Raw genomic sequence first — 55823 nt, 5'->3', positions numbered from 1 at the left:
TGACGGTGACGTCGGGCCGATGGTCGTCATGGCCAAAGCTCCTGCATCAAGGTGCCGGTTGACCCTAAACCCGCTCCATCATTCGGAATGTGCCAAAAAGCACCGTATGAATTGACACGCAATTGACGTAACGTAGTGAAATAGACAGTACCGAAGACATTTCAGAACGTGCGCCGCGAGGATTGGGATCGTGAACCTTCCGACCAAGTTCAGCCAAGTCGATCTGGCGTTCATGACGCCGGAAGTTCTGGATTTTGCCGACCGGTATAGCCGGACCGTGACGCTGCCGGGCAATTCCATCGTCTATTTTCAGGATGATCCGACCGATCAGGTGTTCTTTGTGCTGCGCGGCTATGTCCGGCTGTCCTACATCACCGAGGACGGGCTGGTGACGCTGCATTCCATCGTCCCGCCCGGCCGTTCCTTCGGAGAGGCGGGCGCCTTCGAAGGATTCGGCTATTGCGACACGGCCTCCACCGTGGGGGAGACGGAGCTGATCGCCCTGGGCACCTCCTGGCGGCACGATACCGGCGCTGCGGCGCAGGCGCTGCGATACGAACTGGCCAAGCTGATCGCCCGCCGGCATCGCGATCAGGTGGAATTCACTCGCGCACTCTATCGTCCGAACCTGACACTACGGCTGTCGCACTCGCTGTTGCGACTGCTGGACCTGCTGGGCAACGAGATCCGCTACAAGGGTCGGCTGGTGCAATGTCTGGGCCCCGTGGTCACGCAACGCGATCTCGGCTCCATGGCGCGGGGCACGCGGGAGAATGTCAACAAGGCGCTGCGGCGGTGGGCCCGCGAAGAGATCATCACGCTCGAAGATCGGCACATCATCATTCTGGATCGCGACCGGCTGGAAAAAGTCGCGCTCGCCGCAGGCTAAGCAGGGCGCGGATCCGTTGCGCGGCGCGGTGGGTGTGTCGGATGTCATACGGGCACGGGTCGCTTCGGCATAACAATCAATCATCACTACGGCCGGGAAGGTGCACGATGTTCGGGTTTTCCGATCTGGAAGAACGACTGATGTCAAAGGACGGCGCGACCGTCCTGACCGATACGCTTGCCCGACTGGACACCATGCGGGGGGAGGTTCAGGCCGCCCTCGACACGGGGTTGTCCCCCGGTGATCACGATGCGGCTGAACGCCTGCTTGCGGCGTTGAATGCCTCCGGCCGGATCATGCGCGATACGTCTTACAAAAAGGGACTGACCTGATGGCGGAGACTTCAACCTATCTCAATATCGCGGGCTTCAGCGAAACCGGCCCCGCGCCGGGCACCGTCGGCGCCTTTCGCGACAGCACGGTGTTTCGCGAACGCGACGGGTTCGACCTGATCTGGCGGCAGGAATTCCTGCAAACCCAGATCGCGGGCATCGAAGACGATATCCGCCTGATCGAACAGAACGCCAACCTGTCGGATACGGAAAAGATGTATGCGATGCAGATGGCGATGAACACCTGGTCGGCGGTGACGAACCTGCGAACCAACGTGATCAAAAGCGTGTCCGACACGCTGAAAGCCATCGTCCGGAACGTCGCCTGAGGCGGCGCAATTCGGGCTGACCCTGTCGAGGCGTCTCGCCGCACTGGCGGGACGTGTCGGGGAAAGGCAAGAGATGGCCGACGATGGAATGGACCCGGTCTCTGCCGGTTCAGGGCTGCCTGTGGTCCTGCCGCGCTTGTCGCGGCGGGAACGGGACTACATCCTTCTCGACATTTACGTGCGGATGCAGCACGGCCGCTACGAAGAGGCCAGGCGCCTGATCGACGGGCTGCTGGCGCTGGATCAGGAAACCCCCGACATCCTGCTGGCACGGGCCATCGTGCAGGCCATGCTGGGGGAGGACGAAGCCGTCCTGGACACCATACGCCATCTGGAACGGATCGACCCGGCCGAGATCGTCTCGGGCCGGGCACCGGGTGAAAAGGTGCGGGTGCGGTCTTTTCTCAAGGCGCGGGCGAAATTCGCCCTGACCGGCGCGCTGGATGAAGATGCCCGCGCCGCGCTGGATTTCTACATGCGGCAGGGCGGGCGCCGTGCGGCGCGGGCCGTGGCGCGGAAAGGCAGGTCAGGATGATCCATGCGGCGCGTATCCGCTTTGCCGTGCTGGGGCTGGCGCTGCTGCCGGGGATTGCTTTGGCTGATGCCCCCGCCCGGATGACCCCGGCCGATCCCATGGTCCTGCGCTTCTACGAGGGGCGCTGCCAGATGAAGATGCTGGTCCCGCCCAGATACAAGCGCGTCAAGAGCCGCCAGCTGGTTCAGGCGGGCGAGGTGGTCGAAACCTACAAGCCTCCCGTCACCGCCGAGGTGGTGCACCGCGTGCTGGTCGCGCCGGAGCGGGTGGAATATCGGGTGCAGCCCGCGCGGTGGAAATTGGTCAAGGACCGCGTGCTGGTCCGTGCGGCAGAGGTCAAGGAAATCGTGCTGCCCGCCGAATATGCCTACAAGACCCGGCGTCGGTTGATCGCCCCCGGTGTCCGCACGGACAAGCCCGTCACCGTGGACGGCGAGAAGAAGGTGATCCGCCTGACCACCGCCCCCCTCTACGAGACCGAACGCGTGCTGGTGCAGGTCACGCCCGAACGCCGCATCTCCAGGACGATCCCGGCGCAATACCGGATCGAGGAACGGCGCGTGATGGTCACGCCCGAACGTCGTGAAAAGGTGGTGATCCCCGCGCGCTACAAGGAAGTGATCAACCGGGTCGAAGTCGACGCCCCACAGGTCACGCGCCGCAAGATCCCGCAGCGCCACGAGGTGAAATACCAGAACGTCCTGGTCAAGCCGGCCCATTTCGTCTGGATGGATGTCCCGTCGGGCTGTGCCACGGTTCCCAAGGGGTAGCGCAACACCCGCACCGCAACCGACCCCGGCGCGAGTAAACATCGACAGCCTGCTGACGCCCGTCCGGTCCCGCACAGGCCTGGGGATCACGCCCCCTTCAGTTCACGATGGAGGGGAAGGTATCGAACAGTTTCATCGTGAAATTCAGCATTTCGGAGCCAAGGATCCCCGCCATCGCGGCGATCGTTACCGCGACCGCGATCAGCTTGACCGCAAAGGACAGCGTCTGCTCCTGCACCTGGGTCAGGGCCTGCAACAGGCTGACCACGATCCCCACGACCGAGGCGACGATGATCGGCGGCAGTGACAGGATCATCACCAGCATCATCGCCTCGGTGATCTGGAACATCGCGTCTTCGGGTGACATGGGCGCGCCTCCTCAGCCGCTGTAGGTGGTGATCAGGCCCAGAATCAACCGGGACCAGCCGTCCACCATGACGAACAGGAACAATTTGAACGGCAACGAGATGGTCAGCGGCGACACCATCATCATCCCCATGGCCAACAGGATGTTGGACACGATCAGATCGATGGCGATGAACGGCAGGTAGAGCAGGAAGCCGATCTCGAACGCCTCTCGCAATTGGGACACGGTGAAGGCGGGCAGGATGATCGCCAGGTTTTCCTCGTTCGCGGCGGCGGCCAGACGGGGCGGCCAGATCTCCTGCGCCGCCTCCACGAAGAAGGTGATTTCGCGCAGGTCCGCATGTTTGATCAGCCAGTTGATCAACGGTGTCTTGGCGGCATTGAAGGTCTCTGTCACGGCGCCGACGGAATCAAACCTGTATTCGCCGGAGGACAGGATGTCGAAAGTTTCCACCAGCACCGGGGCCATGATGTAGCCGGATATGATGATGGCCAGCGCGTTCAGCACGATGTTGGGCGGAATTTGCTGCACGCCCAGGGCGTTGCGCACCAACAGCAATACCACCGACAGCTTGATGAAAGACGTTGCGACAACGGCGATGAACGGGATCAAGCCCGCCACCACCAGCCCCAGGATAAGGTTAAGCGGATCAATCACCGCGGCGTGCCTCCGTTCAACCTGTCACGATATCGGCGATACGCACGGCCAGCGTGCCGTCGATCTCCACAAGGTTGCCCGCGCCAATGGTGCGGCCGTTTGCCAGCAGGCGCACAGGCTTGCCCGGTTCGGCGGTGCTGTCGCCCAGCGGTACCAGCGCGCCGGGGGTCAGCGCCTGTAGCTCCGCCAGGCTCATCTGGCGGTCGTCCAGCACCACGCTGACCTGCACCGGCAGATCATCCAGCCGGGTCAGCGGTGTGTCGTCGGCCGGGGGTATGGCCGCGGTTTCGGGAAGGCTGTCATCCGGGGCAGTGGCCGAGAGGTCCGGGGCGGTTTCTGGGTCCGTGTCGGTCATGCGGATCTCCTTGACGATAAGCCCTTCGCCCGAGGGCTCCAGGATCAGGGAAAGACGGGGGGCCAGCAATTCGCGCCGGATGGCGGAGGTGCCGGTCAACAGAAGATCCCCCGGCGCCAGGTCGCGCAGCGCGGCCAGCGGCAGGGCGATGCGGCCCAGAGCGATGCGGCATTGCACCGGGATGGCGGCGGCCAGCGCCGCGGCCAGGGGGGCGGGGCGGCCGGGGCTGGTGACCAGCCCTGCGGCCAGCGCGGTCAGGCAGCGCGCGCTGCCCCCGACCAGCAGCACGGCAGGCGCGCCCCAGCCGGGATCGACCTGTAGCGAAAGCCAGGTCCGGGCTTCGGGCGGGGCGTTGCCCGGTGCCACGGGCGTCACGGACAGGAGCCGCGCGGCCAGGGGGGCGGGCGCGATCTGGCGCAGCAGGTCCCAGACCCCCGAGACCACGATTTCGCGCAGGTCCGGCGGCAGGTCGTCCAGCTCCGCCAGCGCCAGGTCAACTCCGGTGGCCGCGCCCAGCGGCATGTCCTGCAAAACCAAGGTCAGAGTCCCGGCCTCTGTCTCGGCAGTGGCTGCCAGCGCGCCCACCGCTCCCTGCGGCGGACGGGCCTCAACCAGGGTAAAGCCCAACTGGTCCAGTCTCACCGGCTGGCCGAACCAGGCGGCGATGGCGTTCCAGATCGCGATATCGGAGACAAGCGGCCGGTGCAGGGCATTCATCGCCGCATCCCTCCGGGGCGTAGCGGGTCAAAGGCGGCAGTGTCGGGCGCGGTATCCTCGGCTGTGCGGTCCTCTGCCTGCTGAATGCGGATAGCGCGGGCAGGATAGCGCGCTGCCAACGCCTGAGCCAGCACAGCGGAGGCCTGCGCCAGGTTATGCGCCTCCGCTCCGGGGGGCAGATGAAGTGTGACCACCAACTCCTTGGCCGAAAAAGCCAATTCCAGGCTCTGCACGCCCAGGGCCGGCACCGGAAGATCCATTCGCAGCGCAACCTTCCCATCGGCGCCGGGGCGCAGCATCTGGGCTTCGGCGGCGCGCAGATCGGTGGCGATCCGTTCGACCACGCTGGCGATCTGGCTGCGGGTTTCCGCCGGTGGTGGCGTGCTGGCGGGCGCTGGTGGCGCATGAGCCGGCAGGGCGGCAAGCAGGGCGCCCGGCTGACGGTCGTCGCCCTTCGTCTCCTCCTCCTCCTCATGCGCGCCGGCCTGAGTGCCGCGCGGGCCGGGGGGCTGGCCGACCGGCGGTTGAAGGGTCTGCGCGCCAGCCCGCATCGCGGCATCCAGCCGGGTGGCAAATTTCGACGTGGCGCGTGGATCGGGCGGGCCCGTGCGGCCACGGGCCTGGCCGAACTGGTCCCGTCCGGGGGATGCGCCGCCGCTGCCCAGCTGCGCCTGCGCGCCCCGGTCCTGGTCCGCGCGGGTGGCGGCGGAATCACGGGGCGTGGCGGTGGGCGGCGGCGGGTCGATGCGGCTCATGACGGGGCTCCCACAGGGGTCGGCGCGGGGCGGGGCCGGGAAAACAGGTCTTCGATCTCGGCCTCTTCGGCGGCGATCTGGGCCTCTGCCAACTCGGCTGCCAGGTCTTCGGTCAGAGTTCCGATCTTCTCGACCTCCTGCTGCTTGCGCTTCAGCTCCGCCTGGGCGGCGGTGACGGCCTCCCGGGCGCGGATCACGCGGTCGCCCGCGCGGTCGCGGCGGTCGATCAGCTTCTGGTGTTCGGCCAGCAGGTGCAGCACTTCGTCCTTGGCGTCGTCCACCGCGCCCATGCCGACGACCTGTTGCAGGATCCGGTCGAAGATTGCGCGTTCCCGGTCGGGCAGGGTGGCCGCGCTCTGCGTGACTTCGGCGATCAGCGCCTGGTGCCGGGTCTCTGCCTCGGCCAATTGGGCCCGCGCGGCCATCAGCGCCCGCAACGCCTTGTCCTCACGCAGTTTCTTGACCCGTTCAAGCATGCGAAACTGGCGGATCATGCGGTCACCTGCGCCAGTTTCTGCAAGGTACTCTCATAGGGGTCCAGATCCTGGGTCCGCTGCCGCAGGAAGTCGCGGATCGCCTCCTGCTTGTCGATCGCCAAGTCGGAGCGGGGATCGGTGCCGCGCTGATATTCTCCGATCTTCACCAGAAGTTCGACCTCGTCATAAAGGGCCAGCCATTCGTTCACCTTTCCGGCCATGTCGACATGTTCAGGTGAGACCACCTTGTTCATCACCCGGCTTTTGGAGGCGAGGATGTCGATGGCCGGGTAATGGTTCCGCGCCGCCAGCTTGCGCGACAGGATGATGTGCCCGTCCAGGATGGAACGTGTCTCGTCCGCGACGGGTTCGTTCATGTCGTCGCCCTCCACCAGCACGGTATAGAGCGCGGTGATGGAGCCCCGTTCGTTCATGCCCACCCGCTCCATCAGCTTGGGCAGGGTGGCAAAGACCGAAGGGGGGAACCCACGGCGGGTGGGGGGCTCTCCCGCTGCCAGCCCGATCTCCCGCTGGGCGCGGGCGAACCGGGTGACGCTGTCCATCAGGAACAGCACCTTCTTGCCCTGATCGCGGTAATATTCGGCGATGGCGGTGGCGACCGATGCGGCCTTTGCCCGCTCCATCGAGGACTTGTCGGAGGTGGCGACCACGACCACGGATTTCTTCACCCCTTCGGGGCCAAGGTCGTGTTCGATGAATTCGCGCACCTCCCGGCCGCGTTCTCCGATCAGCGCCAGCACGGTGATGTCCACATCCGCGCCGTTCACCAGCATCGCCAACAGGGTGGACTTGCCTCCGCCGGCAGCGGCAAAGATGCCCATCCGCTGCCCCTCGCCACAGGTCAGCATCCCGTCGATCGCCCGCACCCCCAGCGACAGCGGTTCCGAGATGATGCGCCGGGTCATCGGGTCGGGCGGGGCCTGATAGACGGGGTAATGGGTTTCGGGGACAAAGGGATCGTCGCGCCCGTCGATGAAATTGCCGAACCCGTCCAGCACCCGGCCGCGCAATCCTTCGCCCACCGGGACCGATTGCACCCGGCCCGTCGGCACCACCTCGGTCGAGGGGGATACGCCCTGCGTCTCGCCGATGGGCGACAGCAGCGCCTCCCGCCCCAGGAAACCCACGACTTCGGCCGCGAGGTGGTGGCCCGTCTCCCGGTTGTAGAGATCGCAAAGCTCGCCGATCTGCACATCGGGGGCAATGGCGTGGATGATCGTGCCCACGACCTTCTGCACCCGGCCGGTCATCCGGTAGGGCTGGAACTGCGCAAGCCGCCGTGACATGCGGTCCGGCATGGCATCAATGCGGGCGGCGATGCGGTCGTCCGGCGACGGGGCATTGGACGGGACTGTCGCCGCCGGGGGGGCGGTCCGGTCCTGCGGGGCGGTGGGCGTGCTCATCGCATCCCCCTATCCGCCCGTCAGAAGGGCGCGCAGAGTGGTCAAGGTGTCGTCCAGCGCGAAGGTGACGACGCCCAGACCGGATTCGATGCGCAGGTCGGGCGTGCTCAGCTTCGCGTCGGAGATGAGGTCGATCAATTCGACCTCGGGGTAGTCTTCCTTGATTGCGGGCAGGGCCTTTCGCAGATCCTCGATCATGTCGGGGGCGGCGTGCAGGCGCACGCGTTTCTCGCTGCGCATGGTGGCCAGCGCTGTACGGGCGGTGCCGCGCGCCAGCTCGGGACGGTCGAAATCGGAGATGATCTCGCGCAGGGCGGAGATGATCAGACGCGCGATCTCGCCCTCCATCCGGGCCAGGGCCTGGTCCAGGGCACGGCTGTCGCCGGCCAGCCGGGCAGCGGCGTCGCGGGCCGCCTGCGCCTGGCCCTCGGCCAATCCGCGCTGCTTCTCCGCCTCGTAGACCTGTCGGGCTTCGGCGCGAATACGGCTGGCCTCCGCCTCGGCGCTGCGGATGAGAGCTTCGGCTCCGTCAAGCGTGGCGGCATCGCGCGCCTTGAGGACCGGACCGGCGGAGAGACCATGGCCATGCAGGCGCAGGGTGTAGAGATCGCTCATTCCTCCAGCTCCTGCGCGATCAGGCGCCAGGCGGCGCGGTCCTGGGCCTCGTCGGTGACAGGGTCGGCAGCGGCGGTCGGATGGCGTTTGCGGAACAGGGTGGCCAGGGTCGCGTCCTGCATGTTGATCAGCCGGGCAATCAGGCCAAGGCCGAGGGCGGGCACGGGGTTGGGATCGGTGTCGCTGCGCGGAAGGGCAAGGGTTTCGGGCCAGAGTGTCGCCAGCGGCGCAGCAAAGACAGAGGCCTGCCGCATCCCGAACGCCAGCGCGGCATCGCCCAGCGACAGGCGCAACGCCTCCCGGTCGGCGCGCAGAATGGCATGGCGGATGCGGTCCTGCGCCATGGCTCCGGCCAACAGCCGCGCCAGCGGGTCGATGACCTCTGGCGGTGCCAGCACACAACGCAGCGCCAGGCGGGGCCGGTCGGCGCTGGCCAGGCGGCGAAAGAACGCGGCATCGAAGGGCAGGGCGGTCAGTCCGGCGGCCCGCGCCATCGCACGATCCCGACAGCGCCGTCCCAATGGTCCATCGCCCAACCGGGCCGCCAGGTCGGGCGCCAGCGGCGCTGCGCTCGTGTCCGCCTCGGGGGGGGCAGAAAGGGGCGCGGTCGGGTCGGGGAAATGATCGGATGGGCGGGCCAGCAGCGCGGCCAGCTCCAGCGTCATGCGGCCCGAAACGGCGGTCAGGTCCATGGCATGTCCTCCGCACCCGCACCCCCACGGCGCGCCGATCCGGTCACGGGCAAGGGCGCCGCAGAACGGGCGGGGCCGCCGGATCGCACCGCGCACCGCATCAGGCCGGATCCTCGTCCGCAAGGATCACACGCAGGCGGCGCGACAGGCTGCTGCTGCGCCAGGCCAGGGCAATGGTGGTGATCAGCAGCAGCCCGGCCAGACCGGCCAGCCCCCCGGCCCACATCCAGAATCCTTGCGTCGCCTCGGGGGTCAGAGACAGGCCTGGCAGAACCTCCCGCGTGCGTACGGCGGCGCCCAGCATTTTTTCCTCGGGGTTGAGGTTTGGCTGTGCCTCCACCAGCACAACGGTCACGGCCTCGTATTCGACCCCCTCGATCGCGTTGGCGACCAGACGGCGGATCTGCGGCATCAGGAAATCCAGATCGAACCCGGCACGCTGCTTGATGAAGACGGCGGCGGAGGAGGGTTTGACCTCCTGACCCAGCTCCGGCGCCTCGGGCATGACGATATGCACCCGCGCCACCAGCACGCCATCGATCTGTTGCAGCGTCTGGGCGACGTCCTCTCCCAGAGCATAGACATAGCGCACGCGTTCCTCGAAGGGAGAGGATACGATACCGGATTTGGCGAAGACCTGGCCGATGCTTTCGCGGTTGTTGCGGGGCAGACCGCGCGCATCCAGAACGGCCAGCGCGGTCTGCACCTTGTCGGTCTGCACCGAAATGGCAAAATTCTCGTCTCCGCCGGACAATTTCTGCGCGTCGATATTGGCCTCCAGAAGGGCGCCGAGGATCTCGTTCGCCTCCCGCTCGGTCAGGTTGGTGTGAATCTCGGTCTTGCAGGCGGCCAGCGCCAGGCAGACCAGAAGCGCCAGCAGCAGCCGGCGCGGAAAGATATGGATCACGCGCATGGTTCCGGTGACACCCTCACTGGCCTTTCATCAGGCTGTCGAGCGCCTGCGTGGACTTGCCGGCCAGCTTGGAGCTGACATCGACCAGCACGGAATATTGCACCACCTCCGTCTGGATCGCGACCAGGGTGGAGACATCCATGCGCGTGCCGTCGGTATGGGATTTCACCGCCGCAAGGCTGTCGTCAAAGGTGCCGCGCAACCGTTCCAGCCCGTTCAGGATGGAGCTGCCCGGCCCCTGGTCGGCCTGCGGTGCCAGGTCCAGCCCGCGCAATGCCCGATCCGCGGGGGAGGTGCTGTCCAGTGCATCGGCGGTGCGGGTCGGGTTGATCGGCGCGGCGGGGTCGGTCGCCTGAACCGGGCGCGCGTCGGTGATCGCGGCACCTGGCGGGGTGGCGGTGGTATCCAGCTGCGCCAGCTGCATGGCGGGCTGACTGCCCTCCGTCTCGAAGGCGCGGCGCATCGCGTCCTCGAACCGGCCCAGACTTTCGGCGGAGGGGCCGGTGCCGGGCTGCTGGCCCATGGGCAGCGCGGCCGCGTTTGGGGTGACGGTCAGGCTCATCTTTCGTATCTCCCGGTCCCGCGCGCGCCCGGCGGGGCGGCGTGTCCATCCTGTGCGACGGTGGCCATGCCGCGCCGCGTCATGCCTCTGCCAGGGCTCCGTCGGCCATGGCGGTCAAAGTCTCTGCCGCGCCGGTTTCGTGCAGTTCGTCGCGCAATTCGCGGGCGGTGTCGCGGTCGCCCAGCCGCGCATGGGCCAGGCAGCGAAAGGCGATGATCGTGTCGCTTTGCCGGGCCTTTTCCAGAACCTGCACGGCGGCCTGCGCCTCATTCGCCGCCAGGTGCGTCAGGGCCAGCCCGATCGGGCCTGTCTCCTCCTCCGGGCGAAGACGATGCAGGGCGGAAAACACGACCTCCGCCTGCTGCGCCATCCCGCGTGAGATGCCCAGGAATCCGATTTCGGCCAACAGTTTATAGCCTTCGGTGTTCAATTCGATGGTCATGCGTCCCCCGGCCTTGTCCGGGCATTGTGCATGAAACCCGAAACCGGCCAATGACTTCTGTCACACCCTGCGCCATGCCGGGCTGCTACCTCGGGATCTGATCTTCGAGGGCGGCTTCGCGGATCGTTGCGGATGTCAGCGCGAACGGAAGTCATGCAGAAGATCCTGACCACCCTGTCCAAGCGGAACGACGTGATCCTGGCGTTCCTTCTGATCTGCATCGTCTTCATGATGATCCTGCCGCTGCCGACGCAGTTGGTGGACGTGCTGATCGGCATCAATCTCTGCATTGCGGCGATCCTGCTGATGGTGGCGATCTACCTGTCCGAGGTGGTCGCGTTCTCGGCCTTTCCCTCCATTCTGCTGCTGACCACGCTGTTCCGCCTGGCGCTGTCGATCACCACCACACGGTTGATCCTGTTGCAGGCCGATGCGGGCGCGATTGTCGAAACCTTCGGCAATTTCGTCGTTGCCGGGAACCTGGTGGTGGGGGCGGTGATCTTCCTGATCCTGACCATCGTGAACTTTCTGGTGATCACCAAGGGGTCGGAACGGGTGGCGGAAGTGTCGGCGCGGTTCTCGCTGGATGCCATGCCCGGCAAACAGATGTCGATCGACAGCGACATGCGCGCCGGCATGATCGACATGAAGGAGGCGAAGAAGCGGCGCGGCAAGCTGGAGAAGGAAAGCCAGCTGTACGGCGCGATGGACGGGGCGATGAAATTCGTCAAGGGCGATGCCATCGCCGGGCTGATCATCATCTTCGTCAACATCATCGGCGGCATCATCGTCGGCACCACCCAACTGGGCATGACCACGAACGAGGCGCTGTCGCGGTTCGCCATCCTGACCATCGGCGACGGGCTGGTCAGTCAGATCCCGGCGCTGTTCATCTCCATTACCGCCGGGTTCATCGTCACCCGCGTGAGTTCCGAGGAAAACGACAACCTCGGATCGGACATCGCAAAGCAGCTGGTGAACGAACCCAAGGCTTTGCTGATCGCCTCGGGTATTCTGGTGGGGTTTGCCCTGATCCCCGGATTTCCGACGACGGTCTTTCTGGTATTGGCCGTGCTGACAGGTGTCGGCGGCTATTTCCTGATGAGCTCGCGCCGCACCGCTGCCGAGGCCCAGGGCAGCAGCCAGATGCCCGCGCTGGCCGCCGCCGCGCGGCCGCAGCTGGAAATGCCCAGTTTTCCCAAGGACGGAGAAATCGAACCGATCGAGGAGGTCGAACCGGTCACCTTTGCCCTGACCGTGCCGCTGATCGTCGATATCTCCTCCTCCGTGCGGAATTACATCGAACCGCGCCGGCTGGATTCCGAAGTCGCGAAGGTGCGGCGCGCGCTCTACTTCGATCTTGGCGTGCCTTTTCCCGGTGTTCATCTGCGTTTGAACGACACGCTGGAGGCGGATGAATATCGCATTCTGGTGAACGAGATCCCCGTGGCGCAAGGCAAATCCCGTCCCGGATCGCTGATGGTGCGGGAGACGGAACAGAACCTTCAGATGTTCGAGATCCCATTCGAGCGCGGAGAGGACTTCCTGCCCAACACCCCCTCCCTGTGGGTGGCGGGCAAGCATGAGACGACGCTCCGCAAGGCGGGCATCCAGATGATGACCCTGCCGTCGATGCTGACCTTTCACCTGGCCCATACGCTGAAGGACCACGCGGGTGAATTCATCGGGGTGCAGGAGACGATGTACCTGATGAACCAGATGGAACAGAATTTCGCCGAACTGGTCCGCGAGGTCACGCGCACCTTGCCGGTGATCACCATCGCCGACGTGCTGCAACGGCTGGTGAGCGAGGAAATCTCCATCCGCGACATGCGCACCATCCTGGAGGCGCTGGTGGAATGGGGCCAGCGGGAGAAAGATCCGATCCTGCTGACGGAACATGTCCGGTCTGCCCTGAACCGCTATATCACGCATAAATTCTCGGGCGGGCAGAACATCATCTCGGCCTATCTGCTGTCGAAAAGCATCGAGGACGAGGTGCGGGGCGCCATTCGCCAGACCTCCGGTGCCAGCTACCTGGCGCTCTCACCGGATGTGCACAAACGGCTGATCGCGGCGTTGCAGACCTCGGTCGGGGATTTCAGCCGCCATGCGCTGAAACCCGTGGTGCTGGCGCCGATGGACATCCGCCGGTTCTTCCGCAAGATCGTTGAACGGGATTTCCCCGAGCTGGCGATCCTGTCCTTTCAGGAACTGTCGCCGCAGGTGAACATCCAGCCCCTGGAACGGATCGAGCTGCGATGACGGGCCGTGGTCCCGCGCTTGTTCTGGCCGCTGCCGCCGCCGCGTTGTTCTGGATCGGGCAATTGGCGGGGCTGCTGGGGCCGGTGGGCGCGCCGTGGCTGTCGGGGCTGGGCGGTGCCTTCCTGGCCCCGCCGCTATTCCTGTTGGTGGCACCGCGTCCGAATGTGCTGTGGCGGATGGCCGGAGGAATCCTGGCCGTGGCGCCGGTGCTGGCGGTCCTGCTGATGGTGTTGCGCCCGGCGGTGGTCGCACAGGGCGCGGGACCGGCCGGCGCACCGAACCTGGACGCGATGCAGGCCTGGCCGATCCTGCTATGTGCCATTGCCGCCGGGCTGGCCCTGATCCTGATGGCCGGGGCCGAGGGGCGCGGCCCCGGCCCCGCCCCGTGGTTTCCGACCGGCGCGGCGCTGTTCGCCCTGCTGTTGAGTGGTCTGGCCATGGCGGGCCTGCCTGCGCAGATCCTGACCCGGACGCCGATCCACGCCGCGTTGGTGCTGCTGGCCGCGGTGATCCTGGCCGGTCTTCTGCTGACCCTGGCAGACAGGGCGCTGACCCCGCGTCTGGACCGATTTCTGCGGGCGCTGATCGGATTGCTGCCGCTGTTGGGGTTCACCGGCACGATCCTGGGGATCATGCGGGCGCTGGACGGACTGCCGGATGTCTTCGCCACACCGGCGGGGGAGGCCGATCTGTCGCCCTTGCTTTCCGGGCTTGCGACGGCGTTCGAGACGACGTTGATCGGCCTGCTGGCAGCGGTGAGCGCAGGATTCCTGCTGGCCCTGCTGGGGGATGCCCTCACGGGTGAGGATCCTTGACCGACAGGTCGCAAGGCGATCCGGCGCTGATTGCTTCGGACCTGTTTTTCGGCGTGTCGGCCATCCTGCTGATCCTTGCCGTGCTGGTGTTCGCGCCGCTGCGCGACCTGGCCCTGCGTGCCGCCACGCCGGTGACGCGGGGCGCTGCGGTCAGCCCCGTGGCGGAGATGTCCCGGCCCGCGCTGCTGGCGCGGGCGACGGGTCTGGACATGACCGTGCCCGATGCACCTCCGGTCCACCTGCCGCTGGACCGGATCGGTGCCGGCCCACTCGCCAGATGGGCCGCAGGGCTGGACGGCGTGCCGCTGCTGATCATCACCCCCGATGGCGGCGAAAGCGCGTTTCTAGCCGAACCCGCTCTGGCGGCAGCAGGTGTCGCGCGGATCGACCGGGTGCGGCTGACCGTCTCCTGCGCAACGCTGCGCTGGCAGGGCGGAAAGATCCTGTGCCGGGGTGCGCCATGATGACCGGCACGGCCGATGCGCCGTTGGGTCGATGGTTGGCCGATATCGGGGCGAACCTGCTGTGCGTGGTGATCGTGATCCTGCTGGTCCTGTCGCGTGCGCCGGTTGATCAATCCCCGGAACGATCCGGTGTCCAATCCGCTGACATGTCCCTGCCGATCTACCGGGCCGCGCCTCTCTCGGGGGCAGAGGGGGTGACCCTGCTGTCCCGCATGGCACTGCCGGGGGAGCCCGGTCGCCTCTTGCTTGACCTGCGCCGCGATGGCGTGTTCATCGCCGGCAGTGACCAACCTGTCGATCCGGCGGGGCTGGTCGCAGCTGCGGGCGACGGGGGTGCGACGCTCTACCTGCATGATCCGGCGTACCATGCGCAGGTCCGCGCGTCGGCGGACCGTGCCGGGATGGTCCTGCGCGAGATCACGGTCCCCCAGGCGCTGCGTGACCTGGATGGATCCGGATGGGCGCCCGAATACCTGGCCGCGCTGGACGGCGTGCGCAGCCGCGCGGGGTTCGTGGCCGTGCTGCGGCGATTCCTGGGGGCCGCGGCGGGGCGTGGTCCGGACAATTCCCCGCCGCCCCCCCCGCGCCGCCACGCGCTGCGCGATCTGGTGGGGCTGTTGCAGCTGGGCGGGAACCTGGCCTGCCTGGCGCTTGGCGGGCTGGGGCTGGCGGTGATCTACCGGCGCGGCCGCAGGGGTCAGATCGGCAGGCGCTGACGGCTGGCGCTGGCTTTGCGCCCCGCGATGCCACCATTGCGCACCGCCTCCATCTCGGCGGCTTCCTCGGCACTGAAGAGGGTAGAGGCGGCAAAGCCCGCCAGCACGTCGTTCACCGCCTGGCTGAGCAGCGCGAACAGGCCCAGGAGGCTGTGCCGTTCCTCGGCGGCGATGGTCTCCATCTCCTTGCGCAGACGCCGGACCAGGGCAAAGCCCGCGCCAACCTTGGCCAGGTATTCGGCCATTTCCTCGGGAGACATGGCAGCCAGCGTGGCGCCCACCTGTTGCAACACAGCCTTGCTCCCCGGCGCCCCGTCGCGGGCAAAGGCGGTGGGATAGGGCCAGCCCGGCAGCATTGCCGCGTTGAAGATCACCAGGTTGGCCGTGCCACGGGCATCCGCTCCGCCAGGGGGCGGGGTGAGGCCCGTGGCCTCCGCCGTGGCGAGGATCTGCAACGCCGTGCCGAGGGCCGGGGGCAGGGACGCGGCCGGGGGCAGGGCGGCGGCGCGTCCGGTTTCTCCGCCCCGCAGGATCGCATCTCCGGCACTGGCGCTCAGCATGTCGGGCGCGAGGGGGGGCGGTCCGTTGCTCGTGATGGCCGCTATCGGCTGTCCCGGTCGTTCCCCTGCGACGCCGCTTGGCAGGGGGGGGGTGTTCGGGGATCTCGCCGCCGTGCCCGCCGATGGGAATGGCCGTGCCGGCGCCGTCCCCTGAACGGGGGCGGCTGCACGCGTGCCGGGCGGTGTCGGCTGCGGTCCAGCGCCGGCGGCAAGGCCGGAGGAATGCGCCGGGTTGGGCGCCGCGCCCGGTCCTCCCGATGGCGGCGTGCCTGTCCCCGGCGCATGGACGAGACGGGGCGGGGTGAGGGTCGCCAGATTCGCGCCCGTCCATGCCCCCTGTGGTCGGACAGTTGCGTCCAGCGGCGGAGCTGAGGTCGCTGCCGGACCGGAACCTGGGGCCGTGCTGGGGGGAGCGACGTTGCCGGAGGGCAGGGCGGGGCCCGGCTGCGCACGACCGGGCTGGGGCGGCGTGACCGGCCTGCTGTCCAGAGAGGAGCCCTGCCCCGGCGAGGTGGTCACAGGAGGCTGTCCCCTGGGGGAGCCGTGCGGTGGATCGGCGGCGCGGACAGCGAACCCCTGCGCAGGCGCTTCGGAGCGCGCGCTGGCCGGACCGTGGCTGCCGGTCATGGCGGGATGTGTTCCCCCGGAACCCGCCAGGGGTGGACCGATGGCGGGGCCTGCGGCGGCAGCACGGGAAAGCTGCCCGCCGGGATCGCCGGTGCCGAAAGAGAGCGGCCCGTTCGACGAAGGCGCAGCCGGTGTCTGCGGATGCAAGGTTGCCCCGCCCGGCGTGGGTCCTGCAAAGCCCGTTGCTGACCCGCGTGGCAGAGCTGCCGTGCCGGGGCCAGAGGCGGCAGTGCCCGTGCCGGAAGCGGCTGCGGCGGAGGTCGGATTGCCCGGCAAGGGGGCCGGATCAGGGCCACGCGGCGGGGCGGACACGGCAGGACCGAATGCGCCGGGTGGAAGTGGGGCGGCCGTGGGACCGGATTGTCCCGTTCCAGCTGGTCCCGGCGCGCTTTGCCCGGCGCCTTGTTGGCCCTGTCCGGTGAGGTGTTGGCGCGCTGGCGGTGTCGGAATCGGGGCCGGGGTCTGGGTCGGCGAGCCGGGGGGAGATGTCGACGCCCCTTTCGTCGCGCTGCCGGCAGGGGGCATGCCCCGGCCGGGCAGGGTCGGCCCGGCCGGTGTCGCGATCGGTGGGGTGGCGCCCGGCGCAATTGCACCGGTGGCGAGGTGGGCAGGCAGCTGACCTTGCCCAAACGCGCCCTGACCGATGCGCCCCGGCGTCGCGGCACCCGGCGCCATGGGCGTAGCCCCTTGACCCGAGCCACCCGCGGCGCTGGCGCCCGGACCGACCGCAGCCCGACTGCCACTTGGCTGACCAGTGCTCTCTCTGCGGACGGCTTCCTGGCGGAGGGTTTCCGGGCTGCCGGCGTCCTGCGCCGGTGTCGCCGGACGGGACGGGGAGGAGTGCGGGCCGTTGGGGCCGAAGGGGGCCGGAGCCGTCCCGTCCGCATAGGGGCCGGCCGCACCCGCCCGGGCGCCGTAAAGCTGCGCATCGGGCGCCTGCGGGGCCGGGACGGGCGTGGGCTGGGCGGTGGTCGGGGTCAGCACCGGGTCGGCCGTGTTGAACCGTTTGGCGATCTCCGCCGCGGTCAGGCTGTTCAGCATGGCGAGAACGCCGCCGCTGCCCAGGCTCATGCCCCGTGATGCTCCACCAGGGCCGCGAGGCGCTGCACCTCGGCGGCCAGGCGGGTGCGGGCGGGGCTGTCTTCCAGCGCGGCAAAGGCGGCGACATCGCGCCGGGCCTCCGCCCAGCGGCGGGCCCGGCACAGCAATTCCGCCCGGTGATAGCGTGGTGCCGGCGCGTCCGGAGCCAGGTCGACCGCTGCGTCAAAGGCCAGGGCGGCGCCGGTTTCCTCTCCATCCATGACAAGGCAGATGCCAAAGCCCAGCCAATGATCCACCCGTTCCGGCGCCAGCAGGCACAGCGCCTGGAATACCTGCCGCGCGCCACGGGCATCGCCGGCGTTGAACCGGGCAAAGGCCTGCGCATAAAGGGCATCGACGCTTTCTTCGGGCAGGCCAAGGGCGGCGCGCAGCGATCCGCTGTCCAGCATCCCGTCGAGCAATGCCAGATAATCGCGTCCGCCTTCGGCCTCAAGCCGGGCCAGGGCGGCGCGCATTGCCGTCAAGGTCTCATCGCTGTACGGCAGCTGGCGGGCGGCGGCAGTGGGGTGGGGAATGTCCGGGGGCGGGGTCATCGCGGTGCGGTCCGGTTCAGACAGCGTCTTGCAGCCGGGCAAGGCAATTCCGCGCCTCGGCGGCCAGGTCGGTGGCACCGGCCTCCTCGGCATGGCGCTGCGCCTCGGCCAGGTCTTCCTGTGCGACGTCCGTCTCTCCCATGGCCATCGCCGCCCGGCCGGAGAGCAGGTAGCCCTCCGCCCGCCTTGGCGCCTGCGCCACCACGACCGAGGCGCATTGCATCGCCAATTCGTTCAGCCCGCCGGCCAGGGCGGCCTCCGCCAGGCCGATCTGGGGATCGATGGCCAGCGGGTCCAGCAGAACCAGCGTGCGAAAGATGTTCAATGCTTCCAGCGCCTGCCCCTGGTCCAGCGCGCGCTTGCCCGCCAAGGCGGCCCCTTTCAGATCGCCATCCTTCAGACCCAGTCGGTCACGGATGGGGTTCAGGGCCAGATCGGTCAGCGCCTCGGTGGCGGCGGGGGGCAGGGTCGTGGTCATGGGGCTCTCCGGTTGGGGGCGCGGGCAGGATCGCGTCGGGGGCCGCTGAAAGGGCCAGGGTGCCACCTGCGCGGCGGCGGGATGTCAGGGCGGTCTCAGGGTTGGAAGATGACGAAATCCGCCCCGCTATCTGGCGGTGTGGCGGGGCTGGCAGGATGGGCGGCGGCTGTAGCTGGTTCGGCGCTGGCGGGGATCACGTCGCGGGCAAAGCTGCGCCATTGCAGGATGTCCTCCAGCGCGGCGACGGCGGCGCGCGGATCGCCGGGGGCGATACGCGCCTGCGCGGTCACCCGCAGGGGCGGCTGGTCCGGGCGACGGTCGGCCAGCGCCATCAGTGCCGCCGCACCTGCGGCATCGGCACCATTGACATCGGGAAGGACAAGGGCGGCGCGGTTGAACCCGGCCAGCCCCAGCCCCAGCCGCAGCAATTTGCGCAGCTGGGCCGTGGCCTCGTGCGGGTCGGGGGTCAGCGCGCCCAGCGTCCCCTCAAGCGTGGCAGCCTGGCCATCGGGGGCAAGGCGCAGGATCAGATCCGTGTCCTCGATCGTGAAATCGTGGCGCGCGCCCAGGGGGCCGGGTGGCGGCACCAGGCCCATGGCCTGCCAGATCGCGTGAACCGATGGTGTGAGCCCTCTGGTCATCCGTCTCTTCCCCTTTGCTGGCCCGCGATCAGACGCGGGTCATGCTGGCCATCATGTCGGTTTCGGCATTGTTCAGCTCCCGCAGGAAGGCGAGGGCGGATTTGATCATTTCCTCAAGGTCTTCCATGAATTTCTTGGCGAAATCGGCGTTGGACTGGCTTTCGGTCGCGGCCGCGGCGAGTTCCTGGCCCTGGGCCTCGTCGATCTTGCCCTCGGCCTGGAAATGGGCGGAGATCATGCCGCCGATGGCGCCCATCAATTGGTTCAGCGCCGGCGCCAGAGAATTGATCGTCTGCGACATTGTTCCAGCCTCCGCCGCGGTATTCGCAGTCAGCTTCGCGGCATTGTTGAGCTCGGCCCCGCCACGTGTGGCGTCGCCACCGGCGCGGGCGGCGATGTTGCTGGTCTGCACGCTTTCCTTCAGGGCGCCGGTGGCCTTGTTCATCTGGCCGATGGCGCCGATGGCGGCGCCGATGGAGATCACCGCCGAGACCACCGCAACGACCAGCGAGACAATGGCGGAAGCGATGATCTTTTCCGCTGATTCGCGGGTTTCTCCGGCCTGCGCCTCCAGCTCTCCGCGGGCCTGCTCGCGGGCGGCCAGACGGGCGTCCAGCGCGTTCTGGCGGCTCATCGACGCGAATTCGATCATCAGTTTCGACAGCACGTCAGGATCGCGCACCACGGACAACAACACGCTCAGCTTTTCCTCAAGCGAGGCCGTCTCGTCCGTCAGCGTGGCCAGCGCGGCCTCCAGCCGGTTCTGCGCGGCGCCGCTGCTTTCGGGGCCCGCCATCCGGTTCATCGACGCCCCGCCGGCCCCCGTTGCGCCGCCGGTCTGGCCATCCGGGATGACGCCATTGTAATCGCTGCTGCCGCCACCGGTGCGGTTGGCCTGGCCACCGCCCTGGGCGCCCTCGCTGCCGCCGGGGCCGGTATAACCGAACGTCTGGGTCGTGCCATCTGTGCGGATCGTGGTCATTGTCAAACCTCCCCTTGGGGTTCAGCCCGCAAAGCGGGTGGCGGACAGCGTATCGCCGCTGTCCTTGTTCATTTCGGTGATCTGGTCGAGCATGGCGTTGAACCGGTCGGAGGCGCCCATCAGCATGGCCAGCGCCTGATCGATCAGGTCATCCAGCTGCTGCATCAGCGCCTGGATCGCCTGGCTGTCGGCTTGAAGGTCCATCGCGTCGGCCTGGTCCTCGGCGGCGGACAGGCCGTAGCCCGCCGATCCCACCTGCGCCACGGCAGAGCCGGCCTGCGTCACTGCGGCGGCGACGGCGGCCACGGTGCGCACCGTTTCGACGGCCGCCTTGGCGACGGAGGCGCTCAGCCCGGCAAAGCCCTGAACAGCCGCATCCACCCTGCCGGAGGCCACGGCAGCGACGATGCCGGCCACCGCCAGCGTGATGGTGAAGGCCATATCGATCGCCATCAGCGCATCGTCCGAAATGTCGGGGTCGATCGCCTTGGCCAGGTTACCGGCTATGCCCGCGCCGGTTTCTTCCTGTACGATGGAGTTGATCAGCGAAACCGCCATGATGACCCCGCCGGCGATCATCAACGCGCCGACGGCCTGCATTCCCGGAACTGCGGCCAGCGCCGCACCGATCGCAATCATCAGGAAGGCGCCAAGCGCCTGGAACGCCATCGAGATCTTGTCGAAGATATTTCCGGATTTACGCTTGGCCTCGGCCTCGTCCAGTTTCTTCTCCGATTCCTCGATCTTGGCTTCGTTTTCCTTCATGTTCAGGCGCTTCGTTTCCTGTTCGTTCAGGACACGGTCGGTATGCACCTGGGAGGTGATTTCCTTGAGCTTGGAGGTGATCTCCGCAAGACGGGTCTCGAAACTTTCCGACCCGAGTTCGGGCATGAAATTGCGCAACCCCTCCAGGATGGAGCCATAGCCCGGTGCCGCCGGATCGGGCGCGCCGCCGTTCTGCATGCCGCCGATGCCGCCGCCGGTCTGGGTTTCCTGGGTCTGTTCCGTGCCGGTCGTGCCATAGGTGTTGGTCGTTCCGGGCGTTCCGCCGATACGTGTGTTCACGGGGCCATCTCCTGTGTCAGCATCTCGATCCTGCCGCGCGCCTCTGCCAATGCGGCGGCCTGGCCTTCGACCTTCTCGGCCTCGGCGGCGGCAAGACGGAAACTTTCCAGCGCCTCCGCCCGATCACCGGTGGCCAGAAGGCATTCGCCGTAGCGCAGGTACCCGTCGGGATTGGTCGCATCGAGCGCGAGGAAATTCAGGTAATTGTCGATCGCCTGCGCAGGCTTGCCAGCCATCTGCCGGGACAGGCCCAGGCAATAGTGGTTCTTCGCCTCCAGCGGGTCGATAAGGCACAGGTGGACAAAGGCATCCTCGGCCTTGGTCAGGTCACCGGAATTCAGAAGGTTGAAGCCCACGGCATAGAGAACCTCCAGGTCCTGGCGTGTCAGGCCCAGGGTCTGCGCGGCGGTGTTGCCGTCCTTGAGCCCCTCGTAGATGTCGTTGCCCTCCAGCCCTGCTTCGCGGGCAAAGGTGTCGACGCCGACCTGGACCAGTCGCATGACGGTCTCCGGATCATGGTCGCCAAAGAAATCCTTGATATTGTCCATCTGCGTCCCTTCCGTCCTGTCCCGTTCACATTACAGCCCGCTACGGGGGAGGCGGTGCCGAAAGACACAGCCACGTCCGGCGCGGCGCAGGATCTACAGCCCGGCGCTGCGGTGCAGCCCGTCCAGCAGGTCGAAACCGCGTTCCAGCCGGGGCAGGTCGAACGCCTCCGCCGGAAGGGTCAGGGCCAGCACCGGCTGATCTGCACGCGTCATCCCGGCCTGGATCACCTCGTCGCCGGTGGCATGATATCCGCCCAACCCGGCAAAGCGGCCCATCGCCACGATGTCCTCCAGGATGATCTTGCGGGTCAGGCTCATCACCACCGCGTCGCCGTCCTGGGTGGCGGTGAACGACAGCCGCCCCGCGGTCTGGAATTCGAACCCCGCGCCGCCGTCATCGGCGACCACAGGGTCCAGCCCCAGCCCGGCGGCGAATTGTGACACGACCGAACGGGCGTTGCGGGAAAGCTCTGGCATCGTGGTCTCCTCAGCCTTCGTAGGCGGCTTCTTCGATGTCCACCAATCGGTCGGAGAGGGTCATCAAGAGGCGCGATTGCTGTTCGCGGGATTGGTCGGAATGCATCACCTGGTCGGGCAGGGTGGCATGAAGATCACGCAGCAGATTGATCAGCACCACCCGCATCTCCGGCGGCCCGGCATCGAACCCGGCCAGCAGGCCCTCCACCTCTGTCATCGAAGCGACGGGCGATCCGGCCAGATGAAACAGGCGCGAGGTCAGATCCTCCGCCCCCGGACGGGCGGTGTCGACGGTGGCGGGGAACATGCGGTCGACCTTTCCCAGCATCTGGCCGGTGGCATCCAGCACGGAGCGGAGGCTTTTCAGATGCCCCAACTCGGTCAGCAGCATGTTCAGCACGACCGGATCGGTGGAGGGCCCGGTGGAGGCCAGATCGCCGCCCGCGACTTTCATGAAGCTGTCGACCACCTGGTCGAAACTGTCGGTCAGGGAAAATTTGCGGAATTCGTCGAACAAGCGGCCCAGGTTCGGCGTCTCCCGCAGCAGCGTGCGGTAGCTGTCCCGATAGGCTTGCGGATCGGCGCCGAAGCGATGCCCGGCCTCTGCCGCTTCGCGGGCGGCGGCAAAGCCGGCGGAGATGTCGCGCGCCGTGTCGGGGTCGCGCAGCGCATTGCGCGCGGTGTCCAGCAACGCGATGAACGCGGGCGAGGCTCCCGCTGTCTGGGCCGTGGCGCGCATCTCCTCCAGCGCGGCGAACTGGTGGGTGATGTCACCATCGTAGTCGCGCAGCGCCTTCAGGATATCGTCGGCGGTGGGCATGTCGTCGCCACTGCCGCCGCCGCCCTGCAACAGCTCTTCGAATTGCTGCATCCGGGCGACGAGGTCGCGCAGCTTCTGATCCTTTGGCAGGTCGGGGAGCTTGTCGTAATATTCCGCGATCCGGGCAAGGGCTTCGAAATTCGCGCCCTGGCTGCGCCGCATCTTCATCTTGTCCAGATCGCCCTTGCCGCGCGTGGCGGCGGCCATCCCCAGTTCTTCCATGGCGTCGGAGAGGTCGGATTGCTGCGGCGTGGCCTGCACGCTTTCGCCGGTGCGGGCGTTGCGGCCCATCTGGTTGGACATCACCTCCGCGCCCACGGGTGAGGCGGCGTTATGGGTGGCGACCTGGGTGCGGATGACTTCCTGCGGCGTTGTGATCGGCATGGCAATTCCCTCCGCATCACAGGTTAGCCGGGGTTGCGGGGGCCGCGCGTATCGGATGTTACTGACCGCGCGGCCGCCTGCGGTCATGGTCGGAGACGTTCCCGGCATACTGGGCGGTCCAGCCGGGGCGGAGCGTCGCCGGATTGGAACAGGTGGGCGGATCACGCGGGCAGGACGGGACGGCGGCATGGGATTTGGCGAGGTGACCAGCCTCTACCACGCGTTCGAGGAGGTCTTGCTGGCCTTTCTGCTGGCATTGCCGCGCGCCTATGCCTTCATCATGTCGTCCCAGCTGTTGGCGCCTTCGGCGGTGCCGCGCCTGGCGCGCAATGTGGCGATCCTGGTGATCGCGATGCCCATCACGCCGCTGCTGACGCCCTATACCAGTCTGTTCGTGGGCGAGGTCGGGCTGTTCATCGGCTACTTCTTCAAGGAATTCGCCCTTGGCTTTGTCATGGGATGGTTCGTGCATTGGCTGTTCTGGGCGGTTCAGGCGGCGGGCAATTTCATCGACAACCAGCGTGGCGCCGCCATCGCCGCATCGATCGATCCGTTGCAGGGGCACGAGGCCTCGCCGTTGGGAATCCTGTTCAGCCAGGCATTCATCACCTATTTTTTCGCGGTGGGCGGGTTCCTTATCATCACCGATCTGCTCTATGCGTCCTACGTGACCTGGCCGGTGGTGGAGATGATCCCGATCCGGTTGGAAGCCTTTCCCGAACTGATCTTCGAGGTGATCGACCGTGGAATGCGGCTGATGTTCATCCTGGCCGCGCCGGTGATCGCGATCATGTTCCTGGCGGAATTCGCGCTGGCCATGGTCAGCCGCTTTGCGCCGCAGGTGCAGGTTTTCATCCTGGCGATGCCGATCAAGTCGGCCCTGGCCGTGCTGATCCTGATTTTCTACATCCCGCTGATGATGTCCTATGCGTTGAAACAGCACAGCAGCATGGCCGTCTACCTGGACCGTTTCTACGAGATCATGCGCACCGCCCGCGACCTTCCCTGAGAGCGCGATGCCGAACGGGGCGGCGCGCGCCATTGGACGGGCGGGGCGCTTTGACCGGCAGTGCAGCGTTGGTTCCGGTTTCGAGCGGCAGGGCGCGTGTCGCCGCATCTGACGATGGGCTGAAAATTGGCGGGCGTGTTCGGACCGCGGAAATTGGAGAGGCCGTCCCGGAGCGGGTGCGCCGCAATGGGTGCGGGTCATGGCGCTATGCGGCATCGCACGCCCATCCGGTCGGTGACGCGGGTTCGGAAGGCGGCTGTGTGCGCTACGGGGCAAACCGCAGGCCGCATGGCCTATCGGGCCGAAGCAGGCGGCGGGATCGCGGACCGGCGCCAAACGTCCTTCGTTCCTGACGTCCCAATCCGACACAAGGGGAGGGTCGAGCGCACACCCGGCACCCTCGGTCTCCGGGGGTGTGCGCCAAGGCCCCTCTCAGGATATGTTCGCAAGAGGGGCCTGGCTGCGGTGTCAGTTGTTGACCTTGGAATACCAGCGCAGGCGCTGGCTCAGGTTGGTCAGCTGGTTGTCGTTGCGCACCACGCGCGGCGTGATCATGACCAGAAGCTCCGATCGCGTCTGCTGATTGCTGCGCCGGTTGAAGGCATTGCCCAGCACGGGGATCTTGCGCAGCACCGGTACGCCGTTCTCCGAATTGTCGGCCCGTTCCTGGATCAACCCGCCCAGCAGCACGGTGCGCCCCGATTGCACGGTGATCTGGCTTTGCACGAAGCGTTGCGCGATCACCGGGTTGGATCCCGCCTGCGTATCCACGTTCCGGGCCGAGGACACCTGTTGCGTAATGTCCAGGAAGACCGAATTGTCCGGGCTGATGCGCGGCGTGACGTCCAGGATCACGCCCACATCCTTGGCGTCGATCTCCTGGGTGACGGTGACAGTGCCATTGGAGTTCGACGTTTGCGACGCGGTGACAAATGGGATCTGGTCCCCCACCGCCAGGCGGGAGGTCGCGCCGTCCACGACCGTCAGGTAGGGCGAAGAGATGACCTTGACGTTGGTGACCGATTGCAATGCGCTCAGCACCGCCTGGATGGCCGTGTTCCCGGCCATGCGGTCGATCATTCCGACAAAGCCGCCGCCTCCGGGGTCGGCTGCGCCGCCTTGCGCGGTGGAGGTCCGGATGCTCAGCCCGTCCTGCTGGAGGAAGGCCTGAACGCCGTATTGCAGACTGTCGTTGATATCGACCTCGACGATTGTCGCCTCGATCACCACCTGCGCGCGGGGCACGTCCATCGCCTCCACCAGCTGCTTGATCCGCTTGAACTCGCCGAAGCGGGAGCGCACCAGCAGGTTGTTGCGGCCGTCGGTGGCAAAGGTGATGCCAGCCGCCGCGCGTTCCCGATCCGGAGAGGACACCGGGTCCGGTGCGCTGCCGCCGCGATTGTCACGTCCGATGAAGGTGGGGGCGGGGACGTTCTCTCCACCCTCCACGCCGCCGCCGTCACGGGCATCCTGCCCGGTGTTGGCCCGGTCGATCCCGGCCTGCACCACGTTGGAGCCAGCCCCCCCACGCCCGCCATTGGCCGGACCGGTCTGCGCGATGCCGGTGCCGTCGACCATGGTGGCCAACTGGCGGGCCAGCTGCTCGGCGTCCAGATGTTTCAACTGGATCACCCGGATCTGCGGCGCATCGCGGTTTTCAACGTCCAGGTTGCGGGTCAGGCGCCCGACGTCGTTCAGCGTCGACTGCCGGTCGGCCACCACCAGGATGCCGGGGGCCTGGTCGACGGGGAGGATCATCACGTTGGCCAGGTTGCGGGACTCGTAGATCGCGGTGATCTGTTCGGCCACGGCGTCAGGCGGCGAATTGCGTGTGGGATAGAGTGCCACCAGCGCATTGCGCGGCACGCTTTCGGTCAGCGACATCACCAGTTCCTCGATCGCCTTGAACTGGGAGGGATCGCCGCGCACCAGCAGGTTGTTGGTGCCCGGCACCTCGGCCACCACGTTGTTGGGCGGGATAAGGGATTGGATGATCGGCACGATGTTCTCGGGCGGTGGGCGCCGCAGCTTGATCGCGTAGGAGGAATCGCCCGCCAGCCCGGTGCGGCTGCGCAGCCCTGTCAAGGTGTCCAGCTCATCGGGGGTGCCGATGTGGTAGACGCCATTGAAATACTGGATCAGGTAGCCGTTGCGCGCCAGCACGTCAGACAGCATCTGCACCAGTTCCGCCGGGGCGAACCGCTGTTCCGAGCGGAAGGTCAGGGAGCCCTCGACGGAGTCGCCGACCACGTAATTGACCCCCAGGATACCGCCGAGGACGTTCTGGATCACGTCGCGCAGCGGCTCCTGATCATAGGACAGGGTGACGGTGCGTTGGCTTTTGAAATCCGGTTGCCACTGATCGCCGATGACGGATTGCGAGCGCAGCGGCTCGACCACGATGTCCTCGGCGCGCAATTCCTCGAACCGGGCGGCATTGCCCTGCCGGGCGCCGCCGGGGCCGTTGTTGACCGCGTTGAAGTTGATGAACCCGGTGGGGCCGGAGCCGTCGGTATTGCCCAGTCGCGTGCCGGTGTCGCCTGAAAAATAGGTCTCCCGCAGGTTATCGCGGGAGAAGAATTTCGGCGTGCGGGCCTCTTCCTGGGTGGTGACGATTTCCTCGCCGGTGACGGGGTCGATGGCAACGACCAGGTTCTGGCGCGTCTCCTTGCCTGTTTCGGTGGCGCAGGCGGCGAGAAGCAGGAACCCAACCAGAAGCGCAACAAGCGGGCGAAGTCCTCCGGGTCGGGGGAGGACGCGCAACAGCGGGATAGTCGGGGTCATCGGGAATTTACCTTCGGTCGTTCAGCCGGTGGGCCGGCCTTGTCCGGCAACGGGGCCGGTGGATCGGTGACTGCCGGACGGTGCCTGGGTCTGCCGGATCGTTCGTCCGACCAGATATTGCGCAGACCAACCCGCGCGCACGAAGTGACACCCCGCGCCAATGGCGCGCGGTGCGGTCCGTGTCTGGCTGACGCCCGAAAAGGCAGCATGCGTCCCGTCCCCTTTCTGGCAGATAAGCCGGTTCGCGCCGGGCAGGGTGCGTCATTCGTCACACTCCGTTCGGCGGACGCTGGGTAAGAACGTCCAAAGGACAGCGCGGCGCAGGCCGGGCCTTCCGGGGGAAGAAGGCGCCGGATCACGACACCAATGTCGTGGACCGGAGGACGGCCGGGCCGCTCCGGCGCCCGGACACCTTTCCCGCAGGAAGGCGCCAGCGGCGCGCCGCAACGGCGGGGGCGCGGCACGATGGCAAAGACGTCGGGAACATATCTGTTCAAGATCCTCAGCGGGACGCAATACGGGGTCGAAGTCGCGCTGGACGCCGGCAGCTTTACCTTTGGCAGCGGCGCGGACGCGGATATCCAGTTGACCGACATGACGCTGGAGCCGGTGCATGGCACCTTGCGGCTGGCCGCCGGCCGTATCGACCTGCGCAGCAACGGCGGCGCCATCGCGACCTCCACCGGGCTGACGGTGGAGGGCGACGATACCGAATGGCATGAAATCGCACAGCTGGATATGGTCACGGCGGGTACAACACGGTTCGCCGTCGGCGCACCGAATGCCCGCTGGACCAAATTATTGGCCGCCGGTCCCGCGACCGGGGCGGAGGACGGCGCGGGCGGGACGGGGCGCAGTGGCGCGTCGGGGGGATCGACCCGGGCGTTGACCCTGCTGACGGCGCTGGGCGTTCTGATCCTGCTGGCGATCGGCGCCAATGTCCTGACCGGGCCGCAACGGTCGCTTGCGGCCTTTACCGATGACGGCGCCGACAGCCCGCTGGATCAGGCGCGCGCGGTGCTTGGCGGGTTCGACTTCACCCGAGAGGTGGAGGCCACGCGCCAGGTCGACGGCACCATCGACGTCACCGGCTATGTCCAGACCCAGACGGAGCGGCGCGCCATCCAGAACGGGCTGGCGGAGATCGACGCCTTTGTCCGTCGCCGTATCTGGGTGCGCGACGCGATCGAAGGAGAGGTCGCCGCCCTGCTGCAATCGCAGGAGGTCAGCATCGACAGCACACTGGCCCCGGACGGGGTGCTGACCCTGCGCGGCGACATTCTGGACCCGGCGAAGGCCAGCGCCGTCACCGACCTGCTGGAAGGGCAGGTGTTCGGTCTGGCGCGGCTGGACGACCGGCTGCGCACCGCCGACGACTACCTGGAAGAGATGCGCGGCCTGCTGGACCGGGTGCATCTCGACGGGTCCGTCCTGCTGCGTCGCGACGGGCTGCTGGTGGAGGCGACGGGCGTCGTCCCGCGCGAGAAGATCGATGCCTGGGTCGGCTTTATCCAGGTCTATGCAAAACGCTTTGCCCGATTGTTGCCGCTGCGATCCTACGTCGCCCTGGAAGGGGTAGAGGGCAGCGGCACCCGTCCGCTGATCATCGGCGATCCGGGCGCGCTTGGCGCCGGGTTGGGAAACGCCCGGGTGCTGACACCGGACATGTTCGGAGATGACGCGGCGCCCCTGACCCTGGACATGCTGCTGGGCCCCGATGCGTCGCAGGAGACCGATGCCGACGCCGCCGTGGCGCCCGGTTCTCCGGCGATCCCCACCCTTCGGGAGGCCGTCGCCACCCTGGCTGAACTGCGCCCCAACCTGTTGCGCCAGCTGGCCCAGCAGGTGCTGGCGGGAGAGGACGTGGATGCCGCCCTGTTGCAAGAGGCATTTGCCGTCGTCTCGGAGGCCTACGGGCTGGACGGGGTCGACCCCGCTGTACTGGCGCAGAGCGATCTGTTCCGCGACCTGGCCGATCCGCAGGGGTTCCGCGACCTGGTGTTGAGCCTGGTGGAGGCCGACGGCAGCGTGGCCCAGGTCGCCGCGGGGGCGGCGGGAGCCCCGCTTTCCGACGTCGGACTGGCAAACCGGATGCGCGCGCTGCTGGGGTTGGAACCGCTTGCCGAGGGGCCCGATGGCCCCAGCCCCGATGCGCCGCGCGGGTTCACGGCGCGGGACGGCTCGTTGACCTCCTTGCTGATGGCCCTGATGAACGGCACCGCCAACCTGCCCGAGGCGCTCGCACGGGCCAGTGGCACCGACGCCTCGGGAATGACCGAGGGCACGCCAGATCTGCCGCCCGCCCCGGCGGGGCAGGGTGGCGCGGTCGCGTCGGGGGACGGTATGGCACAGGGCGAGGCCGGACCGACCGTCGCGGCAACGCTGGCAGGGGCAGGCGACGGGACCGGTGCCAACGCTGCCGATGCCGTCGCGGAGGGCGCCCCAGGGCAAGCGGGCATTGCCGGAAATCGCCCGGACGGCAGCCGCCCCGACGCGGTCGCGACTGCCGCCGGATCTCCGGCCCGGACCAACGGGGCAGATGGGGAAACGGCGGGGCAAACGCGCGCCGAGGGTACCGCCCTGAGCGCCGCACCCATCGACGCGGACCAGGCCAGGAGCGAGGCCACGCTTTCCGACGACGCCCAGGACACTCCCACGGCATTGGCCGCCGACCAGGTGCTGCCGGAGGGGGCCTCGGGCCTGTTGCATGCCGATGGCCTGACCTTTCCGGTCTTTGACGGCGATTTCCGCATGGATGCGGGGCTGACCCGGCTGATGCAGGGGCTGCGGCAACTGGCCCGCGCCGAGCGTGAGGGGCTGGATCCGGTGGCGGGTCGCGCAGCGACCCTGTTGGACACAGGCGCCACGGCAACGTTGTTGAACCTGGCGCGGATGCAGGCCGATGCGCTGGACATGGGCAAGTCCCTGTTGGCGATGCCGCGTCCGCTGTCCGCCCTGCCGATCCGCCAGGCCCGCTCCACCTGCTGGGAGGGGTCCAACATTCCCGTCGCGCGGGTTCCGGCCGTTCTGGTCTGGATGGACATCCTGTCGATCGACCCCGCCGCCGACCTGGGCCAGATCGAAGGTGACAACCGCCTGTTGTTCATGGAGGCGGCCCTGTCTCCGCATCGGTTGCGTCGGTGCCTGGAGCGGATGGACACACCCTATGCGCGTATGATCGTCGCGTCTTCCTCCTTCCTCTCGGAAACGGAGAAGAACGAAAAGTTCGTGGAATACCTGTTTCGCAACGTGCCCGACTTCCCCATGCCGCTGGATGGTATCAACCTGAAGGACGAGCGTTACGTGCAATTGGCGGACGGCAACAAGCTTCGGGAGGGGATGGCCCCCTCCTTGCAAAGCAGATTGTCGCTGATTGGCGATCTGGGCTTGTTGATCCGTGTGGATAGCGGATATGTCGCGCGGCTATACGGTGATGCGCTGCTGTGGCGTGTGGAAGAATCCTGATCCGGACCACCTGGTCTTGGGCATGATGCAGCCAATATTGCAGGGCTGTGACAATTGTCATGTGACCCGTGGCGCCTCCGCGCTAGGTTTGGAGAACTGGGGCCAGATCACCCTGGGCAGGGTGTCCGGGCAATAGGAAGGGCTTGTGAATGAACCTCGTGGCGTCGGACACGAAAGCGGATCCGCAGGACGAACTTGCGGATTTTTCAAACTTCCTCGGTCCTGTCCCGCAGGCGGACGCGGCTTCCGCCTCCTCCGGGCTGACCTGTGAAACGGACGGCCCCGCCCTGGTCGCGGGGACATCGCGGCATCCGCTGCCGTCCGGTGCGGAGACCCGGCATGCGGGAGACGCGGCTGAGGCCTATGCAGATGCCTGCCGCTTGTTCGATGCGCGTGATTTCGGCCCGGCGCTCAGCGCATTCACCACCGCGATGTGCCATGATCCGGCGATGGCGGAGGCTTCGGCCTACGGGCTGTTGTTGTGCCTGGCCGGTCTTGACCGGCATGAGGAACTCCTGACGCTGGCACGGTTCCTCGAAGAAGCCGGTCTGACCCATCCGGGCATTCCCGCGCTGGCGGGCCATGCGACATTCCGGCTGGGCAACGCGCGGGAGGGGCGGTTGGCTCTGGCCCGGGCGGCCCGTGGGGCGCGGGGCAAACCGGAATACCGGCCGGTGCAGCAATTCGCGCAGCGCACCCTGCTGATGCAGCATTTCAACTCCTGATGGTATCGCGCATCGACAAGCTGAACGTTGGTGTCGCGGGTATCCAGCGCTGGCGCCATGAGGACGAGGTGCACCTGCCGGAGGCTCGGGCACGAGGTCCGGCCTACCTGCCGCTGGTGCGCCCGCTGGACGAGATTCTGCGCCGTGAAACGTTGGATGAACGGTTGGCGCGGCATCTGCTGCCGTCGGAAATCGATGCCGACCTGATGCAGCCGCGTGTCATGTCCGACACCCGCCAGGCCTTGCGCGCCCGCATGGCCCAGGCCGCAGCCGGGGCGGAGGGACAGCGCGGTCGCGCGCTGGCCGCAGCAGCCGATCTGCTGGACGTGGAAGTCACCCTGGACGCCGAAATCCGCGAGGCTCTGGCCGCGCTGCTGCGCGGGTAGGGGCTGCTGCCGGGTGGACGGCGGCCGCTCCCGGTTTCCCGGCTGTTCAGAGTTGTTGCTGCATATCCGCTTGCACAGCCATCGTGAAGCGGCCTAATCGACCCGAGTGGCCGGGATCAGGCCATTCCCCGCAGCATGTCCTCCGGCGTTTTTCGCGACCCGTCAGCCAGGTCAGGCGAAGCAGGCGCAGGGCATCCGCGCAGAGCTTGCACCGCTCCCGATTCCGTGCGGGATCATAGCGAGACGCTCAGTACATTCACGTCATGTTTCATGCTGCCGATGACGTTCAGCGCCATCACCGCGGATTTGCCCCGATTTGCGACGTCCTTCACCTCGGTCTTGGCGCGGAAGGACAGCTTGGTCGCTTCGTAATTGTCGCGCGTGCGCATCATGTCATTGACCTTGCCCTGCACCCGGCGTGATCGGGTGCGGTGACCGGTATTGCGCAGCTCCTGGGCCAATTCCATCAGGCGACGTGCTTCCGTCAGTTTTTCCGGTTTCATCGCGTAGGACATTTCCAGATAACCATCGCCACGCCGCACGCCCTCTTTCAGGATCGAATGAGCGGCGTTGAACCTTTCTTCGTTGCCGGGCGCGCGCAGCTTGGCCAGTGTCGGTTCGCTGACCATCAGGTCGACGATCCGGCCAAAGGGGACGGAGCCGACGGTGGCGGTTTCCACGAATTCGGCCTTTGTCAGGCGTTCGGTCCCGGCCGCTCCCTCAAGGGCGAATTGCGTCTTGATCTTGCGGGTGGTGGATATTGATATCTCCGCCCCCAGGCTGGCCAGTTCATAGGACGTGGTGGCCGTGCCGCCGGACCACCCGCCCCTGACCTTGTCCGGATCGGTATCGATGTCGAATTCCTGATCCGCCGCCGCCTGAAGGCCACTCTGGGTCGCGGCGGCGTTGCCTGCCAATCCGAATGCGGAGAAGGTGCTGACGCTGGCGCTGGCCTTGGCGTAGACCTTGGCTTCCTTGGTGAATTCGGTCTGCACCGTGCGGCTGTCCAGGGTGGTGGACGTCTTGACCTTGCCGCCGATCCCCGCCGCCACGCCGACAGAGACGCCAAGGGTGGCGCCATGGGTGTTGCTGGCGCCGGACTTGAAATCGGTGTCATCGCTGCTGTCGGCTTCGAACAGGCTGTCGTTGTCGTTGCCACCGGGCTGCGCCAAGATGGAGGCGCTTGCCCCGGCCTTGGCGCCGATGCTGCCCTTGCCCTGGTGACTTTGCATCCGCGCGGCGGCATCCAGATCCTCGAACAATTCGGCACTGGGGCGCTGGCGGTCGATCAGGTCCAGGATCAGCGTCATTGCCGCCTGCCGCCCGGCCTCCGTCGCGGGGTAGGTCGTCTCGAACCCGGCGAATCCTTCGTAGCTGCCATCGACGGAAACCCCGGCGCCGACCTTCAGCTGCGCCTTGGCGACGCCGGCATCGGCCGTCAACTTCAGCGCGGTGGCGTCGAAATCCACTCCCGCGCCAACGCCACCCCCCAGGGCACCGGTGATCTTGAACTGCCCTTTGGAAGACATCTCGATCCCCAGGTTCTTCAGGATCGACCCCTTCAAGCGGCCTTGCAGGGTCAGCATGCCGGAGGGATCCAGCGGGATCTTGCCGCTGCTCAGCTTGATCTCAGTGCCGGATTTGAGATCGAATTTCGACCCGTTTTCCATGTGGGAGAACAACGCCTCCAGCTCTTCCCGGGCCTGGCTGTCGATCACCCGCTTGTTGGCGATGAAAAGCAGGAAGTTCTCGCCGAGATTGCGCACGGCCTCGCTTGGACCCGTGGCGGCTGCGGCGGGGATGTCCAAACCCAGAAGGTCGGCAAAACGGTCTGTCCGCAGATCCGCCTGCCAGGACTTCAGGGTGCCCAGGCTGATCGGGTCCGCGGTCGCGCGGTCGATCTCCGGCGCGAAGACGGCGATGTCCACACCCCATCCGGTAAGCGTGCGTTCGATCGCGGCACGCCTGTCGGGGGTGGACATGTCGGCATCGGTGGTGATCCCGCCCCGGCCATCGGCGGTGCCGCCGCCTTCGTTCGGCAGGTGGGACATGACGGCGGTGCGGATCATCCGGTCCATCACGCGAAACAGCTCGGGCGCGTCGGCGCGGCGGTCCTCGTGGGCCTGTTCCCTGGCCAGCCCGGCCGCTGTGACCGCGTCCTCCAGCCCGGCGCGCCGCTGAGCCGCGCCCTCGCGGATCAGCACGATCGCCTCTGCTGCCGCGCGGGCGTCGCGCAGCGTGGCGGGATCGGGCAGGGCCTGGCGGGCGGCAGCGCGGGAGAACCTGTCGGTCCAGGAGCGGTGCATCTTTGTCAGGTCCAGCCCGCGTATCGTTTCCAGCGCGTCAGTCATGGCCTGGCGGGCGGGTTGCATGTTCGCGTCCATCGTGGTGGCGGCGCCCTCCAGGGTCGCATCGCTCATCCCCATGGCGCGCAATTCGTCCAACTCGGTGTCGCGCGCCGCCTCGGCCTCCGCCAGGGCGTCCATGGCCGCCAGGGCGGTCAGCACGGCCTTTGCGCTGTGCAGGCCGCGGGGGTGTTTGGCGTTGATCTTCGTGCCCGACAGGGGGCCGTCATCCCCTGCCGAGAGATCGTTCAGCAAGCGTTTGGCGGTGGCGACCTCCGCCTCCAGTTCGGCCAGATCGGACAAGGCACCGACCTCGGCTTCGACGGCCTCTGCCACGGTGGCGGCATGGCTGGCGAAACTGTCCCGGGTGGCCTGGCCGTCGGGGCCGTCCAGGCAGGTGGACTGGATCGCGCGGGCAACGGTGCCCATGAAAAGACGCGCCTGGTCGCCCGCATCGCGGGGCAGGTCGGGTCCGTCGGCATCTGCCGCACGGGTCCGGGCGTCGGCGGTTTCGAAGAATTGCGCGGCGTCTTCAAGCGTTCGCTTGATCTGTAGGGCACCGGTGGCCGACAGGCTGGAGTGGGTTCGATCCTGCAAACCCTTCTGCACACCGCGATTGCGCAGAACCTCACCGGCGCCGGAGGTGCGGTCGATATGCCGCTTGAGATCCTTGACCCCCTTGAACCCCGAATTGCCCAGCCGTTCCATGTGCAGGTGGACGTCGGTGCCCAGGTCGCGATCGCCGTAAAGCTTTGACATGTCCTGTTCGGTCAGCCCCGTGGCGCGTAGCACGGCAGCGGCGTCGAATTTCGCATCCGGTCCCAGCCCGAAGCGATCGACGCCCAGAATACCACGTTCTGCATCGGCCAGCGCAGAGAGCATATGCGCCAAACGGGCCAGCTGGAACGCCGCTGGCTTGTTGTCGCGGCCCAGCTTGTCCAGCAACCCGGCGACACGGGCCCCCTGCGCATCGTTATCGTCGAATTTGAGGCGCCGGATATCCATCCGGCCGGTGTCATCTTCCCGGGTGTCGCGCAGGCCACCTGCGGCGATCAGCAGCGCGGCCTGGGCCAGATGGGCCTGCTTCGGTCCCAGCAGCCGAACGACGCGGGACTGCTGGGTGTCGAAGGCAACGCGCAGGTCGGCGATTTCGCCGGCCACCGCCTGCGACGTATCGAAATCCGCGCGCGCCGCCGCAGGCAACGCGGCCCGAAGGTCGGCCACCGAGGGCCGCGCACCCTCGTCATAAAGTCCGCGCGCCGCATCGAATGCGTCGCCATCGGCGGCGGCGATGAACTGACTGGCGGCCATGTCGCGCAGATGTCCAACCGTCAGTGCAGTCATCACCCGGCCGACATCGCCATGCGGCGCATGCAGCAATTGCTTGCCGCTGATGGCGCTGTTGCCCTGGGCCAGGGCGCGGGTCATCTGCGTCAGGATCGCGGTCTGTTCGTCGGCGGTGGCGGCGGTCTTGCTGCCAGGAGAGGCCAGTTGGCAGAACGCCTCCGACCGCGTCAGGGCGCGCACCAGGTCGCCGGTCAGCGCGTCGCCGGTCACGCCAGAGCCCGCCTTGAGGTCCAGCAGCGCATCCGACAGCGCCTCCAGCGCGGCGTCGCTGGCGAGAACCAGGCCGGGGCGTTCGACAAGGATCGCCTGACGTGTCAGCGCGCGCAGGGCTTCGGTGGTCTCTGCATGAGGGGGAAGGCCGCTTGCCGCTTCGCTCAGCAGGGTGATCTTGTCCTCGATGCCGCGTGACAGGTCCAGCTGCAAGGCGACCAGATCGGTGCCATGGCGGCCAGCATGGGCTCGACCCTCGGCCAGCGCGTTGGCGGCTTCGTGGACGTCAAGAACATGGCGCCCGAATTCGTCCTGCGCCAACTGCGCCAGGGTCAGTGCGGCGGTACGGGCCTCCAGACGGGCAGGGGTGGCGGCGGGCTGCGCTGCCGGTTGCGCGGCGGGCCGGGCTGCGTTCGCCGCGCCCTGTTGCGGCGCGGGCGGGGTGGCAGTCAGGGGCGCCGCCGCGCGCGCGGGTGGCAGGGGTGGCGCGGGCAGGGGCACCAGCGACCGGCGTGCCGTCGCCATGGCCGAGCGCAGGTTGGCCAGCGGAACGGGACGGGCAGGGGGCTGAGGCGTCACCTTGCGTGGGCCCTTGATCTTGCCCTTGAACGCCAGGTGCGTGCCGCTCGCCTTCTTTCCGGAGGTCTTTCCGAACGATGCGATCTCCTGCGACGGCAGGCCGATCTTTCCCGTGATTTTCATGGCCATTCCTTCCCTGTCTCCGGCCGCGCGGCGCGCGGCTGCCGCGTGGGACCATCGGGCGGTCCGTCACGGCGATGTGTCATCCGCTTGCCACGTCTCAGAGGCGCAGCATGGTTTCGTCCTGCGGCAACGCCATCTCCTTCACGTCGGTCTGGGCCAGGCGCGCGCGCGCCGCCTCCACCCCGGTTGTCATGGCGTCGATGGCGCGGATCAGACCCTCCGGAGTGCTGGCGGTGGCAGCATCCAAGCGTGAACAGAGCCGCAAACTGGCGCTGGCGGGGTCAAGAGCCAGCCAGGCGCCGGCGGGGGACAATCCGAAGTAGTTCAGCGCGCAGACCCGGCGCAGCAATTCCGCCTCCGGTCGGGCGGCTGCCATCACGGCGGCGTGCAGAGCCAGGCCGTCACCCGCCGGATCCAGGTCCAGTGTCAGCACCACGTCCCGATCGAAGACCAGCGTGACCATGCCGGCGGAATCCAGGGTGATCGCCTCCTCCGCCTCGGCGAAAATGTCGGCAAGCGCGCGATTTATGGCATGCGTCACATCCAGTGCCATGTCTGAAGCCCCCTTTGACATGCTCTTGATGGCGGCAGGTTAGTCGGACCCGCCCCGCGCCGCCGTGCCGAAAGGCACAAGGGCGGGATCCGGCGGGTGCGGGGCATTGCGGCAGGAACACGGGGACGATTCGGTTCCGGTTGAACCGGCGCGCCGGCATGATAGATCGTGGCTCTGATCAGGAGCCGCCCATGCAATTGTCCGATTTCGATTTCGACCTGCCCGAAGACCGCATCGCCCTGCGCCCGTCGCAGCCGCGCAGTGCCGCCCGGCTGTTGGTGGCGCAGGGGGACCGGATCACCGATGCGGTGGTCCGCGACCTGGGTGATTGGCTGCGGCCTGGCGATCGGCTGGTGTTGAACGACACCCGCGTGATCCCGGCCCGCCTGTCCGGCAGCCGCCGCCGCACCGGCCCGGAGGGGGAAACGGAGGCCCGGATCGAGGTGACGTTGCTTGAGCCGCGGCCGGGCGGAGGCTGGGCCGCGCTGCTCAAGCCGCTGAAGAAGGTGCGGGAGGGGGAGGTGATCCGCTTCTCCCCCGCGCTGTCGGCGGTGCTGAGCGCCAAGGAAGACGGGCAGGGCGTCCTGAGCTTCGACGTCACCGGCACCGATTTCGACACCGCCCTGGCGGAGGCCGGCGCCATGCCCTTGCCGCCCTATATCGCCGCGCGCCGGCCGGCCGATGCGCGCGACCGCGACGATTACCAGACCGTCTGGGCCGACCGCTCCGGCGCAGTGGCGGCCCCCACGGCCAGCCTGCATTTCGACCAGCCGCTGCTGGACAGGCTGGCGGCGCGGGGTGTCGATTTCACTTATGTCACCCTGCATGTCGGCGCCGGGACTTTCCTTCCGGTCAAGGTCGACGACGTGACCACCCACAAGATGCATGCGGAATGGGGCGAGGTGACACCGACCGCCGCCGCCGAGATCGCCGCCACCCGCGCAGCGGGCGGACGGGTCATTCCCGTCGGCACGACCGCCCTGCGCCTGATCGAGACGGCCGCCCGCGACAGCGGTGCCATCGCGCCATGGCAGGGCGAGACGGACATCTTCATCTATCCCGGGTTCCGGTTCAACGTGACCGATGCATTGATGACCAATTTCCACCTGCCGAAATCGACCCTTATGATGCTGGTTTCGGCCTTGATGGGGCCGGCGCGGATCCGCGCCATCTACGACCATGCCATCGGCGCGGAATACCGATTTTTCTCCTACGGGGATGCGTCGCTGTTGATCCCCTGATCGGAACGTGACAGGCACGGGGCGCAACCTCACCTCCGGCGCCGCAGCGCCGTGTCGCCTGCCGCAAGGAGATGCAAATGCTTCAGGTTCTCGGGTCCGTCTGGGCACTGCTTCTCGGGTTGATGCTGCTGATGGTCGGAAACGGCATCCAGGGCACCCTGCTGGGGGTGCGTGGCGAAATCGAGGGGTTCTCCACCCTGTCGCTGTCGATCGTGATGTCGGCCTATTTCGTAGGCTTCCTTGGCGGCTCCCGACTGGCGCCGGAGCTGATCCGGCGGGTCGGGCATGTGCGGGTGTTTGCCGCGCTGGCCTCCTTCATTTCGGCGGTGCTGATCCTCTACCCGTCCTTCGCCAACCCCTGGGCCTGGACAGTGGAGCGGATGATCATCGGCTTCTGCTTCTCCGGGGTCTATGTCACCGCCGAAAGCTGGCTGAACAATTCCGCCACCAACGAGACGCGTGGCCAGGTGCTGTCGCTGTACATGATCTGCCAGATGGTGGGCATCGTGGCGGCGCAGGGGCTGTTGCTGGTCGGCGATCCCAGCGGGTTCATCCTGTTTGTCATCCCCTCGGTGCTGGTTTCGATCTCCTTCGCGCCCATTCTGCTGTCGATCTCCCCGACACCGGCCTTTGATACGACGAAGCCGATGTCGCTGCGCGCGCTCTACCAGGCGTCACCTTTGTCCATCGTCGGGGTCTTCCTGCTGGGCGGGGCGTTTTCGGCGCAATTCGGCATGGCGGCCGTCTTCGGCACCCAGGCCGGGCTGACGCTGCCGCAGATCTCCATCTTCATCGCGGCGTTCTACATCGGCGCGACGCTGGCGCAATTCCCGCTGGGCTGGCTGTCGGACCGCATGGACCGCCGCCGCCTGATCATGCTGGTGGCGCTGGTGGGGGGCACCGGCGCGGGGCTGGGCGCGCTGGCGTTGGGCAGCTTCCCGATGCTGCTGCTGGCGGCCTTCGTGATCGGCGGGGCGTCCAACCCGCTGTATTCGCTGCTGCTGTCCTACCTTAACGATTTCCTGGAGCCCGAGCAGATGGCCGCCGGCTCCGGAGGCATGGTCTTCGTCAACGGCGTCGGCGCCATCGGCGGTCCGCTCCTGACGGGGTGGGTGATGAGCATGATCGGTCCGGCGGGGTTCTTCCTGTTCATCTCCGCGCTGCTGCTGATCATGACAGCCTACGCGCTGTGGCGGATGACGCAGCGCCCGGCCCAGAAAATCGAGGATCAGGGCGCGTATGCCGCTGTCCTCATGCAATCCACCCCGGTCGCCGTCGGAGCGGCGCAGGAATGGGCAATTGAATCAGCGGACGAGGAAAACGACCAGTAGCCGGGGTGTTAGCGACGAAACCGGAGCATTCAACCGTTTCGCGTGCAGCGAAAACCTGTCACATTCGTTGACATGAGGTAATGCGGCGTAAAGGAGGACCACATGGTTTCGCCGGAGCAGGTTCTGTCATTCTGGCTGGACGAGGTCGGCCCCGCCGGCTGGTACGTCCCCGGTCCCGATCTGGATGCCACCATCACCGACAGGTTCGCAGAGGCCTGGAGCTGCGCGGAGGAGGGCGGCTACGGCATGTGGCTGACCTATGCCTCGGGCGCGCTGGCCTACATCATCCTGACCGACCAGTTCCCCCGCAACATGTTCCGCGGCACGGGGCAGGCATTCGCCACCGACCGTCCGGCCTTGGCGGCGGCAAAGATGGCGATCAAGTCGGGCTGGGACATGCGCATCGACGAGCCGGCGCGCCAGTTCTTCTATCTGCCGCTGATGCATTCGGAGAACCTGTGCGACCAGGACCGCTGTGTCCGCCTGATGCTGGACCGGATGCCGCAGTCCGGGCAGGACAATTTGCTGCACGCCAAGGCCCACCGCGAAGTGATCCGCAAATTCGGCCGCTTCCCCTACCGCAACAGCGCGCTGGCGCGGAAGTTCACCGCCCCTGAACAGGCCTATGTCGACAATGGCGGCTATGGCAGCACCGTGGCCGAACTGCGCGCAGGCTGATCCACACCCCTTGCCGGGGCGGATATGTGATACAGGTTTCAGAACGCGGCGCGGTGCCTATCGCGCCGCGTTTCGCGTTTCGACGCGGTGCCGGCGGCTTTGGTTGCTGGGGGTTTAGAAATAGTTTAATATCAAACTATCTGAAAAAGGGAGGCTGAGATGGCGGCCAAATCGTTTGATTTCATCGTGATCGGGGCAGGCCCGGGTGGCTATGTCTCCGCGATCCGGGCCGCGCAGCTGGGGCTGAGCGTCGCGGTGGTGGAGCGGGAGAACCTGGGCGGCATCTGCCTGAACTGGGGCTGCATCCCGACCAAGGCGCTGCTGCGCTCCTCCGAAGTGTTTCACACCATGCACCGGGCGGAGGAATTCGGCCTCTCCGTGGAGGGGGTCGGTTTTGACCTCGGCCGTGTCGTCAAGCGTTCGCGCGGGGTGGCGAAACAGATGGAAAGCGGGGTGAAGCACCTGCTGAAGAAGAACAAGGTCACCGTCTTCATGGGTGAGGCATCGCTGCCCGCCAAAGGCCGCGTCTTGGTGAAAACCGACGCCGGAACCGAGGATCTGACCGGTACGCATATCATTGTCGCCACCGGCGCCCGCGCGCGTGAGCTGCCCGGCCTCGAGGCCGATGGCGATCTGGTCTGGACCTACCGTCACGCATTGAACCCGCCCCGCATGCCGAAAAAGCTCCTGGTTATCGGATCGGGTGCCATCGGCATTGAATTCGCGAGCTTTTACAACACGATGGGCGCCGATACCACGGTGGTGGAGGTGATGGACCGCGTGTTGCCGGTGGAAGATGCCGAAATCTCCGCCTTTGCGAAGAAGCGGTTCGAGAAACAGGGCATGACCCTCCTGCAAAAGGCCGGGGTGAAGAAACTGGATCGCGCCAAGGGCAAGGTGACCGCGCATATCGAGATCGACGGCAAGGTGGAAACACGCGATTTCGACACCGTGATTTCCGCCGTGGGCATCGTCGGCAATACCGAGGGGCTGGGCCTGGAGGAGCTCGGGGTCAAGATCGACCGCACCCATGTGGTGACGGATGAGTTCTGCCGCACCGGGGTCGAGGGGCTGTATGCCATTGGCGATATCGCCGGCGCGCCTTGGCTGGCGCACAAGGCCAGCCACGAGGGCGTGATGGTGGCCGAACTGGCCGCCGGTCGGCATCCTCATCCGGTCAAGCCGGAGCAGATTGCCGGCTGCACCTATTGCCATCCGCAAGTCGCATCTGTCGGGCTGACGGAGGAAAAGGCGAAGGCGCAGGGCTATGAGATCAAGGTCGGGCGCTTCCCCTTCATCGGCAACGGCAAGGCCGTCGCGATGGGCGAAGCCGACGGGCTGGTCAAGACGATCTTCGACGTCAAAACCGGGGAGTTGCTGGGCGCCCACATGGTCGGGGCCGAGGTGACGGAGTTGATCCAGGGCTACGTCGTCGCCCGCCAGTTGGAAACGACCGAGGAAGACCTGATGCAAACCGTCTTCCCGCATCCGACCCTGTCGGAAATGATGCACGAATCCGTCCTGGACGCCTTTGGCAAGGTGATACACATCTGATCCGCCGGACCGCCCCGTCGGGGGCGATCGGGAAACAATCCTGCTTCGGGGCGCGCCGCGAATTTCGCCCGCGCCCCGGCCTTGCGCCCCTCCGCCAATCGCCTTAGGACGGGCGCAGCGCCAGCCAACGGCCCTGCCGGTTTCCCTCGGAACCAGTGCGGCCTCGCCAGCCAGCCAGATCACCGCGATCCCCGGGTCCCTCCCGGTGCGGGACGCAAGGCAGGGCGCGCGATGAGCTTTCGGCATTCCATGACAACCTATACCCGGGGCATCCAACCCACCGCACCAGTGCGGTGGCGGGGGCTGGGCGGGATCGTCGGTGCCTTCTGGCAGGCGGAAGGTGTGACCGGGGCAGAGGGATATTACTTGTCTCCAGATCCGCGCATTGTCTTCTTTTTCAACGATGTTTCCCGACAGATCCAGGTGACGAACGATATCGGCGGCGGCCTTGCCGCCGCGCGCCCGATGCGCCGGGCGGTCTATGTCCCTGCCGGGATGCCGGTCTGGACCAGCTTTACCGCGCCGCACCGGTTTGCCCATCTCGACCTGCATCTGCATCGCGATCGGATGATGGAGCTGCTGGCGCCGGCCCTTGGCCAGGCCGGTGCACGCGCCGCACTTGACCGACCCGTGGAGCGTCAGGACGTCGCCGGGACGGACGTGTTGGCCAGTTTGCTGGTGGAGGAGTTGACCGAACCCCGCCACCATGCGCTTTATGCGCAAAGCCTGGTGGCCAGCCTGGTCACCGGCCTCCTGGACCTTCGGGAGGCCCCCGCGCGGGGAGGCCTGACGGCGGCGCAGGTGAAACGCCTGACTACCCGGTTTCATGCCGGGCGTTGCCAGCGGATGACCATCGCGGAGATGGCGGCCGAGGTCGGCCTGTCCGATAGCTGGTTCGCCCATGTGTTCAAGGAAACAACCGGCGAGACTCCCCTGAACTGGCAGCGCCGCGAGCGCATTGCCCGCGCAAAGGAGATGCTGCGCGGCACGGACAGACCGCTGGGTGATATCGCCGCCAGCCTGGGTTTCTCCGACCAATCGCACCTGACCCGCACCTTTCGCCAACTTGCCGGCACCACACCCGCCGCCTGGCGCCGGGCGCAGCGCGGATAGGCGTCCCTGGCGTCGGTTCTAGAGACCTGTCCCTAAGCGGGGGTTAACACCGGCCCGTCAAATTCCCCCAATTCGTGACAAAGCCCGGACAGCTGGGCCATGGCGCGGCCCGCGCGCTTGCCGCCTGCAAGGATCGCGGATAGGTTTCATCGCAGGCTTCGGTTCGGAAACGGGTGTGAAATCAGTATCATGGCAGGCAGGAAAACCCGAACGGAGATGGCGGACGAGACGCGGCGCCTGTTGCTGAAAGCAGCGCAGGCGGTGTTTGCGGAATCGGGACTGGAGGGGGCACGGATCGACGCCATCGCGCAGCGGGCGGGCGTGAACAAGCAGCTGGTCTACCATTATTTCGGCAGCAAGGACGGGCTGTATTCCGCTGTGCTGGAGAAGGTCTATGCCCAGATCCGGGAGCGGGAGGCAGAGCTGCACCTGGGCGCCATCCCGGCGGAGGAAGCAATGCGCCGGTTGATCGAGTTTTCCTATGATTACCTGGATGACAATCGTGATTTCGTGCGCTTGTTGGCCGACGAGAATGCCCACGGTGGGCGGCATCTGGTGATCTCTGATCATGTGCAGGCACTAAATACCCCGATCATCGAGTTGATCGCGGAAACATTGGCCCGCGGTGTCGAGGAAGGCGTGTTCCGCCGGGGGCTGGACCCGCTGCATTTCTACCTGTCGATCGCGGGCATGTCGTTCTTTTACTTTGCCAACATCTTCACCATCTCTCGCGCGTTCGGACGGGAATTCGACACGCCGCAAGCGCGATCCGAACGGCGGGCACATATCGTTGACCTGGCGATGAACGGGATTCGCCTGCGCCCGGCGATGTAGCACATGGGCACAATCTTCCCGTCAACTGGCCCGAGACATGCGTCCGTCCGTGGAGGGTTAAAGGCGCAGGGTGATCTGCCCGTCGGACATCCCCATTTCCACCTGGGTCTGTCGCGCCGCAAGCAGGTGATACAGCAGCAGGAACTGCACCTGGTCCGGCTGCACCTGCGCAGCATCGGCGCCGGTTTTCAGCGTTTCCCACAGGAAGGGCGCAGGGTGGGTCGGTGTGGCGGGTGCTGCGATCTGCCATCGGGGGGCGGGACCGGCGGGCGGCCCGGGCGCGGCGGCTGCCCCGACCATCGCGGTTAGCGCCGGGGTGGTGACGCGGATGTCCCCGCCGCGTGGCAGCGCGCTTTCCAGGCAGAGCATGGCCAGAAAGACCTCCTGCACTTCCCGCCGGGTCGTGGTGCTGTCGGGGGTCCAGTGATAGGCGCATCGCCGTCCGCTTCCCAGATCATGCAGGATCCCGACGATTTCCCCGGCAGCGGCGGTGTGATCGGTCCCGGCCATGCCGAAGGCAAGCCGCATGAACCGCAGCCGGGCGGAGGCGTGTACGGCGCTTTCGCTGATCATCGCCAGTTCCCCACTGCCGGCGGAGGGCATCATGGTCAGCAATTCCAGCCCGTTCTGGATCGCCCCGACGGGGGAGGTCAGGTCATGGCAGATCCGCGACCCTATGAGCCGGGCAAGGATCAGTCTATCATCCCCCATGACCTGATCCCCAGCCGAAGGGAACGCGCGGATGATGGAATTGAACGCATTGCTGGAACCGGGGATGCTGGTACGTCATCCGCAGCAACCGGATTGGGGTGTGGGGCAGGTACAGTCGAATATCGGTGGTCGTATCACGGTCAATTTCCCCGAGGCAGGCAAGATCGTTATCGACGGCGCCCGCGTTGGTCTCATCCAGGTCTATGAAACGGGTTAGACATTAAGGTCAGGTTAACAGCGCAGCGGTTTTCGGCCAAGGCCGCCGTGTCTCTGTCGTGGCGGCGGGGCGCGCGCTTGCGCAGTCCCTTGCGCGGCGGCGCCGGACTTCCTAAAAGCCGCAGCACATGGTCCTTCTCTTTCTGTTCTTTTTCCGTAGCTTGCCGTCATGACAGCTTCTTCTCCGCGATTCGTAACCCGGCTTGCCGCCTCCGCCGAGGATCTGGAGGCCGCGCAGCGCCTGCGCTATGATGTCTTCGTGCGCGAATTGGGTGGCGGGGGCGAGCTGGTCGACCACGACGCGGGGCTTGAGCGTGACCGCTTCGACCCGGATTTCGACCATCTTCTGCTGCTGGACCAGGCACGGGGCGGCGGGGTGCGTGACCAGGTTGTCGGCGTCTACCGGTTGTTGCCGCAGGACCGCGCGGCGCGGATCGGGCAGTTCTATTCCGAGGATGAATACGATCTGTCGGTGCTGAAAACCTCTGGCCGGCGGTTGCTGGAGCTGGGCCGCTCCTGCCTGCATCCGGCCTATCGCGGCGGCATGGCGATGTTCCATCTCTGGGCGGCATTGGCCGAATATGTCGAAAGCCGCAGGATCGAGGTTCTGTTCGGCGTCGCGTCCTTTCACGGCACGGATGTGCAGGCGCTGGCGGCGCCGCTGTCGCTGTTGCATCACCGGCACCTGGCGCCGGCGGATCTGCGGGTGCGCACGGTGGCAGAGGCCTTCCAGCCCATGGACCTGTTGCCGGAGGCAGGGCTGGACCGCCGCCGCGCCATGCTGGAGGTTCCGGCCCTGATCAAGGGCTACCTGCGGCTGGGCGGATTCGTGGGCGAGGGGGCGTTTGTAGATCATGCATTCAACACGGTGGATGTCTGTCTGGTTCTCGACATGCGGCGGGTGAACGAAGCCCAGGGCCGGATCTATCGGCGGGGCGACGCGTGAGCACCTGGATGGGGGTGCGCCCCGCGCCGGTGATCGCGTTGACCCCGGTGCAGAAAGCGCGGTTCGTGCTGCGGGCCGCGCTGCTGGGAACGTTGATCGCCCTGGGACTGGCGGTGATGCTGATCCTGCGTGCGGCAGAGCGGCCGTTTCACGGCGCGCGCCGCCCCTGGTCGGCACGGGTTCAGCAGCGGATCTGCCGGCTGTTCTTTCCGCTGGCCCGGATCTCCCACCAGGTCGAAGGGCGCCCGATGGAGGAGCCAGGCATCGTGGTGGCCAATCATGTCAGCTGGGTCGATATCTTCAGCCTGAACCGGGCGCAGCGCATCACTTTCGTCGCCAAGGCGGAGGTCGCCGCCTGGCCGGGCATCGGCCCGCTGGCGCGGATCGCCGATACCCTGTTCGTGCGCCGCGACCGGCGGGAGGCCCGCAGCCAGACGGCGGCCTTTCGCGACCGGCTGGCGCGGGGGCAGCGGCTGCTGTTCTTTCCCGAGGGGACATCCACCGACGGGATGCGGGTGTTGCCTTTCAAATCCACCTTGTTCGCGGCGCTGTTCGACCCGGCGCTGGATGCCGACCTGCATGTCCAGCCGGTGACACTGATCTATACCGGCCCCGACGGGCAGGACGTGGATTTCTACGGCTGGTGGGGCGATACCGGGTTCGGAGAGCACCTGATGACGGTTCTCGGCCAGCGCCGGGGGGGGGGCGTGCGCGTGGTCTACCACCCGCCGTTCAGGGTGCGCGATTTCGCCGACCGAAAGGCCCTGACCCGCGCCTGCGAGAACACGGTGCGCGGCGCCATGCCGGAGGTGCGCCGGATCGGCGGGTGATCGGTTAGACCGATGATCGATTTTCCGGACCCGGCGGCGGGTCCGGCAGGGCGGAAACGAGGCCTGTGATTGCGGACCCTGTGTTTGCGGGCCCTGGTTTTTGGGCCCTGTGTTGCAAGGGGACGGGAGCGTCCGGCGGAGGGTGGTCGCGCCTGTTTGGACCGCGTCGCCCTTGCCGGAACCCGCAGCAGCCCGATCCGCTGCGGAGACGCGGGTTCGGCAGGCCGCCTGACGCGCCCGGCGTCTGACAGGCGGCAATGCGCTGACCGACGCCGGGAGCGTCAGGCCTGAAAAGCCTGTGTCAGGGTGGTGAGGGCTGCGGCGGGGTCTTCCGCCTCCCAAAGCGGGGCGCCTATTCCGAAGAAATCGGTCATGGGCGACAGCGCGCGCGCCAGATCGGAGGTCAGGCCGCCCTCTGCGACCACCGGCACCTCGATCATCTCGGACCACCATTGGAAGAGCTCGGCCTCCGCCAGGTCGCCATCCGCCAGCGCGCTGGCCGCCAGCGGGCCGAAACTGACGTAATCGGCGCCGGCCTCCGCCGCGCCGATCCCCTCGTGGCGGGAGGTGCCGCAATGGGCGCCGACGATGGCCTCGGTGCCCAGCTGCTTGCGCGCCTTGCGCACGGATCGGGCGCCGTCCTCCAGGTGCACGCCATCCAGGCCCAGCCGTTCGGCCAGCAGGAAATGGCGGGAGATCACCAGCGCCACGTCGCGCTGATGTGTCACCTCGCGCAGCGCATCTGCGGCGCGGCACAGGCGGTCCTCGTCATGGCTGGCCAGGGCCAGGCGCACACAGGCGACATCGTGCCGGTCCAGCACGGCGGCCAGCTGGTCGGGGAAGGTCGACAATTCGAAATCGGGCGGCGAGATCAGGTAGATCTGCGGCTGTGTCGGTTCGGAGGTCGCGGATTCTGACATGACGGGATCCTTTCACGTCGCGGTGCTATAACGCGGAACCGCGCGGGAGGGGAAGGGGGGACGGCGCTGCGCGCCGTGCCTCCGGCGGCGGTATTTTTCCGCCCGAAGGGGGCGGGCGCGGCCCCCCCTGGCCGAAGAGCGGCGGGATCCGGCGGGGGTGACTTCCCCCGATGGCTTGGATAGGAGAATGCAGGTTTCGCCCAGGAGGTTCCCCATGTCCCAGCCCGCCTTTGTCCTTGTCCGCCCGCAGATGGGTGAAAATATCGGGGGTGCGGCCCGTGCAATGTGGAATTTCGGGCTGGATCGGATGCGCATCGTTGATCCGCGCGATGGCTGGCCCAATCCGCGGGCCGTGGCGCTGGCCTCGGGCGCGGGGCGGCTGCTGGACGAGGCGGGGATCCATGCCGATACGCCCGCCGCGCTGGAGGATTGCACCTATGTCTTTGCCACCACGGCCCGGTCGCGGGGCCTGACCAAGCCGGTGGTCACCCCCGAACGCGCCATGGAGATCGCGCGGGAGAAAATCTCTGGCGGGGAAAGGGTGGCGGTGCTCTTCGGGCCGGAGCGCGCGGGTCTGGAGAATGACGACATCGTTCGTGCCAACGCGATCATCAACGTACCGGTGAACCCGGAATTCGCCTCGCTCAACCTGGCGCAATGCGTGTTGCTGACAGCCTATGAATGGCGCCGCCAGGCGGTGGAGGTGACGCCGGAGCGGGTGGAGATGGCCGGCTCGGACTGGGCGAGCCAGGTGGAGATGGAAAAGCTGTCGGCCCATTACGAAGAGCGGCTGGACCAGGCGGGTTTCTTCCTTCCCGAGACCAAGGCAGAGGGGATGAAGCTGAATCTGCGCAACCTCTGGTCGCGAATGCCGTTGACCCGCTCGGACGTGCAGATGCTGCACGGGATCCTGCGACAGATGGTCCGCTGGAAAGAGCGCGGCTGACTTGCCGCTGCCCTTTCGGGCGCCTAGGTTCGCGGCGACAGGACGGAGAGCGTGATGAGCCAGAACCGCAACATTTTCGAGGAAGTCGCCACCGACCAGAAGGCCGGGGCCGAGACAGGTGTGATCGACCGCGGGCGCCGCGGCTCGCGCCGGGCGGTGCGGGGCTGGCTGATGGTGATCTTTGCGCTGGTGATGGCGATGATCGTCGTCGGCGGTCTGACCCGGCTGACCGACAGCGGGCTGTCGATCACCGAATGGCGCCCGGTGACCGGGGCGGTGCCGCCGATGTCGCAGGCCGATTGGCAATCGGAATTCGACAAGTACCGCCAGATCCCCGAGTTCAAGGTGCAGAACGCCTGGATGGAACTGTCTGATTTCAAGCAGATCTACTGGTGGGAATGGGGCCATCGGCAACTGGGCCGGGTGATCGGACTGGTCTGGGCGCTTGGGTTCTTTGCGCTGTGGGGGCTGGGCAAGTTTCCCCCCGGCTGGCGCGAACGCGGGTTGTGGGTCGGCCTGCTGGGCGGCGCGCAGGGGGCCGTGGGCTGGTGGATGGTGTCCTCGGGGCTGGCGGGGACGATGCTGGACGTGGCCTCCTACCGCCTGGCGGTACATTTGGGGCTGGCTTTCGTGATCCTGGGCTACATCGCCTGGTACGTGTTCGAGCTGGGCCGCCCGGACCGCGACCTGCTTCAGGCCCGCCGCGCGCGGGAACGCAAGCAGTTCGGCCTGGCGACCGGGTTCCTGCATTTCGCCTTTCTCCAGATCCTGATCGGGGCGCTGGTGGCGGGGATCGACGCGGGCCGGTCCTATACGGATTGGCCGACAATGGGCGGGGGGATCCTGCCGCCCGATCCGTTCTTCATCGACCCGGTCTGGCGCAACTTCCTGGAGAATCCGGGACTGGTGCAGTTCATTCACCGGATGACGGGCTACCTGCTGTTCGTCTTTGGCATCGTTGTGGTCCTGCGGGGGCGGAAATCGGCCCATCCGCGCACCCGTGCCGCCTTTGCTGCCGCCTTCATCGCGCTGTGCTTCCAGGTTGGCCTGGGTATCGCCACGGTGGTGACCGGCGCCCCCTGGCAGGTGGCGATCCTGCATCAGCTGGCGGCCGTGATCCTCTGGGTTCTGATCCTGCGCGCCCGGTTCCTCGCCGCTTATCCCGTTGCAACCTCCATCAGAGGCTAACCCCATGACCGCATTGACCGATCTACTGACCTTCCAATCCGGGACCGAAGCGCTGGCCGCCATTGCCGGACGCCTGGAATGGGACCAGGAAACCATGATGCCGCGCGGCGCCGCCGCCCAACGGGGCGAGGAAAAGGCCGCGATCGAGGCAGTGCTGCACGCCCGGCGCACCGATCCCCGGATCGGTGACTGGCTGTCAGAGGCGGAGGGCACGACCCTGACGGAAGTGGACGCCGCCAAGCTGCGGTTGATCCGGCGTGGCTTTGAACGCAACTCCCGCGTGCCGGCCAGCCTGGCGGCGGAGATCGCACGGGTGACATCCGTGGCGCAGGGGCAATGGGCCCAGGCGCGGGGGGATGACGATGTCGCGGCCTTTGTCCCGGTGCTGGAAACCATCGTCCGGCTGCGGCAGGAAGAGGGTGCGGCGCTGGCCGACGGCGGCGATCCCTACGACGCGTTGCTTGACGATTACGAACCCGGCGCCACCGCCTCGCAGCTGGAGGCGATGTTCGCCGAAATGCGCCCCCGGCTGGTCGAGCTGCGCGCCCGCGTGCTGGACCGCCCGGCGCCGCAGGGCGTGAAAGGCCAGTTCGACGAAGCCGCGCAGATGGCCCTGACGGAAAAACTGGCCCTGGCCTTCGGCTATGATCTGAACCGGGGCCGGATCGACAAGGCGGTGCATCCGTTTTCCTCCGGCTCCGGGGCGGATGTGCGGATCACCACCCGCACCAGCCCGACGGATCCGTTCAATTGTCTGTATTCGACGATTCACGAGGTGGGTCACGCCTGCTATGAACAGAATATCGATGAGGCCTATGCCCTGTCGCCGCTGGGGCAGGGTGTTTCGATGGGGGTGCACGAAAGCCAAAGCCGCATCTACGAAAATCAGCTGGGGCGTTCCCGCGCGTTTACCAGCTGGGTCTTCGGTCAGATGCGTGATGCCTTCGGTGATTTCGGTATCGCGGATGAGGAGGCCTTCTATGCCGCTGTCAACAATGTGCAGCGGGGCTTTATCCGGACTGAGGCGGATGAGCTGCAATACAATCTGCACGTCATGCTGCGATTCGATCTGGAGCGGGCTTTGATCTTCGGCGATCTGGCCGTCGCCGATCTGGAAGGGGCATGGAACGAACGCTTCCGTGCCGATTTCGGCTATGACGTGCCGCGCCCCTCGCTGGGGTGTTTGCAGGATGTGCATTGGTCGGTCGGGCTATTTGGCTATTTCCCGACCTATTCGCTGGGCAATGTCTATGCCGGTTGTCTGCACCAGGCGCTGCGCGCGGATGTGCCGAACCTTGATGACCAGCTGGCGCAGGGCGATACCAGCGCCGCAACCGGATGGCTGCAAGAGAAGGTACAGCGTCACGGCAGCCTGCGGACCCCGCGCGACGTGATCACCCAGGCCGTCGGTGCGGCGCCCACGGCCGCGCCGCTGCTGGATTATGTCGAGGCTAAATTTGGTGATCTCTACAACCTGTAGGGGCGCAAACGCTCCGGCGCGTGTGTCGGTTGCAAGCATGGCTCGGCCACATGTCGCTGCCATGCGGCGTGCGCCATGGCAGCGGCAGTGCAGTGGCGACCATGTCAGGGAAAGAAAAAGGGCCGGCGGTTCGGGCCGGCCCAGTTGGAAGGGATTGACGGGGTAGAAGCGTCAAACCACCATGTTGAGGTCAGCCAACGGACCGAGGACCGCCGCGAACCGGCGTTTCAGGCCAACCTCCACAGCGATCGAAAAATTCGATTGCCGCGTAAATTCAAAAACCCTTCGCCTGGGCGAACCCCAAAAAAGGGGGAAATGGCGCAGCCCATAGGGGGAGTGATTTTGCGCCATCGAAACAAATCAATCAATCTGTGAATGAATATGCATGGTCATCATATGCGCCACAAGTTGTCCGACGGAAAACCTGTGGTTGCATTTTTGCAGTGTCGCAATCATGTCGCCTCTTGCAGGCCCACACATTCCGATGCCCAATCCGCCACGGTTTGCAGTACCGGATCCTTGCGCCGGGTCTCGTGAAAACACAAGTATAGCGGCGAGGTATTGGGCTTTGCTTCGGGATCAAAGACTTGCAGGCCCTCGATGCTGCGCGCGGCAGAGAGGGTCATGACGCCGGGCAGGCGGGTCCTGGTCACTGCGCGGCAGACATCCAGCATGGTTTCCATGCGGATATCGGGATCGGCGCCGCCCATGATCGCGCGAGCATGTTGCATGGGTGCAAATTTTTCATGCACACGCAGCAGCCCGACCCAGCGACCGTCGCGGGGGCTGTCCTCGAAACCATAGACATTGGTCGAGACCTTGCCGACATAACGCACCACAAGCCGCCCCTGTTCGGGCCGTACGGGGGTCAGGAACAGGTCGGTTTCGCCCAGGGCCTCTTGATAGAGCAGGGTGTTGAAGGTCAGTTCCAGCTCTGGATATTTCTCGATGAAATCCCGCAGGCCGGGCAGCAGGACCATGGCGGCGACGGTTGGCGGGGTGCCGATGGTGACGTGACCGCGGGTTTCCGTGGCGGTCGTGTCCTTGGCATTCAGGTAGGATTCGAGATCGTTCTCAAAGGTGGTGATGCTGTCGATCAGCTCTCCCACCGCGTCATTGGCGACCCAGCCTGACGGGGTCTTCAGAAACAGTTCAAAGCCCAGGGTTTCGGATAGCCGGGCCAGCCGCCGCGACACGGTGGCCGGGTTGGTGTCCAAAAGACGTGCGGCCGAACTCATGGAGCCGGTTTTGTGCACAGCGACCAGGTAACGCAGATCGTCCCAGTTCTTCATGGTTTCTTGTCCCGATAGATTTTTGCATCCAAAGGCGGGAATACGAGGTGCCGATAGCACCACACATTCCCGCAATCCCGTATACTCAAAAATCGACGGTCAGCGCAATCCCGTATTTTCCCGGTGCGATTCGCAATCGGTGCTATGCGTCATTTTCGCCAGCGTCTTCATCACCTTCCTCGACGATCCGCGCGACCGAAACAACCTGTTCACCGGTTCCGGTGTTGAACACCCGTACCCCGCCCGCAGACCGGGATCGGAAGGAAATTCCATCCACCGGAACGCGAATGGATTGCCCGCGTGAGGTCGCCAACATGATCTGATCGTCCATTTCGACTGGAAATGCTGCCACGATCGGGCCGCCGCGCATTGCCTTGTCCATCGCTGTCACGCCCATCCCGCCGCGTCCGCGCACCGGGTAATCGTGCGACGACGACAGCTTGCCGGTGCCTTGTTCGGTGATCGTCAGGATCAGGTTCTCGGCGGCCGACATCTCGGCGTAACGTTCCGAGGGCAGGATGGCATCCGCGTTGCCGTCCTCCTCGTCGGTTTCCGTCTCCTCCGTCACGCCGGCCATCAGGCGGCGCATCTTCAGATAGGCGGCGCGCTCGTCCGATGTGGCTTCGAAATGCCGGATCACCGCCATGGAGACGACGTGATCCCCGTCGGACAGGCGAATGCCGCGCACACCGGTGGATTTGCGCCCCTTGAAGACCCGCACAGCGGTGGTGGAGAACCGGATCGCCCGGCCCGCATCCGTCACCAGCATCACGTCGTCCTCTTCGGAGGCGATGCGCGCGTTTACCAGTTCCACCCCTTCGGGCAGATCCATGGCGATCTTGCCGTTACGCATGACATTGGTGAAATCCGACAGCGCATTGCGCCGCACATCCCCGGCAGAGGTGGCAAAGACGATCTGGAGATCGGCCCAATCCGCCTCGTCCCGGTCCACGGGCATGATCGCCGCGACAGAGGCACCGATGGGAATCGGAAGAATGTTGACGATCGCCTTGCCCTTGGATGTCCGTCCACCCAGCGGCAGGCGCCAGGTCTTCATCTTGTAGACCATGCCTTCGGTGGTGAAAAACAGCAGTTGGGTATGGGTATTGGCCACGAACAGGGTGGTGACAGCATCGTCTTCCTTGAGGGAGCCGCCCGACAGCCCCTTGCCGCCACGCTTCTGGGCGCGGAAATCGGCCAGCGGGGTGCGCTTGATATAGCCGCCGGCCGTAACGGTGACGACCATGTCTTCCCGTTCGATCAGGTCTTCGTCTTCCATGTCGCCGGACCAGTCGACGATCTCGGTACGGCGGGGCACGGCAAAGAGGTCGCGCACCTCGCGCAGTTCGTCCGAAATGATGCCCATGATCCGCTCGCGAGAGCCAAGGATCTCCAGATATTCCCGGATCTTCTTCGCCAGCTCCTGCAACTCGTCGGTGACTTCGCGCACGCCCAGCTGGGTCAGCCGTTGCAGCCGCAGCTCCAAGATGGCGCGGGCCTGGGTTTCCGACAGGTTATAGGTGCCGTCGTCGTTCATCCGGTGGGTCGGATCGTCGATCAACTGGATGTATTCGGCAATATCGCCAGCCGGCCAGCGGCGCGTCATCAGCTTCTGACGGGCTTCGGCAGCGTCGGAGGAGGCACGGATCGTCGCGACGACCTCGTCCACGTTGCTGACCGCCACGGCCAGACCGCACAGCACATGGGAGCGTTCCCGCGCCTTGCGCAGCTCGAACGCGGTGCGGCGGGCGACGACCTCCTCGCGGAACTGGATGAAAGCGGAGAGGAACCCGTAAAGCGTCAGAACCTCCGGCTTGCCCCCGTTCAGCGCCAGCATGTTGCAGCCAAAGGAGGTCTGCATCGGGGTAAAGCGGAACAGCTGGTTCAGCACCACGTCGGGCGTGGCGTCGCGCTTCAGTTCGATGACCACGCGCACGCCCTGACGGTCGCTTTCGTCCTGGACGTGGGAAATGCCTTCGATCCGCTTGTCACGCACATGTTCCGCGATCTTCTCGATCATCGCGGCCTTGTTCACCTGATAGGGGATCTCGTCGATGACGATGGCATAGCGGTCGCGGCGCAGCTCCTCCACATGGGTCTTGGAGCGGATGATCACGCTGCCACGCCCCTGCAAGTAGGCCTTGCGCGCGCCGGACCGGCCCAGCATCACGCCGCCGGTGGGAAAGTCGGGGCCGGGGATGAAGTCGATCAGCTCTTCGATCGACATGTCGGGATTTTCGATCAGCGCCAGCGTGGCATCCACCACCTCGCCCAGGTTATGGGGCGGAATGTTGGTCGCCATGCCCACGGCAATGCCGCCGGCGCCATTGACCAGCATGTTGGGGAACCGCGCCGGGAGGACGACGGGCTCGCGGTCCTTGCCGTCGTAATTGTCCTGGAAATTGACCGTATCCTTGTCGATATCGGCCAGCATGTAATTCGCGGCCTTGGCCATGCGCACTTCGGTATAGCGGAAGGCCGCAGCCTTGTCCCCGTCCATGGAGCCGAAATTGCCCTGACCGTCCAGCAGCGGCAGGGACATGGAAAAGTTCTGCGTCATCCGCACCAGCGCATCGTAGATCGCGCTATCGCCATGCGGGTGATACTTGCCCATCGCGTCGGCCACGGGGCGCGACGATTTCCGGTAGGACTTGTCGAAGGTGTTTCCGACCTCGTTCATTGCGTAAAGAATACGCCGATGCACGGGCTTCAGGCCGTCGCGCAGATCCGGGATGGCGCGGGCCACGATGACGGACATGGCGTAATCCAGATAGGAAACGCGCATTTCGTCCGTGATCTGCACACTCGGCCCATCATAGGGCGTCGGTTTGATTTCGTCTTCGTTTTCAGGGGGTTCCGGCGTGTCGGTCAAGTCGTCTGCCTGTCGCGTTGGGGGGAACTACATCTTGTTGAACGTCGTTATAGCACCCCGTGTATCTTGGGTGCAATGGCGCCTGTCCGGTTCGCTGGCAGCCATGAGGAATGGCTGATAACACACTGTTTTTGTTGCAATAAAAATCAGACAGGTCATGCTGATCGAATAAACTGGTGCGAGGACAGGAAAGGATGGCAGGAATGGAGCGGGAAACGGAGCTGATGCTCAAGGGGTACGGGCTGACCACGGCGGAATTCTTCTACCGCATGCCGGATTACTGCCATGTGCTGAATACGTTCATCTGGCAGGAATACGACCTGGCGCCGGACCACCCGAAACTGTTCGGCTTCATCGAATTCTGGCAGGCCGAGATCGAGGGCGCCCTGCATTCGGTCCGCTTCACCCACCGCAAGGAAATCGCGCCGGGCGAGTGGCGTCAATGCGTGGGCGAATTCCGCTATCACTGAGGGCAAGCGGGTCAGGTTCGAGGGCTGCAAGGGCCTCTCTTGGTCCGCGCACTCCGGATCGCCGGGCGTGCACTCAGACCCAGACCGGCAGACCCAGATCGGCAGACCCAGATCGGCCGGTCGAACCCGGGCGCCGCAAAACCGCGCCCTGTGACTGCGACTGCCCGTCCCGCCCTTCGGGCGGCAAATACCGCTGCCGGAGGCGGATCCGCGGGCGCGACCCGTGCCGCGCCCGATCAACGCCGTCGCGCCGCGCCGCAGGATCAGGGCAGGATGCGCGTGTATTTCAGACCTTCCAGCGTCGCGCCAAGCCGCAGCCCGGCCTGGCCGAAGACCACCGCCACCACCGGCGAGACCGAGGTGGTGGTT

Annotated in this window: 55 protein-coding genes (2 of these 55 only partly in view); 26 read left to right on the top strand and 29 right to left on the bottom strand. The window is 66.5% G+C overall.

Going from position 1 to position 55823, the window contains the following annotated elements:
* Window positions 1-30, bottom strand: the start of a protein-coding gene (locus G5A46_RS15075) for a hypothetical protein (protein ID WP_163850671.1). It extends 1122 nt beyond the left edge of the window; 30 of the gene's 1152 nt are visible here — the first part of the coding sequence; it begins with the start codon at window positions 28-30; the stop codon falls past the left edge of the window.
* Between the two features lie 160 nt (window positions 31-190).
* On the opposite strand from G5A46_RS15075, the gene G5A46_RS15070 reads away from it, so the two are divergent.
* From G5A46_RS15070 to G5A46_RS15050, 5 genes are all read left to right on the top strand, one after another.
* The gene (locus G5A46_RS15070; RefSeq protein WP_163850669.1) at window positions 191-889 is read left to right on the top strand and encodes a Crp/Fnr family transcriptional regulator; all 699 of its coding nucleotides are present in this window, start codon (window positions 191-193) and stop codon (window positions 887-889) included.
* Between the two features lie 107 nt (window positions 890-996).
* A complete protein-coding gene (locus tag G5A46_RS15065) occupies window positions 997-1221 on the top strand; it encodes a hypothetical protein (RefSeq protein ID WP_163850667.1) in 225 nt (74 codons plus the stop codon).
* Entirely contained in the window at window positions 1221-1550 is a 330-nt protein-coding gene (locus tag G5A46_RS15060; protein WP_163850665.1) for an EscF/YscF/HrpA family type III secretion system needle major subunit, read from the top strand. Before G5A46_RS15065 ends, G5A46_RS15060 begins: the two co-directional genes overlap by 1 nt.
* A 73-nt stretch (window positions 1551-1623) precedes the next feature.
* The gene (locus G5A46_RS15055) at window positions 1624-2085 is read left to right on the top strand and encodes a tetratricopeptide repeat protein (RefSeq protein ID WP_163850663.1); all 462 of its coding nucleotides are present in this window, start codon (window positions 1624-1626) and stop codon (window positions 2083-2085) included.
* Entirely contained in the window at window positions 2082-2855 is a 774-nt protein-coding gene (locus G5A46_RS15050; RefSeq protein WP_163850661.1) for a hypothetical protein, read from the top strand. The genes G5A46_RS15055 and G5A46_RS15050 overlap by 4 nt, the downstream gene beginning before the upstream one ends.
* A 97-nt stretch (window positions 2856-2952) precedes the next feature.
* On the opposite strand, the gene sctS is transcribed toward G5A46_RS15050, so the two are convergent.
* From sctS to G5A46_RS14995, 11 genes are all read right to left on the bottom strand, one after another.
* Window positions 2953-3222 (bottom strand): type III secretion system export apparatus subunit SctS, encoded by a 270-nt coding sequence (gene sctS, locus G5A46_RS15045; protein WP_163850659.1) that lies wholly within the window; start codon window positions 3220-3222, stop codon window positions 2953-2955.
* 12 nt (window positions 3223-3234) lie between these two features.
* Window positions 3235-3879, bottom strand: coding sequence for a type III secretion system export apparatus subunit SctR (gene sctR, locus G5A46_RS15040; protein ID WP_239520966.1), 645 nt, complete (start codon window positions 3877-3879; stop codon window positions 3235-3237).
* Between the two features lie 16 nt (window positions 3880-3895).
* Window positions 3896-4951 (bottom strand): type III secretion system cytoplasmic ring protein SctQ, encoded by a 1056-nt coding sequence (gene sctQ / locus G5A46_RS15035; protein ID WP_163850657.1) that lies wholly within the window; start codon window positions 4949-4951, stop codon window positions 3896-3898.
* Complete coding sequence (locus G5A46_RS15030; RefSeq protein ID WP_163850656.1) at window positions 4948-5706, bottom strand: hypothetical protein; 759 nt, start codon at window positions 5704-5706, stop codon at window positions 4948-4950. The genes sctQ and G5A46_RS15030 overlap by 4 nt, the downstream gene beginning before the upstream one ends.
* The gene (gene sctO / locus G5A46_RS15025) at window positions 5703-6200 is read right to left on the bottom strand and encodes a type III secretion system stalk subunit SctO (protein ID WP_163850655.1); all 498 of its coding nucleotides are present in this window, start codon (window positions 6198-6200) and stop codon (window positions 5703-5705) included. Before sctO ends, G5A46_RS15030 begins: the two co-directional genes overlap by 4 nt.
* Window positions 6197-7606: a type III secretion system ATPase SctN gene (gene sctN / locus G5A46_RS15020; protein ID WP_275585269.1), complete on the bottom strand. Its 1410-nt coding sequence runs from the start codon at window positions 7604-7606 to the stop codon at window positions 6197-6199. The genes sctO and sctN overlap by 4 nt, the downstream gene beginning before the upstream one ends.
* Before the next feature lie 9 nt (window positions 7607-7615).
* Window positions 7616-8221: a type III secretion system stator protein SctL gene (gene sctL, locus G5A46_RS15015; RefSeq protein WP_163850654.1), complete on the bottom strand. Its 606-nt coding sequence runs from the start codon at window positions 8219-8221 to the stop codon at window positions 7616-7618.
* The gene (locus G5A46_RS15010) at window positions 8218-8913 is read right to left on the bottom strand and encodes a hypothetical protein (RefSeq protein WP_163850652.1); all 696 of its coding nucleotides are present in this window, start codon (window positions 8911-8913) and stop codon (window positions 8218-8220) included. The genes sctL and G5A46_RS15010 overlap by 4 nt, the downstream gene beginning before the upstream one ends.
* A gap of 100 nt (window positions 8914-9013) precedes the next feature.
* The gene (gene sctJ / locus G5A46_RS15005; RefSeq protein WP_163850651.1) at window positions 9014-9820 is read right to left on the bottom strand and encodes a type III secretion system inner membrane ring lipoprotein SctJ; all 807 of its coding nucleotides are present in this window, start codon (window positions 9818-9820) and stop codon (window positions 9014-9016) included.
* 22 nt (window positions 9821-9842) lie between these two features.
* Window positions 9843-10388, bottom strand: a complete 546-nt coding sequence (gene sctI / locus G5A46_RS15000; RefSeq protein WP_163850649.1) for a type III secretion system inner rod subunit SctI — start codon at window positions 10386-10388, stop codon at window positions 9843-9845.
* A gap of 79 nt (window positions 10389-10467) precedes the next feature.
* Window positions 10468-10830 (bottom strand): tetratricopeptide repeat protein, encoded by a 363-nt coding sequence (locus G5A46_RS14995; protein WP_163850647.1) that lies wholly within the window; start codon window positions 10828-10830, stop codon window positions 10468-10470.
* A 132-nt stretch (window positions 10831-10962) separates the two neighbouring features.
* Between G5A46_RS14995 and sctV the strand changes: the two genes are divergently transcribed.
* Genes sctV through G5A46_RS14975 form a run of 4 tightly spaced genes read left to right on the top strand, consistent with a single transcriptional unit; the run spans window position 10963 to window position 15090 of the window.
* Window positions 10963-13095 carry a type III secretion system export apparatus subunit SctV gene (sctV, locus tag G5A46_RS14990; protein ID WP_204318766.1) on the top strand — a complete coding sequence of 711 codons (2133 nt, stop codon included), beginning with the start codon at window positions 10963-10965 and terminating at the stop codon, window positions 13093-13095.
* Window positions 13092-13910 (top strand): MotA/TolQ/ExbB proton channel family protein, encoded by an 819-nt coding sequence (locus G5A46_RS14985; RefSeq protein ID WP_163850645.1) that lies wholly within the window; start codon window positions 13092-13094, stop codon window positions 13908-13910. Before sctV ends, G5A46_RS14985 begins: the two co-directional genes overlap by 4 nt.
* Window positions 13907-14374 carry a hypothetical protein gene (locus G5A46_RS14980; RefSeq protein WP_163850643.1) on the top strand — a complete coding sequence of 156 codons (468 nt, stop codon included), beginning with the start codon at window positions 13907-13909 and terminating at the stop codon, window positions 14372-14374. Before G5A46_RS14985 ends, G5A46_RS14980 begins: the two co-directional genes overlap by 4 nt.
* Complete coding sequence (locus tag G5A46_RS14975; protein ID WP_163850642.1) at window positions 14371-15090, top strand: hypothetical protein; 720 nt, start codon at window positions 14371-14373, stop codon at window positions 15088-15090. Before G5A46_RS14980 ends, G5A46_RS14975 begins: the two co-directional genes overlap by 4 nt.
* Here G5A46_RS14975 and G5A46_RS14970 read toward each other — a convergent pair.
* From G5A46_RS14970 to sctW, 9 genes are all read right to left on the bottom strand, one after another.
* The gene (locus G5A46_RS14970; protein WP_163850641.1) at window positions 15072-15650 is read right to left on the bottom strand and encodes a hypothetical protein; all 579 of its coding nucleotides are present in this window, start codon (window positions 15648-15650) and stop codon (window positions 15072-15074) included. The genes G5A46_RS14975 and G5A46_RS14970 overlap by 19 nt on opposite strands.
* A 1694-nt stretch (window positions 15651-17344) precedes the next feature.
* Window positions 17345-17911 carry a tetratricopeptide repeat protein gene (locus G5A46_RS14965; RefSeq protein WP_163850640.1) on the bottom strand — a complete coding sequence of 189 codons (567 nt, stop codon included), beginning with the start codon at window positions 17909-17911 and terminating at the stop codon, window positions 17345-17347.
* 16 nt (window positions 17912-17927) lie between these two features.
* Window positions 17928-18389 carry a tetratricopeptide repeat protein gene (locus G5A46_RS14960; RefSeq protein ID WP_163850639.1) on the bottom strand — a complete coding sequence of 154 codons (462 nt, stop codon included), beginning with the start codon at window positions 18387-18389 and terminating at the stop codon, window positions 17928-17930.
* A 95-nt stretch (window positions 18390-18484) separates the two neighbouring features.
* Window positions 18485-19030 (bottom strand): hypothetical protein, encoded by a 546-nt coding sequence (locus G5A46_RS14955; RefSeq protein WP_163850638.1) that lies wholly within the window; start codon window positions 19028-19030, stop codon window positions 18485-18487.
* A 28-nt stretch (window positions 19031-19058) separates the two neighbouring features.
* The gene (locus G5A46_RS14950; RefSeq protein WP_163850637.1) at window positions 19059-20012 is read right to left on the bottom strand and encodes a hypothetical protein; all 954 of its coding nucleotides are present in this window, start codon (window positions 20010-20012) and stop codon (window positions 19059-19061) included.
* 21 nt (window positions 20013-20033) lie between these two features.
* Window positions 20034-21077, bottom strand: a complete 1044-nt coding sequence (sctE, locus tag G5A46_RS14945; RefSeq protein WP_163850636.1) for a type III secretion system translocon subunit SseC family protein — start codon at window positions 21075-21077, stop codon at window positions 20034-20036.
* A complete protein-coding gene (locus G5A46_RS14940; RefSeq protein ID WP_163850635.1) occupies window positions 21074-21625 on the bottom strand; it encodes a hypothetical protein in 552 nt (183 codons plus the stop codon). Before G5A46_RS14940 ends, sctE begins: the two co-directional genes overlap by 4 nt.
* A gap of 93 nt (window positions 21626-21718) precedes the next feature.
* Window positions 21719-22102 carry a type III secretion system chaperone family protein gene (locus G5A46_RS14935; RefSeq protein ID WP_163850633.1) on the bottom strand — a complete coding sequence of 128 codons (384 nt, stop codon included), beginning with the start codon at window positions 22100-22102 and terminating at the stop codon, window positions 21719-21721.
* 10 nt (window positions 22103-22112) lie between these two features.
* Complete coding sequence (gene sctW / locus G5A46_RS14930; RefSeq protein WP_163850631.1) at window positions 22113-23306, bottom strand: type III secretion system gatekeeper subunit SctW; 1194 nt, start codon at window positions 23304-23306, stop codon at window positions 22113-22115.
* A 187-nt stretch (window positions 23307-23493) separates the two neighbouring features.
* On the opposite strand from sctW, the gene sctT reads away from it, so the two are divergent.
* Window positions 23494-24315: a type III secretion system export apparatus subunit SctT gene (gene sctT / locus G5A46_RS14925; RefSeq protein WP_163850629.1), complete on the top strand. Its 822-nt coding sequence runs from the start codon at window positions 23494-23496 to the stop codon at window positions 24313-24315.
* 468 nt (window positions 24316-24783) lie between these two features.
* On the opposite strand, the gene G5A46_RS14920 is transcribed toward sctT, so the two are convergent.
* Window positions 24784-27099, bottom strand: coding sequence for a type II secretion system protein D (locus tag G5A46_RS14920; RefSeq protein ID WP_163850628.1), 2316 nt, complete (start codon window positions 27097-27099; stop codon window positions 24784-24786).
* A 465-nt stretch (window positions 27100-27564) separates the two neighbouring features.
* Here G5A46_RS14920 and G5A46_RS14915 point away from each other — a divergent pair, with 465 nt between their 5' ends.
* The 3 genes from G5A46_RS14915 (at window position 27565) to sctX (ending at window position 31675) form a co-directional block, all read left to right on the top strand.
* Window positions 27565-30564: an FHA domain-containing protein gene (locus tag G5A46_RS14915; protein ID WP_163850625.1), complete on the top strand. Its 3000-nt coding sequence runs from the start codon at window positions 27565-27567 to the stop codon at window positions 30562-30564.
* A gap of 149 nt (window positions 30565-30713) precedes the next feature.
* Window positions 30714-31289, top strand: a complete 576-nt coding sequence (locus tag G5A46_RS14910) for a hypothetical protein (protein ID WP_163850623.1) — start codon at window positions 30714-30716, stop codon at window positions 31287-31289.
* Window positions 31289-31675, top strand: coding sequence for a type III secretion apparatus assembly protein SctX (sctX, locus tag G5A46_RS14905; RefSeq protein ID WP_163850620.1), 387 nt, complete (start codon window positions 31289-31291; stop codon window positions 31673-31675). Before G5A46_RS14910 ends, sctX begins: the two co-directional genes overlap by 1 nt.
* A gap of 233 nt (window positions 31676-31908) precedes the next feature.
* Here the strand turns inward: sctX and G5A46_RS14900 are convergent, their stop codons facing one another.
* A complete protein-coding gene (locus G5A46_RS14900) occupies window positions 31909-36279 on the bottom strand; it encodes a hypothetical protein (protein WP_163850618.1) in 4371 nt (1456 codons plus the stop codon).
* 97 nt (window positions 36280-36376) lie between these two features.
* Window positions 36377-36832, bottom strand: a complete 456-nt coding sequence (locus tag G5A46_RS14895; protein ID WP_163850617.1) for a CesT family type III secretion system chaperone — start codon at window positions 36830-36832, stop codon at window positions 36377-36379.
* A gap of 191 nt (window positions 36833-37023) precedes the next feature.
* Here G5A46_RS14895 and queA point away from each other — a divergent pair, with 191 nt between their 5' ends.
* The 6 genes from queA (at window position 37024) to G5A46_RS14865 (ending at window position 43583) form a co-directional block, all read left to right on the top strand.
* Window positions 37024-38073, top strand: coding sequence for a tRNA preQ1(34) S-adenosylmethionine ribosyltransferase-isomerase QueA (queA, locus tag G5A46_RS14890; RefSeq protein ID WP_163850614.1), 1050 nt, complete (start codon window positions 37024-37026; stop codon window positions 38071-38073).
* A 77-nt stretch (window positions 38074-38150) separates the two neighbouring features.
* Entirely contained in the window at window positions 38151-39404 is a 1254-nt protein-coding gene (locus tag G5A46_RS14885; RefSeq protein ID WP_163850612.1) for an MFS transporter, read from the top strand.
* Between the two features lie 102 nt (window positions 39405-39506).
* Entirely contained in the window at window positions 39507-40082 is a 576-nt protein-coding gene (locus G5A46_RS14880) for a DUF924 family protein (protein ID WP_163850610.1), read from the top strand.
* A 159-nt stretch (window positions 40083-40241) separates the two neighbouring features.
* Window positions 40242-41636: a dihydrolipoyl dehydrogenase gene (gene lpdA, locus G5A46_RS14875; protein ID WP_163850608.1), complete on the top strand. Its 1395-nt coding sequence runs from the start codon at window positions 40242-40244 to the stop codon at window positions 41634-41636.
* 231 nt (window positions 41637-41867) lie between these two features.
* Window positions 41868-42749 (top strand): helix-turn-helix domain-containing protein, encoded by an 882-nt coding sequence (locus G5A46_RS14870; protein WP_204318765.1) that lies wholly within the window; start codon window positions 41868-41870, stop codon window positions 42747-42749.
* A gap of 189 nt (window positions 42750-42938) precedes the next feature.
* A complete protein-coding gene (locus tag G5A46_RS14865) occupies window positions 42939-43583 on the top strand; it encodes a TetR/AcrR family transcriptional regulator (protein ID WP_163850606.1) in 645 nt (214 codons plus the stop codon).
* Between the two features lie 57 nt (window positions 43584-43640).
* Here the strand turns inward: G5A46_RS14865 and G5A46_RS14860 are convergent, their stop codons facing one another.
* Complete coding sequence (locus G5A46_RS14860; RefSeq protein ID WP_163850604.1) at window positions 43641-44294, bottom strand: histidine phosphotransferase family protein; 654 nt, start codon at window positions 44292-44294, stop codon at window positions 43641-43643.
* A gap of 31 nt (window positions 44295-44325) precedes the next feature.
* Here G5A46_RS14860 and G5A46_RS14855 point away from each other — a divergent pair, with 31 nt between their 5' ends.
* The 3 genes from G5A46_RS14855 to olsA all read left to right on the top strand — a co-directional run bounded on the left by G5A46_RS14855 (window position 44326) and on the right by olsA (window position 46286).
* Complete coding sequence (locus tag G5A46_RS14855; protein WP_163850603.1) at window positions 44326-44511, top strand: DUF3553 domain-containing protein; 186 nt, start codon at window positions 44326-44328, stop codon at window positions 44509-44511.
* A gap of 168 nt (window positions 44512-44679) precedes the next feature.
* Window positions 44680-45456: an L-ornithine N(alpha)-acyltransferase gene (gene olsB / locus G5A46_RS14850; RefSeq protein ID WP_163850600.1), complete on the top strand. Its 777-nt coding sequence runs from the start codon at window positions 44680-44682 to the stop codon at window positions 45454-45456.
* Window positions 45453-46286, top strand: a complete 834-nt coding sequence (olsA, locus tag G5A46_RS14845; protein WP_239520964.1) for a lyso-ornithine lipid O-acyltransferase — start codon at window positions 45453-45455, stop codon at window positions 46284-46286. The genes olsB and olsA overlap by 4 nt, the downstream gene beginning before the upstream one ends.
* A gap of 281 nt (window positions 46287-46567) precedes the next feature.
* Here the strand turns inward: olsA and G5A46_RS14840 are convergent, their stop codons facing one another.
* Window positions 46568-47206 (bottom strand): thiamine phosphate synthase, encoded by a 639-nt coding sequence (locus G5A46_RS14840; RefSeq protein WP_163850599.1) that lies wholly within the window; start codon window positions 47204-47206, stop codon window positions 46568-46570.
* A 214-nt stretch (window positions 47207-47420) separates the two neighbouring features.
* Here G5A46_RS14840 and G5A46_RS14835 point away from each other — a divergent pair, with 214 nt between their 5' ends.
* Genes G5A46_RS14835 through G5A46_RS14825 form a run of 3 tightly spaced genes read left to right on the top strand, consistent with a single transcriptional unit; the run spans window position 47421 to window position 50820 of the window.
* The gene (locus tag G5A46_RS14835) at window positions 47421-48152 is read left to right on the top strand and encodes an RNA methyltransferase (protein WP_163850597.1); all 732 of its coding nucleotides are present in this window, start codon (window positions 47421-47423) and stop codon (window positions 48150-48152) included.
* 54 nt (window positions 48153-48206) lie between these two features.
* On the top strand, window positions 48207-49340 hold the full coding sequence (gene ctaA / locus G5A46_RS14830; RefSeq protein WP_163850595.1) for a heme A synthase: 1134 nt from the start codon (window positions 48207-48209) through the stop codon (window positions 49338-49340).
* A gap of 4 nt (window positions 49341-49344) precedes the next feature.
* Window positions 49345-50820, top strand: coding sequence for a carboxypeptidase M32 (locus tag G5A46_RS14825; RefSeq protein ID WP_163850593.1), 1476 nt, complete (start codon window positions 49345-49347; stop codon window positions 50818-50820).
* A 452-nt stretch (window positions 50821-51272) separates the two neighbouring features.
* On the opposite strand, the gene G5A46_RS14815 is transcribed toward G5A46_RS14825, so the two are convergent.
* A complete protein-coding gene (locus G5A46_RS14815) occupies window positions 51273-52112 on the bottom strand; it encodes a LysR family transcriptional regulator (protein ID WP_163850589.1) in 840 nt (279 codons plus the stop codon).
* 142 nt (window positions 52113-52254) lie between these two features.
* Window positions 52255-54984 carry a DNA gyrase subunit A gene (gyrA, locus tag G5A46_RS14810; RefSeq protein WP_163850587.1) on the bottom strand — a complete coding sequence of 910 codons (2730 nt, stop codon included), beginning with the start codon at window positions 54982-54984 and terminating at the stop codon, window positions 52255-52257.
* 203 nt (window positions 54985-55187) lie between these two features.
* Here gyrA and G5A46_RS14805 point away from each other — a divergent pair, with 203 nt between their 5' ends.
* Window positions 55188-55454: an usg protein gene (locus G5A46_RS14805; protein ID WP_163850585.1), complete on the top strand. Its 267-nt coding sequence runs from the start codon at window positions 55188-55190 to the stop codon at window positions 55452-55454.
* A gap of 263 nt (window positions 55455-55717) precedes the next feature.
* Here the strand turns inward: G5A46_RS14805 and G5A46_RS14800 are convergent, their stop codons facing one another.
* Window positions 55718-55823 carry the final stretch of a lipid-binding SYLF domain-containing protein gene (locus tag G5A46_RS14800; protein WP_163850583.1) on the bottom strand. Its footprint extends 455 nt past the window's final position, so only the last 106 of its 561 coding nucleotides appear in the window; its start codon lies beyond the right edge, outside the window — the gene reads right to left on this strand; the stop codon is at window positions 55718-55720.

The organism is Pseudooceanicola aestuarii, from assembly GCF_010614805.1.
GTDB classification, from domain to species: Bacteria; Pseudomonadota; Alphaproteobacteria; order Rhodobacterales; family Rhodobacteraceae; genus Pseudooceanicola; species Pseudooceanicola aestuarii.
The sequence above is the reverse complement of the archived record's forward strand: the minus strand, read 5'-3'. Positions and strand labels throughout refer to the sequence as shown.

Bases quoted from the DNA above. Each gene is read 5' to 3' on its own strand.
- ctaA (WP_163850595.1), top strand. From the start codon at position 48,207: ATGAGCCAGAACCGCAACATTTTCGAGGAAGTCGCCACCGACCAGAAG.
- G5A46_RS14940 (WP_163850635.1), bottom strand. From the start codon at position 21,625: ATGGACAATATCAAGGATTTCTTTGGCGACCATGATCCGGAGACCGTC.
- G5A46_RS14950 (WP_163850637.1), bottom strand. From the start codon at position 20,012: ATGACCACGATCCGCACAGATGGCACGACCCAGACGTTCGGTTATACC.
- sctX (WP_163850620.1), top strand. From the start codon at position 31,289: ATGGTATCGCGCATCGACAAGCTGAACGTTGGTGTCGCGGGTATCCAG.
- G5A46_RS14840 (WP_163850599.1), bottom strand. From the start codon at position 47,206: ATGTCAGAATCCGCGACCTCCGAACCGACACAGCCGCAGATCTACCTG.
- G5A46_RS15065 (WP_163850667.1), top strand. From the start codon at position 997: ATGTTCGGGTTTTCCGATCTGGAAGAACGACTGATGTCAAAGGACGGC.
- G5A46_RS14935 (WP_163850633.1), bottom strand. From the start codon at position 22,102: ATGCCAGAGCTTTCCCGCAACGCCCGTTCGGTCGTGTCACAATTCGCC.
- sctT (WP_163850629.1), top strand. From the start codon at position 23,494: ATGGGATTTGGCGAGGTGACCAGCCTCTACCACGCGTTCGAGGAGGTC.
- G5A46_RS14960 (WP_163850639.1), bottom strand. From the start codon at position 18,389: ATGACCACGACCCTGCCCCCCGCCGCCACCGAGGCGCTGACCGATCTG.
- G5A46_RS14955 (WP_163850638.1), bottom strand. From the start codon at position 19,030: ATGACCAGAGGGCTCACACCATCGGTTCACGCGATCTGGCAGGCCATG.
- G5A46_RS15055 (WP_163850663.1), top strand. From the start codon at position 1,624: ATGGCCGACGATGGAATGGACCCGGTCTCTGCCGGTTCAGGGCTGCCT.
- G5A46_RS14855 (WP_163850603.1), top strand. From the start codon at position 44,326: ATGATGGAATTGAACGCATTGCTGGAACCGGGGATGCTGGTACGTCAT.
- G5A46_RS14880 (WP_163850610.1), top strand. From the start codon at position 39,507: ATGGTTTCGCCGGAGCAGGTTCTGTCATTCTGGCTGGACGAGGTCGGC.
- G5A46_RS14970 (WP_163850641.1), bottom strand. From the start codon at position 15,650: ATGCTGAGCGCCAGTGCCGGAGATGCGATCCTGCGGGGCGGAGAAACC.
- G5A46_RS14995 (WP_163850647.1), bottom strand. From the start codon at position 10,830: ATGACCATCGAATTGAACACCGAAGGCTATAAACTGTTGGCCGAAATC.
- G5A46_RS14965 (WP_163850640.1), bottom strand. From the start codon at position 17,911: ATGACCCCGCCCCCGGACATTCCCCACCCCACTGCCGCCGCCCGCCAG.
- G5A46_RS15050 (WP_163850661.1), top strand. From the start codon at position 2,082: ATGATCCATGCGGCGCGTATCCGCTTTGCCGTGCTGGGGCTGGCGCTG.
- sctO (WP_163850655.1), bottom strand. From the start codon at position 6,200: ATGATCCGCCAGTTTCGCATGCTTGAACGGGTCAAGAAACTGCGTGAG.
- G5A46_RS15060 (WP_163850665.1), top strand. From the start codon at position 1,221: ATGGCGGAGACTTCAACCTATCTCAATATCGCGGGCTTCAGCGAAACC.
- sctI (WP_163850649.1), bottom strand. From the start codon at position 10,388: ATGAGCCTGACCGTCACCCCAAACGCGGCCGCGCTGCCCATGGGCCAG.
- queA (WP_163850614.1), top strand. From the start codon at position 37,024: ATGCAATTGTCCGATTTCGATTTCGACCTGCCCGAAGACCGCATCGCC.
- G5A46_RS14985 (WP_163850645.1), top strand. From the start codon at position 13,092: ATGACGGGCCGTGGTCCCGCGCTTGTTCTGGCCGCTGCCGCCGCCGCG.
- G5A46_RS14860 (WP_163850604.1), bottom strand. From the start codon at position 44,294: ATGGGGGATGATAGACTGATCCTTGCCCGGCTCATAGGGTCGCGGATC.
- G5A46_RS14805 (WP_163850585.1), top strand. From the start codon at position 55,188: ATGGAGCGGGAAACGGAGCTGATGCTCAAGGGGTACGGGCTGACCACG.
- sctV (WP_204318766.1), top strand. From the start codon at position 10,963: ATGTCAGCGCGAACGGAAGTCATGCAGAAGATCCTGACCACCCTGTCC.
- olsB (WP_163850600.1), top strand. From the start codon at position 44,680: ATGACAGCTTCTTCTCCGCGATTCGTAACCCGGCTTGCCGCCTCCGCC.
- lpdA (WP_163850608.1), top strand. From the start codon at position 40,242: ATGGCGGCCAAATCGTTTGATTTCATCGTGATCGGGGCAGGCCCGGGT.
- G5A46_RS14865 (WP_163850606.1), top strand. From the start codon at position 42,939: ATGGCAGGCAGGAAAACCCGAACGGAGATGGCGGACGAGACGCGGCGC.
- G5A46_RS14975 (WP_163850642.1), top strand. From the start codon at position 14,371: ATGATGACCGGCACGGCCGATGCGCCGTTGGGTCGATGGTTGGCCGAT.
- G5A46_RS14885 (WP_163850612.1), top strand. From the start codon at position 38,151: ATGCTTCAGGTTCTCGGGTCCGTCTGGGCACTGCTTCTCGGGTTGATG.
- G5A46_RS15010 (WP_163850652.1), bottom strand. From the start codon at position 8,913: ATGGACCTGACCGCCGTTTCGGGCCGCATGACGCTGGAGCTGGCCGCG.
- G5A46_RS14920 (WP_163850628.1), bottom strand. From the start codon at position 27,099: ATGACCCCGACTATCCCGCTGTTGCGCGTCCTCCCCCGACCCGGAGGA.
- G5A46_RS15030 (WP_163850656.1), bottom strand. From the start codon at position 5,706: ATGAGCCGCATCGACCCGCCGCCGCCCACCGCCACGCCCCGTGATTCC.
- G5A46_RS14915 (WP_163850625.1), top strand. From the start codon at position 27,565: ATGGCAAAGACGTCGGGAACATATCTGTTCAAGATCCTCAGCGGGACG.
- G5A46_RS14910 (WP_163850623.1), top strand. From the start codon at position 30,714: ATGAACCTCGTGGCGTCGGACACGAAAGCGGATCCGCAGGACGAACTT.
- G5A46_RS14835 (WP_163850597.1), top strand. From the start codon at position 47,421: ATGTCCCAGCCCGCCTTTGTCCTTGTCCGCCCGCAGATGGGTGAAAAT.
- sctN (WP_275585269.1), bottom strand. From the start codon at position 7,606: ATGAGCACGCCCACCGCCCCGCAGGACCGGACCGCCCCCCCGGCGGCG.
- G5A46_RS14815 (WP_163850589.1), bottom strand. From the start codon at position 52,112: ATGAAGAACTGGGACGATCTGCGTTACCTGGTCGCTGTGCACAAAACC.
- G5A46_RS14870 (WP_204318765.1), top strand. From the start codon at position 41,868: ATGAGCTTTCGGCATTCCATGACAACCTATACCCGGGGCATCCAACCC.
- sctL (WP_163850654.1), bottom strand. From the start codon at position 8,221: ATGAGCGATCTCTACACCCTGCGCCTGCATGGCCATGGTCTCTCCGCC.
- sctQ (WP_163850657.1), bottom strand. From the start codon at position 4,951: ATGAATGCCCTGCACCGGCCGCTTGTCTCCGATATCGCGATCTGGAAC.
- G5A46_RS14895 (WP_163850617.1), bottom strand. From the start codon at position 36,832: ATGGCACTGGATGTGACGCATGCCATAAATCGCGCGCTTGCCGACATT.
- G5A46_RS14825 (WP_163850593.1), top strand. From the start codon at position 49,345: ATGACCGCATTGACCGATCTACTGACCTTCCAATCCGGGACCGAAGCG.
- sctS (WP_163850659.1), bottom strand. From the start codon at position 3,222: ATGTCACCCGAAGACGCGATGTTCCAGATCACCGAGGCGATGATGCTG.
- G5A46_RS14900 (WP_163850618.1), bottom strand. From the start codon at position 36,279: ATGAAAATCACGGGAAAGATCGGCCTGCCGTCGCAGGAGATCGCATCG.
- sctW (WP_163850631.1), bottom strand. From the start codon at position 23,306: ATGCCGATCACAACGCCGCAGGAAGTCATCCGCACCCAGGTCGCCACC.